General features: G+C 63.4%; 50 protein-coding genes, 1 tRNA gene and 1 riboswitch (2 of these 52 running past the window's edge). Of the genes, 35 read left to right on the forward strand and 16 right to left on the reverse strand.

Annotation, left to right across the window (positions count from 1 at the left end; all coding sequences use genetic code 11):
• A tRNA-Leu gene (locus Q1A71_RS05960) sits at positions 1-17 on the reverse strand (it extends 69 nt beyond the left edge of the window).
• Positions 18-192: 175 nt separating this feature from the next.
• Here Q1A71_RS05960 and Q1A71_RS05965 point away from each other — a divergent pair.
• The gene (locus tag Q1A71_RS05965; protein ID WP_299672981.1) at positions 193-1,176 is read left to right on the forward strand and encodes a complex I NDUFA9 subunit family protein; all 984 of its coding nucleotides are present in this window, start codon (positions 193-195) and stop codon (positions 1,174-1,176) included.
• Here the strand turns inward: Q1A71_RS05965 and Q1A71_RS05970 are convergent.
• The gene (locus Q1A71_RS05970) at positions 1,173-1,976 is read right to left on the reverse strand and encodes an undecaprenyl-diphosphate phosphatase (protein ID WP_299672984.1); all 804 of its coding nucleotides are present in this window, start codon (positions 1,974-1,976) and stop codon (positions 1,173-1,175) included. The genes Q1A71_RS05965 and Q1A71_RS05970 overlap by 4 nt on opposite strands.
• A gap of 224 nt (positions 1,977-2,200) precedes the next feature.
• Between Q1A71_RS05970 and Q1A71_RS05975 the strand changes: the two genes are divergently transcribed.
• The 9 genes from Q1A71_RS05975 to Q1A71_RS06015 all read left to right on the forward strand — a co-directional run bounded on the left by Q1A71_RS05975 (position 2,201) and on the right by Q1A71_RS06015 (position 14,447).
• Positions 2,201-3,634, forward strand: a complete 1,434-nt coding sequence (locus Q1A71_RS05975; protein ID WP_299672988.1) for an NAD(P)-dependent oxidoreductase — start codon at positions 2,201-2,203, stop codon at positions 3,632-3,634.
• A gap of 92 nt (positions 3,635-3,726) precedes the next feature.
• Entirely contained in the window at positions 3,727-4,422 is a 696-nt protein-coding gene (locus tag Q1A71_RS05980) for a hypothetical protein (RefSeq protein WP_299672991.1), read from the forward strand.
• The gene (locus Q1A71_RS05985; RefSeq protein ID WP_299672994.1) at positions 4,415-4,840 is read left to right on the forward strand and encodes a GFA family protein; all 426 of its coding nucleotides are present in this window, start codon (positions 4,415-4,417) and stop codon (positions 4,838-4,840) included. The genes Q1A71_RS05980 and Q1A71_RS05985 overlap by 8 nt, the downstream gene beginning before the upstream one ends.
• The gene (locus Q1A71_RS05990; protein ID WP_299672997.1) at positions 4,837-5,316 is read left to right on the forward strand and encodes a GFA family protein; all 480 of its coding nucleotides are present in this window, start codon (positions 4,837-4,839) and stop codon (positions 5,314-5,316) included. Before Q1A71_RS05985 ends, Q1A71_RS05990 begins: the two co-directional genes overlap by 4 nt.
• Entirely contained in the window at positions 5,316-9,848 is a 4,533-nt protein-coding gene (gene gltB, locus Q1A71_RS05995; protein ID WP_299673000.1) for a glutamate synthase large subunit, read from the forward strand. Before Q1A71_RS05990 ends, gltB begins: the two co-directional genes overlap by 1 nt.
• A 51-nt stretch (positions 9,849-9,899) precedes the next feature.
• Entirely contained in the window at positions 9,900-10,628 is a 729-nt protein-coding gene (gene mtgA / locus Q1A71_RS06000; RefSeq protein ID WP_299673003.1) for a monofunctional biosynthetic peptidoglycan transglycosylase, read from the forward strand.
• 54 nt (positions 10,629-10,682) lie between these two features.
• Positions 10,683-11,348: a glutathione S-transferase family protein gene (locus Q1A71_RS06005; protein ID WP_299673006.1), complete on the forward strand. Its 666-nt coding sequence runs from the start codon at positions 10,683-10,685 to the stop codon at positions 11,346-11,348.
• 40 nt (positions 11,349-11,388) lie between these two features.
• Positions 11,389-12,444, forward strand: coding sequence for a tRNA epoxyqueuosine(34) reductase QueG (gene queG, locus Q1A71_RS06010; RefSeq protein WP_299673009.1), 1,056 nt, complete (start codon positions 11,389-11,391; stop codon positions 12,442-12,444).
• Positions 12,441-14,447: a hydantoinase/oxoprolinase family protein gene (locus Q1A71_RS06015; RefSeq protein WP_299673012.1), complete on the forward strand. Its 2,007-nt coding sequence runs from the start codon at positions 12,441-12,443 to the stop codon at positions 14,445-14,447. The genes queG and Q1A71_RS06015 overlap by 4 nt, the downstream gene beginning before the upstream one ends.
• A gap of 4 nt (positions 14,448-14,451) precedes the next feature.
• Here the strand turns inward: Q1A71_RS06015 and Q1A71_RS06020 are convergent, their stop codons facing one another.
• The 3 genes from Q1A71_RS06020 to msrB all read right to left on the reverse strand — a co-directional run bounded on the left by Q1A71_RS06020 (position 14,452) and on the right by msrB (position 17,599).
• Positions 14,452-16,527, reverse strand: a complete 2,076-nt coding sequence (locus tag Q1A71_RS06020) for a PAS domain-containing methyl-accepting chemotaxis protein (RefSeq protein ID WP_299673015.1) — start codon at positions 16,525-16,527, stop codon at positions 14,452-14,454.
• 113 nt (positions 16,528-16,640) lie between these two features.
• Positions 16,641-17,153, reverse strand: coding sequence for a peptide-methionine (S)-S-oxide reductase MsrA (gene msrA, locus Q1A71_RS06025; RefSeq protein WP_299673018.1), 513 nt, complete (start codon positions 17,151-17,153; stop codon positions 16,641-16,643).
• On the reverse strand, positions 17,150-17,599 hold the full coding sequence (gene msrB, locus Q1A71_RS06030; RefSeq protein WP_299673021.1) for a peptide-methionine (R)-S-oxide reductase MsrB: 450 nt from the start codon (positions 17,597-17,599) through the stop codon (positions 17,150-17,152). The genes msrA and msrB overlap by 4 nt, the downstream gene beginning before the upstream one ends.
• A gap of 146 nt (positions 17,600-17,745) precedes the next feature.
• Here msrB and Q1A71_RS06035 point away from each other — a divergent pair, with 146 nt between their 5' ends.
• Positions 17,746-18,243, forward strand: a complete 498-nt coding sequence (locus Q1A71_RS06035; RefSeq protein ID WP_299673200.1) for a glutathione peroxidase — start codon at positions 17,746-17,748, stop codon at positions 18,241-18,243.
• A gap of 145 nt (positions 18,244-18,388) precedes the next feature.
• Here Q1A71_RS06035 and Q1A71_RS06040 read toward each other — a convergent pair whose 3' ends face one another.
• Positions 18,389-19,372, reverse strand: coding sequence for a GlxA family transcriptional regulator (locus Q1A71_RS06040; protein ID WP_299673024.1), 984 nt, complete (start codon positions 19,370-19,372; stop codon positions 18,389-18,391).
• 80 nt (positions 19,373-19,452) lie between these two features.
• The gene (locus tag Q1A71_RS06045) at positions 19,453-20,322 is read right to left on the reverse strand and encodes a DMT family transporter (protein ID WP_299673027.1); all 870 of its coding nucleotides are present in this window, start codon (positions 20,320-20,322) and stop codon (positions 19,453-19,455) included.
• 94 nt (positions 20,323-20,416) lie between these two features.
• On the opposite strand from Q1A71_RS06045, the gene Q1A71_RS06050 reads away from it, so the two are divergent.
• Complete coding sequence (locus Q1A71_RS06050) at positions 20,417-21,052, forward strand: LysE family translocator (protein ID WP_299673030.1); 636 nt, start codon at positions 20,417-20,419, stop codon at positions 21,050-21,052.
• Between the two features lie 135 nt (positions 21,053-21,187).
• A complete protein-coding gene (gene ppk2, locus Q1A71_RS06055) occupies positions 21,188-21,988 on the forward strand; it encodes a polyphosphate kinase 2 (protein WP_299673033.1) in 801 nt (266 codons plus the stop codon).
• 63 nt (positions 21,989-22,051) lie between these two features.
• Here ppk2 and Q1A71_RS06060 read toward each other — a convergent pair whose 3' ends face one another.
• From Q1A71_RS06060 to ade, 3 genes are all read right to left on the reverse strand, one after another.
• Entirely contained in the window at positions 22,052-22,339 is a 288-nt protein-coding gene (locus tag Q1A71_RS06060; protein WP_263842166.1) for an HU family DNA-binding protein, read from the reverse strand.
• A 141-nt stretch (positions 22,340-22,480) separates the two neighbouring features.
• Positions 22,481-23,944, reverse strand: a complete 1,464-nt coding sequence (locus Q1A71_RS06065) for an AMP nucleosidase (RefSeq protein WP_299673039.1) — start codon at positions 23,942-23,944, stop codon at positions 22,481-22,483.
• A complete protein-coding gene (gene ade, locus Q1A71_RS06070; protein ID WP_299673042.1) occupies positions 23,941-25,743 on the reverse strand; it encodes an adenine deaminase in 1,803 nt (600 codons plus the stop codon). Before ade ends, Q1A71_RS06065 begins: the two co-directional genes overlap by 4 nt.
• Positions 25,744-25,793: 50 nt before the next feature.
• On the opposite strand from ade, the gene Q1A71_RS06075 reads away from it, so the two are divergent.
• The 8 genes from Q1A71_RS06075 (at position 25,794) to Q1A71_RS06110 (ending at position 34,101) form a co-directional block, all read left to right on the forward strand.
• Positions 25,794-26,216, forward strand: coding sequence for a glyoxalase (locus Q1A71_RS06075; RefSeq protein WP_299673202.1), 423 nt, complete (start codon positions 25,794-25,796; stop codon positions 26,214-26,216).
• A 78-nt stretch (positions 26,217-26,294) separates the two neighbouring features.
• Positions 26,295-27,050 carry a class II aldolase and adducin N-terminal domain-containing protein gene (locus Q1A71_RS06080; protein ID WP_299673045.1) on the forward strand — a complete coding sequence of 252 codons (756 nt, stop codon included), beginning with the start codon at positions 26,295-26,297 and terminating at the stop codon, positions 27,048-27,050.
• Positions 27,051-27,276: 226 nt separating this feature from the next.
• Positions 27,277-28,440 (forward strand): acyl-CoA dehydrogenase family protein, encoded by a 1,164-nt coding sequence (locus Q1A71_RS06085; RefSeq protein ID WP_299673048.1) that lies wholly within the window; start codon positions 27,277-27,279, stop codon positions 28,438-28,440.
• A gap of 24 nt (positions 28,441-28,464) precedes the next feature.
• Positions 28,465-30,498 (forward strand): acetate--CoA ligase family protein, encoded by a 2,034-nt coding sequence (locus Q1A71_RS06090; protein WP_299673051.1) that lies wholly within the window; start codon positions 28,465-28,467, stop codon positions 30,496-30,498.
• Positions 30,499-31,278 carry a carnitinyl-CoA dehydratase gene (locus Q1A71_RS06095; protein WP_299673054.1) on the forward strand — a complete coding sequence of 260 codons (780 nt, stop codon included), beginning with the start codon at positions 30,499-30,501 and terminating at the stop codon, positions 31,276-31,278. It begins immediately after the preceding gene.
• A gap of 68 nt (positions 31,279-31,346) precedes the next feature.
• Entirely contained in the window at positions 31,347-32,600 is a 1,254-nt protein-coding gene (locus Q1A71_RS06100; protein ID WP_299673057.1) for a glycosyltransferase family 4 protein, read from the forward strand.
• A 42-nt stretch (positions 32,601-32,642) separates the two neighbouring features.
• Positions 32,643-33,521, forward strand: coding sequence for an SDR family oxidoreductase (locus tag Q1A71_RS06105; RefSeq protein WP_299673060.1), 879 nt, complete (start codon positions 32,643-32,645; stop codon positions 33,519-33,521).
• Positions 33,502-34,101, forward strand: a complete 600-nt coding sequence (locus Q1A71_RS06110; RefSeq protein WP_299673063.1) for an exopolysaccharide biosynthesis protein — start codon at positions 33,502-33,504, stop codon at positions 34,099-34,101. The genes Q1A71_RS06105 and Q1A71_RS06110 overlap by 20 nt, the downstream gene beginning before the upstream one ends.
• A gap of 372 nt (positions 34,102-34,473) precedes the next feature.
• Here the strand turns inward: Q1A71_RS06110 and Q1A71_RS06115 are convergent, their stop codons facing one another.
• Entirely contained in the window at positions 34,474-35,085 is a 612-nt protein-coding gene (locus tag Q1A71_RS06115; RefSeq protein WP_299673066.1) for a GNAT family N-acetyltransferase, read from the reverse strand.
• Between the two features lie 48 nt (positions 35,086-35,133).
• Here Q1A71_RS06115 and Q1A71_RS06120 point away from each other — a divergent pair, with 48 nt between their 5' ends.
• The 3 genes from Q1A71_RS06120 to Q1A71_RS06130 all read left to right on the forward strand — a co-directional run bounded on the left by Q1A71_RS06120 (position 35,134) and on the right by Q1A71_RS06130 (position 39,316).
• Positions 35,134-36,153: an alpha/beta hydrolase gene (locus Q1A71_RS06120; RefSeq protein ID WP_299673069.1), complete on the forward strand. Its 1,020-nt coding sequence runs from the start codon at positions 35,134-35,136 to the stop codon at positions 36,151-36,153.
• 373 nt (positions 36,154-36,526) lie between these two features.
• Positions 36,527-37,477 (forward strand): TAXI family TRAP transporter solute-binding subunit, encoded by a 951-nt coding sequence (locus tag Q1A71_RS06125; protein ID WP_299673072.1) that lies wholly within the window; start codon positions 36,527-36,529, stop codon positions 37,475-37,477.
• 60 nt (positions 37,478-37,537) lie between these two features.
• Positions 37,538-39,316, forward strand: coding sequence for a TRAP transporter fused permease subunit (locus tag Q1A71_RS06130; protein ID WP_299673075.1), 1,779 nt, complete (start codon positions 37,538-37,540; stop codon positions 39,314-39,316).
• Between the two features lie 162 nt (positions 39,317-39,478).
• On the opposite strand, the gene Q1A71_RS06135 is transcribed toward Q1A71_RS06130, so the two are convergent.
• The 3 genes from Q1A71_RS06135 to Q1A71_RS06145 form a co-directional block, all read right to left on the reverse strand.
• Complete coding sequence (locus tag Q1A71_RS06135; protein WP_299673078.1) at positions 39,479-40,621, reverse strand: aldo/keto reductase; 1,143 nt, start codon at positions 40,619-40,621, stop codon at positions 39,479-39,481.
• A 42-nt stretch (positions 40,622-40,663) separates the two neighbouring features.
• Complete coding sequence (locus Q1A71_RS06140; RefSeq protein ID WP_299673081.1) at positions 40,664-41,230, reverse strand: nuclear transport factor 2 family protein; 567 nt, start codon at positions 41,228-41,230, stop codon at positions 40,664-40,666.
• Between the two features lie 86 nt (positions 41,231-41,316).
• Positions 41,317-42,192, reverse strand: coding sequence for a LysR family transcriptional regulator (locus Q1A71_RS06145; protein ID WP_299673084.1), 876 nt, complete (start codon positions 42,190-42,192; stop codon positions 41,317-41,319).
• Positions 42,193-42,837: 645 nt separating this feature from the next.
• Between Q1A71_RS06145 and Q1A71_RS06150 the strand changes: the two genes are divergently transcribed.
• Positions 42,838-43,713 carry a DMT family transporter gene (locus tag Q1A71_RS06150; protein WP_299673087.1) on the forward strand — a complete coding sequence of 292 codons (876 nt, stop codon included), beginning with the start codon at positions 42,838-42,840 and terminating at the stop codon, positions 43,711-43,713.
• A gap of 319 nt (positions 43,714-44,032) precedes the next feature.
• Here Q1A71_RS06150 and Q1A71_RS06155 read toward each other — a convergent pair whose 3' ends face one another.
• Together Q1A71_RS06155 and Q1A71_RS06160 are read right to left on the reverse strand one after the other, a co-directional pair.
• Positions 44,033-45,271 carry an L-rhamnose isomerase gene (locus Q1A71_RS06155; protein ID WP_299673089.1) on the reverse strand — a complete coding sequence of 413 codons (1,239 nt, stop codon included), beginning with the start codon at positions 45,269-45,271 and terminating at the stop codon, positions 44,033-44,035.
• 9 nt (positions 45,272-45,280) lie between these two features.
• Positions 45,281-47,383 (reverse strand): bifunctional rhamnulose-1-phosphate aldolase/short-chain dehydrogenase, encoded by a 2,103-nt coding sequence (locus Q1A71_RS06160; RefSeq protein ID WP_299673092.1) that lies wholly within the window; start codon positions 47,381-47,383, stop codon positions 45,281-45,283.
• Positions 47,384-47,571: 188 nt separating this feature from the next.
• On the opposite strand from Q1A71_RS06160, the gene Q1A71_RS06165 reads away from it, so the two are divergent.
• The 10 genes from Q1A71_RS06165 to Q1A71_RS06210 all read left to right on the forward strand — a co-directional run.
• A complete protein-coding gene (locus Q1A71_RS06165; RefSeq protein ID WP_299673095.1) occupies positions 47,572-48,372 on the forward strand; it encodes a DeoR/GlpR family DNA-binding transcription regulator in 801 nt (266 codons plus the stop codon).
• A 38-nt stretch (positions 48,373-48,410) separates the two neighbouring features.
• Positions 48,411-49,412 carry a rhamnose ABC transporter substrate-binding protein gene (gene rhaS / locus Q1A71_RS06170; RefSeq protein WP_299673098.1) on the forward strand — a complete coding sequence of 334 codons (1,002 nt, stop codon included), beginning with the start codon at positions 48,411-48,413 and terminating at the stop codon, positions 49,410-49,412.
• Positions 49,413-49,486: 74 nt separating this feature from the next.
• The gene (locus tag Q1A71_RS06175) at positions 49,487-51,019 is read left to right on the forward strand and encodes a sugar ABC transporter ATP-binding protein (protein ID WP_299673101.1); all 1,533 of its coding nucleotides are present in this window, start codon (positions 49,487-49,489) and stop codon (positions 51,017-51,019) included.
• A 12-nt stretch (positions 51,020-51,031) separates the two neighbouring features.
• The gene (locus Q1A71_RS06180; protein ID WP_299673104.1) at positions 51,032-52,015 is read left to right on the forward strand and encodes an ABC transporter permease; all 984 of its coding nucleotides are present in this window, start codon (positions 51,032-51,034) and stop codon (positions 52,013-52,015) included.
• On the forward strand, positions 52,012-52,998 hold the full coding sequence (locus Q1A71_RS06185; protein ID WP_299673107.1) for an ABC transporter permease: 987 nt from the start codon (positions 52,012-52,014) through the stop codon (positions 52,996-52,998). Before Q1A71_RS06180 ends, Q1A71_RS06185 begins: the two co-directional genes overlap by 4 nt.
• On the forward strand, positions 52,983-53,312 hold the full coding sequence (gene rhaM, locus Q1A71_RS06190; protein WP_299673110.1) for an L-rhamnose mutarotase: 330 nt from the start codon (positions 52,983-52,985) through the stop codon (positions 53,310-53,312). Before Q1A71_RS06185 ends, rhaM begins: the two co-directional genes overlap by 16 nt.
• A 17-nt stretch (positions 53,313-53,329) precedes the next feature.
• The gene (locus Q1A71_RS06195; RefSeq protein ID WP_299673113.1) at positions 53,330-54,694 is read left to right on the forward strand and encodes an FGGY-family carbohydrate kinase; all 1,365 of its coding nucleotides are present in this window, start codon (positions 53,330-53,332) and stop codon (positions 54,692-54,694) included.
• A 548-nt stretch (positions 54,695-55,242) separates the two neighbouring features.
• Positions 55,243-55,446, forward strand: a riboswitch (cobalamin riboswitch).
• Positions 55,447-55,545: 99 nt separating this feature from the next.
• Complete coding sequence (locus Q1A71_RS06200; protein WP_299673115.1) at positions 55,546-55,902, forward strand: DUF1636 family protein; 357 nt, start codon at positions 55,546-55,548, stop codon at positions 55,900-55,902.
• On the forward strand, positions 55,899-56,687 hold the full coding sequence (locus Q1A71_RS06205) for an ABC transporter ATP-binding protein (protein ID WP_299673117.1): 789 nt from the start codon (positions 55,899-55,901) through the stop codon (positions 56,685-56,687). The genes Q1A71_RS06200 and Q1A71_RS06205 overlap by 4 nt, the downstream gene beginning before the upstream one ends.
• A gap of 14 nt (positions 56,688-56,701) precedes the next feature.
• Positions 56,702-57,289 carry the 5' portion of an ABC transporter substrate-binding protein gene (locus Q1A71_RS06210; RefSeq protein WP_299673119.1) on the forward strand. Its footprint extends 360 nt past the window's final position, so the window shows 588 of its 948 coding nt (coding positions 1-588); the start codon lies at positions 56,702-56,704; its stop codon lies beyond the right edge, outside the window.

Raw genomic sequence — 57,289 nt, forward strand, 5'->3', positions numbered from 1 at the left:
CATTCCGCCACCTGGGCAGGTGTCGTGGAGCCTGCGTTTAAGCCCATGTCTGAAAGGTGTCAAACGGAATCTGGCGGATTTCAGGTGGTGCGCCTGAACGATATTGGCGCGAGTTGTGCTGCGCGGATTTGCACCTTGTTTCACTGCCGGTGCGGGAGTACATCCTGAGGGAGAGGAAGCAGCGAGGCGCTTATGTCGAAACTGGTGACAATCTATGGGGGTTCCGGCTTTGTCGGCCGCTATATCGCGCGGCGCATGGCCAAGGCGGGCTGGCGCGTGCGTGTCGCTGTCCGCCGCCCAAACGAGGCGATCTTCGTGAAGCCCTACGGCGTTGTCGGCCAGGTCGAGCCGGTGCTCTGCAACATCCGCGACGATGCCTCGGTCCGCGCGGTCATGTCGGGCGCGGATGCGGTTGTGAACTGCGTGGGCATTCTGGCCGAGGTCGGTAAGAACCAGTTCGACGCGGTTCAGGCAGACGGCGCCGAACGTGTCGCGCGGATTGCTGCGGAAGAGCAGGTTGACCGGCTTGTGCATGTGTCGGCCAATGGCGCTGATGCCGAGGCCGCGAGCGACTATGCGCGGACAAAGGCGGAAGGCGAGGCTGGCGTTCTGGCCCATATGCCGGGCGCTGTGATCCTGCGGCCGTCCATTGTTTTTGGGCCGGAGGATCAGTTCTTCAATCGCTTTGCATCCATGAGCCGTCTGGGTCCGGTGCTGCCCGTCGTGGGCGCCGAAACCCGGTTCCAACCGGTCTATGTGGACGATGTGGCGAAGGCGGCGGAGCTGGCGCTGACGGGCACGGTCGATCCTGGCATCTATGAACTCGGCGGGCCTGAGGTGGCCACCTTCCGGGAGCTCATGCAGCAGATGTTGGCAGTGATCCACCGCCGTCGGCTGGTGATGAATGTGCCGTTCTTTGCGGCCCGGATCATGGCGTTCGGCTTCGATATGCTGCAGGCGGTGACCTTCGGGCTGATCACAAACGGGATGATCACGCGCGATCAGGTGCGCAACCTGGCCAATGACAATGTGGTCAGCGAAGATGCGAAGGGCTTTGCGGATTTGGGGATCACGCCTGTGACGATGGCTTCTGTACTGCCGGATTACCTGTGGCGGTTCCGCCCCTCCGGGCAGTATGATGCCATCAAGGAGTCGGCCAAGAACCTGCGCACCTAGCTGTAGGCATAGACCAGCAGCACGACGCCCAGGATCACCCGGTAAATCACGTAGGGCGTGAAGCTGACGCTGCGCAGAAGCCGCATCATCAGAACGAGTGCGACCAGTGCCGCGACGAAGGCGAAGGCGGCGGCGATGAGCCCGTCGCGGGCGACGGCCCAGTTCGCCTCCTGCACCACATCGAGACCCAGCAGCAGGCCCGATGCGGCGATGGTGGGGATCGACATCAGCATGGCCAGCTTGGCCGCGCTTTCGCGATCATACCCGAGTTTGCGGGCGGCGGTGATCGTGATGCCGGACCGCGAGGTGCCGGGGATCAGTGCGAGCACCTGCGCGAGCCCCATGCTCAACGCGTCCTTGAGCCGCCACTCCTCCGCCGCGCGGGTGTGGGCGCCGGTCTTATCAGCCCAGTAGAGCACCAGCCCGAAGCCCAGCATGGTCCAGCCGATCACGGCGACCGAGCGCAGCATCTCGTCAAGCCCGGAGAGCTTGATGGCGGCGCCCGCGATGACCACCGGGATGGTCGCAATCAGAAGGCAGAGCGCGAGGAAGGCGCCCTGGGTATCGACCCGCCCGTGCATCAGCCGCAGGCTTCCGGCGAGGGCGATCTTCACGTCTGCCCAGAAGTAGAGCACGACGGCGAAGAGCGTGCCCACGTGGACGGCCACGTCGATGGCAAGGCCCTGGTCCGGCCCGCCGGTCACGGTCGGAAGCAGCACGAGGTGGCCCGACGAGCTGACCGGCAGGAACTCGGTCAGACCCTGGATCGCGGCAACGAGGAACAGATTGAAAAGTGTCATGGAAATCGGACCGGGTTGGAGCTGCGCCTTTGTGGTATAAGGTCAGGGAATCAAATGAAAAGCCTCAAAAAAGGTCCGAATCGGAATTAAATTTCCGATAGCTTGGCCTCTTTTGCGCTGGATTGCGCCAAAATAACGTCACATAGGTAAGTACTACTGACTTTATTTCCTGTTTGAGTTCGCGTATGCGTGCGGTTCCGGGACTTTGGTGGAGGAAGCAGGCCGTGGCTGAGCAACCTATGTTGAAATTCGTGACCGTCGAACGTGACATGCCTGAGAAGCGTGCCGCAGATGTACGCCGTGAAGACTTCAATGAGATTTATGCCGAGTACGCCGAAGCCAAGGCGCAGGAGCAGTCGAGCCGCTGCAGCCAGTGTGGTGTGCCCTACTGTCAGAGCCATTGCCCGCTGCACAACAACATTCCCGACTGGCTGAAGCTGACCGCGGAAGGCCGTTTGCAGGAGGCCTATGAGGTCAGTCAGGCGACCAACACGTTTCCGGAAATCTGCGGCCGAATTTGCCCGCAGGACCGCCTGTGCGAAGGCAATTGCGTTATTGAGAAATCCGGCCATGGCACCGTGACCATCGGGGCGGTGGAGAAATACATCACCGACACCGCTTGGGAGCAGGGCTGGGTCCAGCCGATCGCGCCGCGGGCCGAGCGCAGCGAGAGCGTGGGCATCATCGGCGCGGGCCCCGGCGGGCTGGCGGCAGCCGACGTGCTGCGCCGTGCAGGTGTACAGGTCACCGTCTATGACCGCTATGACCGCGCGGGCGGGCTGCTGACCTACGGCATTCCGGGCTTCAAGCTGGAGAAAGACGTGGTTATGCGCCGCAACGACCAGTTGGAGCAGGGCGGCGTGACCTTCGAGCTGAATACCAACGTCGGCGAGGACATCAGCTTTGACGAGCTGCGGAGCCGTCACGACGCGGTGATCATTGCCACAGGTGTCTATAAATCAAGGGAAATCGAGGCGCCGGGTGTGGGGGCGACCGGCCTTGTGCGGGCGATTGATTTCCTGACCGCCTCGAACCGCAAGAGCTTTGGCGATGCGGTGCCGGAGTTCGATTCCGGGGCGCTGAATGCGGAAGGCAAGCGCGTCGTGGTGATCGGTGGTGGCGATACCGCGATGGACTGTGTGCGCACCTCGGTGCGGCAGGGCGCGACCAGCGTGAAATGCCTCTATCGTCGCGACCGCGCGAATATGCCGGGTTCGCAGCGCGAGGTGCAGAATGCCGAGGAAGAAGGCGTGATCTTCGAGTGGCTCTCGGCGCCCAAAGGCTTTGTCGGCGATCCGGTCACCGGGGTGATGGTGCAGAAGATGCGCCTCGGCGCGCCGGATGCGACCGGGCGGCAGGCCCCCGAGGTGATCGACGGCGCGGATTACGTGGAAGACGCCGATCTGGTGATCATGGCGCTGGGCTTTGAGCCCGAAGCGCTGCCCACGCTCTGGGACCAGCCGGAGCTGCCGGTGACACGCTGGGGCACGATCAAGGCGGCGTTCACCACGGGCGCAACCGACCTCGACGGCGTCTATGCGGTGGGCGACATCGTGCGGGGCGCGAGCCTCGTCGTCTGGGCCATTCGCGACGGGCGCGACTGTGCCGAGGCGATCCTGAAACGGCTTGGCGATGCGTCGGTGATGGCCGCCGAATAACCCCATCTGTGCCCTGTCGGTATCGCGTCGGTAAAACGTCGGTATTACGTCGGTGCGCAGCGTACGGTGAGAAACTGTTAAGGACAGCAACCATGACCCAACAGGCGCGCAGAGCGATTTGGACAACCGCCGTGACAGCGGCGCTGGTGAGCCTGCCCGCGAGCGCCGCGATGGCGGCGGACCCTCTGCGCGTGCCTGCGGGCTGCACCCCCGTGGTCACCGCGCATAAGAACGGCTGCACCGCGACCACGGTCCTGCACTGCGCGGACGACGGTTGGATGGCGCTGAGCTATCGGCGCGGCAGCCTGAACAACACGCTGCACTATGACACAGCCTGGGATTTCAAGATGTGGGAGACGGAAGGCGCGGGGGCGATGAACTTTGCCGCTGTGCCGGGCACGGGCAAGGCGCTGGATATGGCGGCCTTGACCGAGACGGGCGCACACACGCCAACGGGTGATTTCGTGATGAACAGCAACATCATCCGCGGGCAGGAGTACGCGCTGAGCGGCACCAGCACGGCCACGGGCGAGACGCTGGAGGTCAGCGGCGAGGTCTTCGACGTCTATCTGGCCGAGCGCGCTTTTGCCCGCAAGGGGGCGACGCAGGTGCTGAATTTCTCGACCGAGCTTCTGGTCTCGCAGTCGCGCGATCTGGTGCTGGAGGGGAATTTCAGCCGCGGGGTCAATAGCGGCCCGCGCGAGGCCTTCGATCTGAGACCACAGAGGATCTATGGGCCGGGGGAGGCGGGGTTTCTGGCCACCGCGTCGGAGTTTGGTTGTGGCTGAGGCGGCAAAAACCTTGACGGGGCGCTGCCTCTGCGGTGCGGTGACGCTGACCTTGCAGTCGGAGACACCACGCTTGCGGGCCTGCCACTGTGATATGTGCCGCCAGCATACAAGCGGCATGTTCATCTCGGTGGATACGGTGCCCGGAACGCTGGAGGTGCGCGGCCCGGCGCAGAGCTTTGCCTCCTCCGAGTGGGCCGAGCGCGGCTTCTGCGGCACCTGCGGCTCTACCCTATGGTACGGCACCGTGCATGACGGGATGCGACACCCGGCGGCGGGACTGTTCGATGCGGCGGACCTTGGGGAGATGACGCTGGAGTTCTTTGCCGATGAATGCCCGCAGGGCTATGCGCTGGCCGGAGAGCACCGGAAGCTGAGCACCGCTGAGACCATTGCGATGTTCGAGGGCGAGGCATGACGGACGCGGCGGCCAGAGAGGCGCTGATCGCGCCGCACCGGCGGACCGGGCGGATGTCGGGCCGATGCCTGTGCGGTGCGGTCAGAATCGAGATTGACGGCAATTACGTGGCGGCCATCGGCGCCTGCCATTGCGTGATGTGCCAGCGCTGGAACGGGATGCTGTTCGGCTCCTTTGTGGCCGATACGGAGGCGGTTACGGTCACGGGACCGGTCCGGAGCTATGCGTCCTCGTCCTTTTCGGAGCGGGGCTTTTGCGAGACCTGCGGAAGTTCGGTGTGGCTGCGGGCCACCGACCCGGAAGAGCCGGAAATCGAGCTTTTCCCGGGGCTTTTCAAGGAGGCGGCGGGTTTCGTGCTGCTGTCGGAAATCTATACCGATCTGGCGCCGAGTTATGCCTGCCTTTCAGGGGCGCACCGGCGCAAGACACGGGCCGAAGTACAAGCCCAACACCCATTCGTGGAAGGAGACAACTGATGACCATCTATGATGACGCCTGGGTGGCGCGCGAGGAAGCGAAGCGGGCGAGGATGGCCGAGACGGGGCTCTATGATCCGTCGGAGGAGCATTCCTCTTGTGGGGTGGGTCTCGTGGTGTCGGTTGATGGCACGAAGAGCCGGGGGGTTGTTGAGAACGGCATCAAGGCGTTGAAGGCGATCTGGCACCGGGGTGCTGTGGATGCGGACGGCAAGACCGGCGACGGCGCGGGCATTCATGTGCAGATCCCGGTGGAGTTCTTTTACGATCAGGTGAAGCGCACCGGGCATGACCCGCGTGAAGATGAGATGATCGCCGTGGGGCAGGTGTTCCTGCCGCGCACGGATTTCGGCGCGCAGGAGACCTGCCGGACGATTGTCGAGACCGAAGTGCTGCGCATGGGCTATTACATCTATGGCTGGCGGCATGTGCCGGTGGACATCTCCTGCCTCGGCGAGAAGGCGAATGCGACGCGGCCCGAGATCGAGCAGATCCTGATCTCCAACGCGAAGGGCGTGGATGAGGACACCTTTGAACGCGAGCTTTACGTCATACGGCGGCGTATTGAAAAGGCGGCTTTGGCGGCACAGGTGCCGACGCTGTATATCGCGTCCATGTCCTGCCGGTCGATCATCTATAAGGGGATGATGCTGGCCGAGCAGGTGGCGGAATTCTATCCCGACCTGATGGACGCGCGCTTCGAGAGTGCGTTTGCGATCTATCACCAGCGCTATTCCACGAACACCTTCCCGCAGTGGTGGCTGGCGCAGCCGTTCCGGATGCTGGCGCATAACGGCGAGATCAACACGCTGAAGGGCAACCTCAACTGGATGAAGAGCCACGAGATCCGCATGGCGTCTGGCGCCTTTGGCGAGATGGCCGAGGATATCAAGCCGATCGTCGCCTCTGGCTCGAGCGATAGCGCGGCGCTGGATGCGGTGTTCGAGGTGCTGGTGCGCGCTGGGCGGAATGCGCCGATGGCGAAGACCATGCTGGTGCCGGAGAGCTGGTCGAAACAGGCGGTGGAACTCCCGCAGAGCTGGCGCGACATGTATTCCTATTGCAACTCTGTGATGGAGCCCTGGGACGGGCCTGCCGCGCTGGCGATGACCGATGGGCGCTGGGTCTGCGCCGGGCTCGACAGGAACGGGCTGCGACCGATGCGCTATGTGGTCACGAATGACGGTATGGTGATCGCCGGATCCGAGACCGGGATGGTGCCGCTCGATGAGGCCAATGTGGTCGAGAAAGGTGCGCTGGGCCCGGGGCAGTTGCTGGCGGTGGATATGGCCGAGGGCAAGCTCTACCACGACCGGGCGATCAAGGATGCGTTGGCGTCCTCGCAGCCCTTCAGTGACTGGGTCGGCAAGATCAACGACATTGAAGAGGCGCTCGACGATGTGGTCGAGCAGCCGCTCTTCAGCGGAGCGGAGCTGCGGCGCCGGCAGGTGGCAGCGGGCTATACCATTGAGGAGCTGGAACAAATCCTGGCGCCGATGGCCGAGGATGCCAAGGAAACGCTGGCCTCCATGGGCGATGACACGCCCTCGGCGGTGCTCTCGGGCAAGTACCGCCCGCTGAGCCATTTCTTCCGGCAGAACTTCAGCCAGGTGACCAACCCGCCGATTGACTCATTGCGCGAATACCGCGTGATGAGCCTGAAGACGCGGTTCGGTAACCTCAAGAACGTGCTGGATGAGGACAGCAGCCAGACCGAGATTTTCACGCTCGACAGCCCGTTTCTGGGCAATGCGCAATTCGACGAGCTGATCCGGCATTTCAACACGGATGTGGTGACCATCGACTGCACCTTCGCGCCCGGCACCGGCAATTTGAGCGCCGGGCTCGCACGGATTCGAGCGGAAGCGGAAGATGCTGTCCGCTCGGGCGCGGGGCATATCATCCTGACCGACCAGGAGAGCGGGCCGGAGAAGGTCGCCATGCCGATGATCCTGGCAACCTCTGCGGTGCACAGCCACCTGGTGCGCAAGGGGCTGCGGACCTTTACCTCGATCAACGTGCGCTCTGCCGAATGTGTGGACCCGCATTATTTTGCGGTGCTGATCGGTGCGGGAGCGACCACGGTGAACGCCTATCTGGCGGAGGATTCGCTGGCGGACCGCATCGACCGCGGGCTGCTCGACATGAGCCTGACCACGGCGATTGACCGCTATCGCATCGCCATCGACCAGGGCCTGTTGAAGATCATGGCGAAGATGGGGATCTCGGTGATTTCCTCTTATCGCGGCGGGTTGAACTTCGAAGCGGTCGGCCTCAGCCGGGCTATGTGTGCGGAGTATTTCCCGGGCATGACCAGCCGGATTTCCGGCATTGGCGTCAGCGGCATCCAGCGCAAGGCGGAGGAAGTGCACGCGAAGGCCTGGGGCGGCCCGGCCTCGGTGCTGCCGATTGGCGGGTTCTACAAGGCGCGGCAGTCGGGCGAGACCCACGCCTGGGAAGCGACCTCGATGCACATGATGCAGATGGCGTGCAACCGCGCGTCCTACGAGATGTGGAAGCAGTATTCGGCGAAGATGAAGTCGAACCCGCCCATTCATCTGCGCGATTTGCTGGACATCAAACCACTTGGCACGCCGGTGCCGATCGAGGAGGTGGAAAGCATCACCTCCATACGCAAGCGTTTTGTCACGCCGGGTATGAGCCTCGGTGCACTGAGCCCGGAGGCGCATAAGACGCTGAACGTGGCGATGAACCGGATTGGCGCGAAATCGGATTCGGGGGAAGGCGGGGAGGACCCGGCGCATTTCGTGCCGGAGCCGAATGGCGACAACCCCTCGGCCAAGATTAAGCAGGTGGCCTCGGGGCGCTTTGGCGTGACGGCGGAATACCTGAACCAGTGTGAAGAGCTGGAGATCAAGGTGGCGCAGGGTGCCAAGCCCGGAGAGGGTGGGCAGCTGCCCGGCATGAAGGTCACGGACCTGATTGCGCGGCTGCGGCACTCGACCAAGGGGGTGACGCTGATTTCGCCGCCGCCGCACCACGATATCTATTCCATCGAGGATCTGGCGCAGCTGATCTATGACCTGAAACAGATCAACCCGCGCGCCAAGGTGACGGTCAAGCTGGTGGCGTCCTCCGGGGTGGGCACCATTGCTGCAGGGGTGGCCAAGGCCAAGGCGGATGTGATCCTGATTTCCGGGCACAACGGCGGCACCGGGGCCTCGCCTGCGACCTCGATCAAATATGCGGGCCTGCCCTGGGAGATGGGGCTGACCGAGGCGCATCAGGTGCTGAGCATGAACAACCTGCGCGAGCGGGTGACGCTGCGCACGGATGGCGGTCTGCGCACCGGGCGGGACATCGTGATGGCGGCGATGCTGGGGGCCGAGGAATACGGCATCGGTACGGCGGCGCTGATCGCCATGGGCTGTATCATGGTGCGGCAGTGCCAGTCGAACACTTGCCCGGTGGGCGTGTGTACGCAGGACGACTCCTTGCGCGCCAAGTTCACCGGCAACGCCGATAAGGTGGTGAACCTGATCACCTTCTACGCGACCGAAGTGCGGGAGATCCTCGCGTCGATTGGGGCGCGGTCCTTGGACGATGTGATCGGGCGCGCGGATCTGCTGGCGCAGGTCTCGCGGGGCTCGTCGCATCTGGATGATCTGGATCTCAACCCGCTGCTGATCACCGTCGATGGCGCGGCGGACATCGTTTACGACCGCAATCGCAAGCGCAACAAGGTGCCCGCCACGCTGGATGCGGAGATCGTGCGCGATGCCAAGCGGTTCCTCGAAGACGGTGAGAAGATGCAGCTGAGCTATGCGGTGCAGAACACACATCGGACCGTGGGGACGCGCACGTCGAGCCATATCGTGAAGCAGTTCGGGATGCGTAATACGCTGCAGCCGGATCATTTGACGGTGAAACTGTCGGGCTCGGCGGGGCAATCGCTGGGGGCGTTTGCGGCACCGGGGCTGAAGCTGGAAGTCTCGGGGGATGCGAATGACTATGTGGGCAAGGGGCTCTCGGGCGGTATGATCGTGGTGCGCCCGCCCATGGCCTCGCCCATCGAGGCGGCCAAGAACACCATCATCGGAAATACGGTACTGTATGGTGCGACGGATGGGTATCTGTTCGCCGCCGGGCGCGCGGGCGAGCGCTTTGCGGTGCGGAACTCGGGCGCCAAGGTGGTGATCGAGGGCTGCGGGTCGAACGGCTGTGAGTATATGACCGGCGGGGTTGCGGTGATCCTCGGTGAGATCGGGGCCAACTTCGGCGCGGGCATGACCGGGGGCATGGCGTTCCTCTACGATCCGGAGGGGACGGCGCCCGCGTTGATGAACATGGAGACGCTGGTGACCTGTCCGGTCACGGTGGATCACTGGATCGGGCAATTGAAAGAGCTGCTGGAGATGCATCTGCGCGAGACGGGCAGCCGCCGGACGGCGGATATCCTGCAACACTGGGAGGCCGAGAAGGCGCATTTCCTGCAGGTGTGCCCGAAAGAGATGCTCGACAAGCTGCCGGCGCCCCTGGGGCTGGAGAACGAGGCGATCCCGGCGGAATAACTCTGCTGCGCGGCGGTTCACAAGACCGCCGCGCCGCCCTATAGCTGGCCCATGGCGAAACGGGCGACAAAAAAGAGCAGGCGCTCCCGCAAGACATCGAAACGGTCCAACCCGCTGCGGCGGGTGGTGCGTTATGCCGGGCGCGGGCTGCTTGTGGTGGTGGGGATCGTGCTGGCGCTGATTGCGCTGGGCACGGTCGTGAACCCGCCGACGACGCCTTACATGTTCGCGGAATCGCGGCGGCTGGGGGGCGTGGAGCAGTCCTGGGTGCCGCTGGAGGAGGTGGCGCCGGTGATGGCGCGGTCGGTCGTGGCTGCCGAAGATGCGAATTTCTGCCTGCACTGGGGGTTCGACCTCGCCGCGATCAAGGACGCGATCGCCGATGGAGGCAACCGGGGGGCCTCGACCCTGAGCCAGCAGACGGTGAAGAATGTCTATCTCTGGCATGGGCGCAATTATACGCGGAAGGCGCTGGAGGCGCTGTTCACCCCGGTGCTGGAGGCGATCTGGTCCAAAGAGCGGATCGTCGAGGTCTATCTGAACGTGGCGGAGTTCGATGAGGGTGTCTTTGGTGTCGGGGCGGCGGCGCGGCATTATTTCGGCGTTTCGGCGGGGGATTTGTCGGCGGAGCAGGCGGCGCGGCTGGCGGCGATCCTGCCGGACCCGAAGGGCCGCTCGGCCAGCAGGCCCTCGGATTTCGTGGTGAAACGGACGCGCGCGGTGCGGTCCGGGGCTGCAACAATCCGCAAAGATGGCCGCGCGGCCTGTTTCGAGAGTTGAAACCGGGGGCCGCAAGGGGCATTGAGGACGGAGTATCTCTGACCGGAAGACCCCATGGCCCGCCTGTTTCACGTCCCCCTCTCTCCCTTTTGCCGGAAAGTGCGCCTGAGCCTGGCGGAAAAGAAGATCGAGGTCGAGCTGGTCGAGGAGAGATACTGGGAGCAGGATCCGGACTTCATGCGCCGCAATCCGGCCGGTCAGGTGCCTGTGCTGCGGCTCGACGGGGTCATGATGGCGGAAAGCGGCGCGATCTGCGAGTATATCGAGGAAACCCGGCCCGACCCCGCCTTGATGCCGAAAGATCCGGTGGCGCGGCAGGAGGTGCGGCGGCTGGTGGGCTGGTTCGACGACAAGTTTCACCGGGAGGTCACCTCGAAGCTGCTTTATGAGCGGGTCAACAAGAAGGTGATGAAGCAGGGGTATCCCGACAGCGGACATGTGAAGGCAGGGGCGAAGGCGATCAAGTATCACCTCGATTACATGACCTGGCTGCTGGATCATCGGCGCTGGCTGGCGGGGGATGTGATGACGCTGGCGGATTTTGCGGCTGCGGCGCATCTGAGCGCGCTCGATTACATCTCGGACGTGGATTGGAACCGCTCGGAGGTGGTCAAGGACTGGTACGCGAAGATCAAGTCGCGGCCTGCGTTCCGCTCGATCCTGGCCGATCAGGTCCCCGGGTTTCCGCCGCCGCGCCATTACAATGACCTGGATTTTTGAGGCGGTGGTCGGACCTCGCATATTTCTGGAACAATGAAGTATGAGCGCGGTGCTCAAGACCCGACTGGTCGAGCAGGCCCTGGCGGAGGGGTTCGTGAGCGCTCGGGTTTGCAGGCCGGATGCCGTGCCCGAAATGGCCGCGCGGCTGCAGGCCTTCGTGGAGGCCGGATATCACGGGCAGATGGGCTGGATGGCGGAGCGGATGGCGTGGCGCGGTAACCCGGCAGCACTCTGGCCTGAGGCCCGCTCGGTGATCATGCTCGCCGAGAGCTATACGCCTACGTATAGTCCGCTGGAGATTTTGGACAAACCGGAGCGGGGCGCGATTTCGGTCTACGCGCAGGGGCGGGATTACCACGATGTGGTCAAGAAGCGCCTCAAACGGGTGGCGCGGTGGCTGTTGGCCGCAGTGGATGCGCCGGCGGAGGTGAAGGTTTTTGTGGATACAGCGCCCGTGCCGGAGAAGGCCCTGGGGCAGGCCGCGGGCTTAGGCTGGCAAGGCAAGCACACCAATCTGCTCAGCCGCGCGTGGGGCAACTGGGCCTTTCTGGGTGCGATCTTCACGACCGTCGAGCTGCCAGTCGATGATCCGGAAGCGGATCACTGCGGTTCCTGCCGGGCCTGTCTGGATGTGTGTCCGACCGATGCCTTTCCGGCGCCGTACCAGCTCGACGCGCGGCGCTGCATTTCCTATCTGACCATCGAGCACAAGGGGCCGGTGCCGGACGACATACGAAAGCGTATGGGAAATCACATCTACGGGTGTGATGATTGCCTCGCCGTCTGTCCCTGGAACAAGTTTGCGGTGGCGGCGCGGGACATGCGGTTGACCGCGCGGCCCGCGTTGGTGGCACCGGCGCTGCGCGATCTGGTGCAGCTGGACGATGCGGGGTTCCGCGCGCTCTTTGCGGGCTCTGCCGTCAAGCGGATCGGCCGCAATCGTTTTGTGCGCAATGTGCTCTATGCCATCGGGAACTCCGGGCGACCCGATCTGAAACCGGCGGCGGCAGCGCTGATCCAGGATGCGGACCCGGTGGTGGCGGAGGCGGCGGTCTGGGCCGTGGCCCAGCTCGACCGGGTGGAGGCCGCGCGGTGAGCCTGTTGCTGGGGGTGGACACCGGCGGGACCTACACCGACGCGGTGCTGATCCGTGACGAGACCGAGGTTGTGGCCTCGGCCAAGGCGCTGACGACGCGCGGCGATCTGGCCCGGGGTGTCGAGGCGGCGATCCGGTCCGTGGTGGAGCGGTCTGGTGCGGCGCCGGAGGACGTCGGGCTCGCCGCGCTGTCGACGACGCTGGCGACCAATGCGCTGGTCGAGGGGCAAGGCGGGCGCGTCGGGTTGATCTACATCGGGTTTCCGACGCGCGATATGCAGGCGCATGGGTTGGCGGAGGCTCTGGGGGAGGACCCGTTTCTGATCTGTCCGGGTGGGCATGACCATGCCGGGGCGGAGGCGCACCCGCTCGGTGAGGCCGAGATAGCCGCCTTTCTGGCCGCGCATCGGGATGGGGTGAGCGGGTTTGCCGTGGCCGCGCAGTTTGCAACGCGCAATCCGGCGCATGAACGGCAGGCGGCGGAGTTGGTCGCGGAGCTCACCGGGCGGCCCGTGTCGGCATCGCACCAGCTGTCGGCGCGGCTGAACGGGCCCAGGCGGGCGGTGACGGCGGTGTTGAACGCCCGGCTGATCGGCATGATCGCGCGGCTGATCGGGCGCACCGAGGCGGTTCTGGAGCGGCTGCGGATCGCAGCGCCGCTGATGGTGGTGCGGGGGGATGGGGCGCTGATCGCGGCGGAGCAAGCCCGGGCGCGGCCCATCGAGACGATCCTGAGCGGTCCGGCGGCCTCCCTTGTGGGCGCGCGCTGGCTCACCGGGGTGCAGGATGCGCTGGTCAGCGATATCGGCGGCACGACAACGGATATTGCGCTGTTGCGCGGCGGTCTGCCGGCGATTGACCCGGCAGGCGCGCAGGTGGGGCCCTATCGCACAATGGTCGAAGCGGTGGCGATGCGGACGACGGGCCTCGGGGGTGACAGCGAGGTGCAGGTGGTGACCGAGGGGCTGCAGGGCGGGCTGACGCTGGGCCCCCGCCGGGTGGTGCCGGTGTCGCTGCTGGCGGTGGAGGCGCCCGAGGTGGTGCGCCCGGCGCTGGAGGCGCAGCTGCGCAGCGCTGCCTCCGGTGAGCAGGATGCGCGGTTTGTCCGGGCGGTGCCGGGGCAGAGCCGCGAGGGTCTGGGGCCGCGCGATCTTGCGGTGCTGGAGCGGGTTGGTACGGATGTGCGCCCGCTGGCGGAGGTGCTGCGGGCGCGGATTGACCACGGGGCGCTGGCGCGGCTGGTGGGGCGCGGGCTGGTGCAGCTGGCCGGGGTGACGCCCTCCGATGCGAGCCATGTGCTGGGTCGGCTGGCGGTGTGGGACAGCGGGGCGGCGGATATGGCGGTGCGGCTGGTGGCGCGCAAGCGGGTGGGGTCGGGCCAGGTGCTGGCCGCGGATGCGCAGGCTCTGGCGCAGAGGGTCGTGGACCAGTTGACGGCGCAGACGTCGGCGGCGCTTCTGGAGGCCGCCTTCGCCGAGGAGGCGCGGGATTTCGGCGAGAGCCCGCAGGTGTTGGCGCGGCACGGGTTGATGCAGGCGGGGTTGGCCGAGCATCGCGGGCTGGTGCGGCTGAGTGCGGGGCTCAACCTGCCGGTCGTGGGATTGGGGGCGTCGGCGGCGAGTTATTATCCGGCGGTGGGCCCGGCGGTGGGGACGCAGATGGTCCTGCCGGAGCACGGGGGCGTGGCGAATGCCATCGGTGCGGTGGTCGGGCGTGTGACGATGCGGCAGAGCGGCACGGTGACCTCGGCCGGCGAGGGGCGGTTCCGGGTGCATCTGGAGGCCGGACCCCGCGATCTGACCGATCAGGCGGCGGCGCTCGAGGTGCTGGAGCGGGCGCTGCGGGATCGGGCGCGGGCGGAGGCCGTGGCTGCGGGGGCGGCGGATGTGCAACTGTCGGCCCGGCGCGATATTCGCCGTGCGATCGTCGATGGGCGTGAGGTCTTTGTCGAGGCAGTGGTGACCGTCGAGGCGAGCGGGCGGCCACGCGTCGCCGCGGGCTGAGCCGTCAGGAGGCGCGGCGCTGCGGCAGTGCTTCCTCCGCCGTGTCGGGGGAGCCGATCTGGAACGACGCCGCGATCTTGCCGAGTTTTTCCACCTCGTTGGCGAGCAGCTGCGTTGCCGCATTGGTCTCTTCGAACATGGCCGCGTTCTTCTGGGTCACGTCGTCGAGGCTGCTGACGGAGGTGGTAATCTCTTCGAGGCCGCCCGACTGCTCGGCGGCGGCTGCGGCGATGTCGGCGATCATCTCGCTCAGATCGGCGACGAACCCGTCGATCTCGGCCAGGGATTCACCTGTCTTCGACACCAGATCGACCCCTTGGTGCACCTGATCCGCGGAGGTCGCGATGAGGCTGGCGATCTGCGTTGCCGCGTCGGAGGAGCGTTGGGCGAGGGCGCGCACTTCGGAAGCCACGACCGCGAAGCCGCGCCCGGCATCGCCCGCCCGCGCGGCCTCGACACCGGCGTTGAGCGCCAGAAGATTGGTCTGGAAGGCGATATCGTCGATCATCGAGGTGATCTTGGAGATCTCGTCGGAGCTGGAGGCGATGGCCGTCATCGCCGCGCGGGCCTGGGCCATGACCTCGGAGCCGGCGGTGGCGCGGCTCTTGGTCTTGTCGACCACATTGCGCGTGTTGCTGGCGATCTCTGCGGTGGACTTCACCGAGGTCGACATCTCGGTGATCGCGGCTGCGGTCTCTTCCAGAGAGGCCGCCTGGCTCTCGGTGCGGCGGCTGAGGTCGTCGGACGCGGTGGAGATCTCGCTGGTGCCAGAGTCGATCTCGCGGCTGGCCTCCACCACCCCGCCCAGGCTGTTGCGCAGCTTGGAGATGGCGGTGTTGAAATCCTGTTTTAGCGGATCGAAGTCAGGACCGAACGCCCCTTGGATGTCATAGCGCAAGTCGCCGTCGGCCAGTTGCGCCAAGGCCTCGCGCAGCGAACGGATCGCCTTCACCCGGGGTGTGATATCACTGGCGTATTTCACCACTTTGGCAGTATTGCCATTGGGGCCGATCACAGGTGTGTAGCTGGCGGAAATCCAGACATCCGAGCCGTCCTTCGCGCGTCGGCGATATTCGCCTGTGTGGAACTTGCCGGACTGAAGGATGCGCCAGTGCTCGGCATATTCGGCTGTGTCGGCCTCGCCGTCGGGCATGAACATGCGGTGATGTTTGCCGACGATCTCATCGAGGGTATAGCCCATGGCGCCCAGGAAGAGATCGTTGGCGTGCCGGATGGTGCCATCGGGCGAGAATTCGATCACCGCCTGGATCTTCGAGATCGTGTTCGTCATGTCGTTGGCTTCCATGACCGCCGTGACATCGCTCTTGACCGAGATGAGGCGCGTCACATTGCCGTCCACATCCCGCTCGGCACAGAACATCGCCTGCACCCAGAAGCCGGTTCCGTCCTTGCGGAACCGCTTGAAATTACCGGCGGGAATCTTGCCGCTGCGCACCTCTTTAAGGAACTGGGCGTATTCATCCGTGCCTGCATAGTCGGGATGGACAAGGTTGGCATGCTTCTGGCCAATCATCTCATCCCGTGTGTAGCCAAACATCTCCAGCGCGGTATCGCTGGCCTCGAGGATCGTGCCCTCGATGTCATAGACCAGCCGGGCATGGGTTGCCGAGATCGCTTCGATCTGGCGAACGAGGTTTTCGGTATTGGAGTTTTCCAGCGCCCGCGCCTTGGTCACATCATGGCCGACTTTGGCCACCTGTACGATCTCGCCGAGCTCGTTCTTGATCGGAAGGTAGGTGGCGGACAGCCAGACCTTGGCGCCGGATTTGGTCAGACGACCGATGGTTTCGGCCCGCGCTTCGCCGGTCATCAGCTCATTCAGGGGCACATCCGGCCCGCCCTGCGCGGTATCTGCGGGATCGAGCAGGATGCGGCGGGGCTGGCCGACGATTTCATCTGTCGTATAGCCGAAGAGTTCACAGAATTTGTCATTCACTCCGAGGATGGTGCCGTCCGGTGAAAACCAGACCATCACGTTTGACAGGCTCATTGCCGACAGGAACGGGTCGTCCAGTCGCGCCTGGGTTTTCTCGGTGGATTTTCTCTTGAACAAAGGCACGCTAAAGCCCTCCAGCTGGCTGGAGGACGGTCTATGGGCTCAGCCTTAAGAAACGGTTGAGACGTCTGCCACCCTGGGCGACTTTTGCAGGGGCCGCGCCAGGACATGCGCGCCTATTCGGCCGCCTGCGTGCGTTTGGGCAGAACCCAATCAGCGCGGGGAAAATGGCAGGTGTAGCCGTTGGGAATACGCTCGAGGTAGTCCTGATGCTCGGGCTCGGCTTCCCAGAAGGCGCCCACGGGCTCGACCTCGGTCACAACCTTGCCGGGCCAGAGGCCCGAGGCCTCCACATCGGCGATGGTGTCGAGCGCCACCTGCTTTTGTGCCTCATCCACGTAGTAGATGGCCGAGCGGTAGCTCATGCCGACGTCATTGCCTTGTCGGTTGGGTGTTGTGGGGTCGTGGATCTGGAAAAAGAATTCCAGCAGGTCGCGATAGGTGGTCTGTGCGGGGTCGAAGATGATCTCGATGCCCTCGGCGTGGGTGCCGTGGTTGCGATAGGTCGCCTGCGGCACATCGCCGCCGGTATATCCCACGCGGGTCGCGATCACGCCGGGGCGCTTGCGGATCAGATCCTGCATCCCCCAGAAACATCCCCCTGCCAGAACTGCGCGCTGATGGCTCATGCCACGTCCTCCACTTGATCGATGTAATCACCATAGCCTTCGGCGGCCATGTCGTCACGGTGCACGAAACGCAGGCTGGCGGAGTTGATGCAATAGCGCAGGCCGCCGCGGTCTTGCGGGCCGTCGGGGAAGACGTGGCCCAGGTGGCTGTCGCCATGGGTCGAACGCACCTCGGTGCGGACCATGCCCAGGGTGGTGTCGCTGAGCTCTGTCACATGCGCGGGTTCGATGGGTTTGGTGAAGCTGGGCCAGCCGCATCCGCTCTCATATTTGTCGGCGGAGGCAAAGAGCGGCTCGCCCGAGACGATATCGACGTAGATGCCCGGCTCCTTGTTGTGCAGCAGCTTGCCGGTGCCGGGGCGTTCGGTGCCGTTCTGCTGGGTGACGCGGTATTCTTCGAGCGACAGCTTCGAGATCGCCTCGTCGGTCTTTTCGTATGTGGGCATGGGACCTCCGTTAACGCTTTGCTCCTTAAGATGGGTCAAATCCGGGGAAGTTAAAGAGGGGTGGGCGGCTGACATCCGTGCCAGCGGCCCTATATGCGGGGCAAGCAGAGATGGAGCGCGATATGACACGGATGGGTGCAGCGATCATGGGGCTGGTGGCCGGGGCCGCGGCGCAGGCGGGCGTCTCGGCGCATGAGTTTGCGTCGATCGATGGTGGCATGCTGAACACAGGCGATTGGGCGGGCCAGCCGGTGCTGGTCGTGAACACCGCCTCTCAATGCGGGTTCACCGGGCAGTACGAGGGGCTGCAGGCGCTCTATGATGCGTATCGCGATCAGGGGTTGGTGGTGCTGGCGGTGCCGTCGGATGACTTCAACCAGGAGCTGGGCAGCGCCGAGGAGGTCAAGGAATTCTGCGAGATGACCTTCGGGCTCGACCTGCCGATGGCGGATATCACCCGCGTGAAGGGCAAGAACGCGCATCCCTTCTATCGCGAGGTGGCGGAAGAGACGGGGTTTGTGCCGCGGTGGAACTTCAACAAGGTGTTGATCGGGCCCGAAGGCGATGTGGTGGGCACCTGGGGCAGCAGCACCAAGCCGCAGTCGCCCAAAATCACGGGCGCAATAGAGACCTTGCTGCGGTAGCCCCCTGGTCCTGACGGTCGCATGATGCGGTGAAGGCAGCGCCACCGGGCGGCGCGGGGCGTGCCCCGCGCCGCCCGGTGGCGCTGCCCGCCCGTGGCAGAGGACATGGCCCCGACACCCGGCTGTCCGGCTGGTCGATATGTATCTACATGCCGCCGCGCCAGACCAGCTGGGCCTTGCCGCCCTCCAGGCCGGGGCTGATGCCATAGGCGGCGCGGTAACTCTTGGAGAAGTGCGACAGGGATTTGAACCCGCAGGCGACGCAGACGTCCGTCACGGACAGGTCCGTCTGGCGCAGAAGGTCGCGCGCCTTTTCCAGCCGCAGCCGCAGGTAGTACCGTTTCGGCGAGACGCCGATGTATTTCGCAAAGAGCCGCTCCAGCTGGCGGGTGGAGAGCTCCACGATGCCGGAAATCTCGTCCGGCGTGAGCGGGTCCTCGATGTTGTTTTCCATGATCTGCAGCGCCATCGCGAGCTTGCCGTTGCGCACCTGCACCCGACTTTGCAGTGTTGCGCGCTGGGCGTGATCGGGCAGGCGCGGGTCGGTATAGACCATCTGGTCGGCGACCCAGGTGGCCAGTTCGGTGCCATGCTCGGCCTTGATCCGCTCAAGCATCATGTCCATCGAGGCCGCACCACCCGCGGTGGTAAAGACGCGCCCGTCGATGGAGAAAATCGCCGTCTCCATGATCACATCGGGTAGGATCTCGGTCAGCGCCGCGCGGTACTCCCAATGGGTCGTCACACGCTTGCCGGAGAGCAGCCCGGCCAGCGCGAGCACATAGGTGCCCGAGGAGAGTGCGCCGAAATCCATACCGCGCCGCACCTCGCGGCGCAGCCAGTTGATCAGGGTCTTGGAGGTGTTTTGGCCGACGTCCTCGCCAGCGCAGATGACGATGGTCTCGTGGCGCTCCAACTCGGTCAGGGGGCCGTCGACCTCGGTGGTGACGCCGTTGTAGGCGCGGACGGGCGCGCCGGTCTCGCTCAGCACGCGCCAGCGGTAGTAGGGCCCGCCGCCCGGGTGCCGGTTGGCCAGGCTCAACGCCTCCAGTGCGCAGGCAAAGCCGAGCTGCGAGAACCCGGGAACCAGTACGAAGGCATAGGGTTGGAGCGCGTCGCGCGATGTCATCAGGGTCTGGTCCGTGAGCTGGCCGACAGGGCGGGCTGCGCATGATGCTATCCTGATGACAGCGCCTGCGCGCGGTCCGTTTACGCCCCTTTTTGTCGCGAAAGCTGCACGGCGAGGATGCCGAGCGCAATGATCGCGACACCCAGAAGATCGAGCAGGCCGAGCTGTTCGCCCAGCAGCAGGGCCGCGATGGCGACCCCAAGGAAAGGGTTGAGAAAGTGGAAGGTCGCAGCCCGGGTGGCGCCGATACGGTTCACCAGCCAGAACCACACGAAGGTCGCGGCGAGCCCTGGGATCAGTGTGGTATAGGTGAAGGCGGCGAGCAGCGGCCAACTGGGGGTGAGGCGCGGGGTCTCGAAGAGCGCCGTCGCCAGAGCCAGCGTGGCGCAACCCACGAGCATCTGCAGCCCCACGATCATCAGGAAGTTCCCGCCCGAGGTCGCCCCGCGCACCGCCAGCGTGGCGATGGTCAGCGCGATCACGCCGATCACGCAGAGCAGGAGCCCCACCAGATCCACCCCGCCGCTGATCCGCGTGCCCATGATCAGACCGACGCCGAGCATGCCGGCCACCAGCCCTGCCACGCTGAGCCGCGCCAGCCTCTCCTTCAGCACCAGCCAACCCGCCAGAGCCACAAGCAGCGGCATGGTGGAGGCGATGATCGCCGCGACCGAGGCTTCGATGGTCTGCATGGCAACGAAGTTGAGGCCGAGATAGACCGCGTTCTGCAGGACGCCGAAGACGATGGTCGCGCGCCACTGGGCGCGGGTGAGATGCCAGGATTGCCCCAGCGCCTTGGCAATGATCACACCGAGCAGACCGGAGATCAGATAGCGCAGGGTCAGCGCGGCCAGCGGCGAGGCATCGGCCACGATGATCCGCGCAGAGGTGAAGGCCGAGGACCACATGAGAGCGAAGGCAAGCCCCGCCAGTATCGCGCGCATGTCCATGAAGGTCCTGTCCCGTTCTGGGGCTGACCATCCCGGAAATCCCGGAGAAGGGCAAGCGCTTGTGGGCCGCACAAATCGGTGCCATCAAGGCGCGATGCTGATTGATCCAAATGTGCTGGCGGTCTTTGTGACGGCCTCCGTCGCGCTGGCCATGGCGCCGGGGCCGGACAATATCTTCGTGCTGACGCAATCGGCGCTTTACGGGCGCATGGCGGGGGTCATCGTGACTCTGGGCCTCTGTGTCGGGGTGATGGTGCACACCACGGCGGTGGCCCTGGGTGTGGCGGTGATCTTCCAGACCTCGGCGCTGGCCTTCACCGTGCTGAAGCTGCTGGGTGCGGCGTATCTGCTCTATCTCGCGTGGAAGGCGTTTCGCGCCGGGACGACCGAGATCGGCGCGGCAGGGGGGCCGCTGCCGCCACGGGCGCTGTTTCTGCGCGGGGTGGTGATGAATGTGACCAACCCCAAGGTGGCGATCTTCTTTCTGGCCTTCCTGCCGCAGTTCGCGGACCCCGCGCGCGGATCGGTCACGGCACAGATTTTCCTCTTTGGTCTGACCTTCGTGGTCTGTGCCCTGCTGGTTTTCTCGGCAGTGGCCATTGCCGCGGGGTCGCTGGGGACATGGCTGGCGCGGCGGCCACAGGCGCAGGTGGTGATCAACCGCGTGGCGGGCGTGGTCTTCGTGGGGCTTGCCCTGCGCCTTCTGGCCTCGCAACGCCTCGGCAGCTAGCGTCTTTTGCGGGTGATGTGACGCGAAGGGCGCGGCGGCAGGTTTTCGGGACCGGACGCTTGGTGCGGTAGGCCGCGCGCGTCGCGGCAGGCTGTGCTAGGCTGCGCTGCAGAGGTGACGGAACGGGAGGCCAATATGACGAAGATTTCCAATTCTGCTTATGAAGCGGAGCTTGCGCGGTTGCAGATCGAACTGGTGAAGCTGCAGGAATGGGTCAAGCACAGCGGTGAGCGGATCGCCATCGTCTTCGAGGGCCGGGACGCCGCCGGCAAGGGCGGCACGATCAAGCGGATCACCGAGGCCATGAACCCGCGCATCTGCCAGGTCGTGGCTCTGCCCGCGCCCACCGAGCGCGAGACGTCGCAATGGTACTTTCAGCGCTACGTCGCCCATCTGCCATCGGCGGGGGAGATCATCATCTTCGACCGCTCGTGGTACAACCGCGCAGGTGTCGAGCGCGTCATGGGCTTTTGCACCGAGCACGAATACCGCGAGTTCATGCGCAGCTGCCCGGAGTTCGAGCGGATGCTCGTCCGGTCCGGCATTCGGCTGATCAAATACTGGTTCTCGGTCAGCGACGAGGAGCAGGAACGCCGGTTCCAGAAGCGCCGCACCCACCCGACCAAGCGCTGGAAGCTGAGCCCGATGGATCTGGAAAGCCGCAAGCGCTGGGTCGATTACTCCAAGGCCAAGGACGACATGTTCGCCCATACCGACATCAAGCAATGCCCCTGGTATGTGGTGGAGTCGGATGTGAAGAAGCATGCGCGGCTGAACTGCATCAGCCATCTGCTGTCGCTCATTCCCTATGAGGATGTCGAGGCCGAGGAGATCATCCTGGAGCCGCGCCCGCCGCAACGCGGCTATGTGCGCCCGCCAATGGCGGATCAGACCTTCGTGCCGGAGGCCCATGCGCGGCTGCTCGCGCCCTCGTGACCGGCAGGCGCCAAAAAAAAGGGTCGCCCGCGGGCGACCCTGAACAGTCACAGCGGAGTGGCCTTAGCCGTTCACGCTGTCCTTGAGCGCTTTGGCGATGGTCATCTTGACCACCTTGTCCGCGTCTTTCTTGAATTGCTCGCCGGTGGCGGGGTTGCGCACCATACGCTCCGGGCGCTCACGGCAGTAGATCTTGCCGACGCCGGGCAGGGTCACGGCGCCGCCGCCGGACACCTCACGCGTGATCAGGTTGCAAACGGCTTCCAGCGCCGCGCCTGCGGATTTCTTGTCGGATCCCATTTCGTCGGCCAGAGCCGCGACGAGTTGGGTCTTTGTCATTGGTTTCGCCATGTTCTTGTTCTCCTTCGCTGCCCGAACGATTGGGCCTCATAACCGAAATCTACCCGGATGTTGTGTATGAACACAACGATTAGTGGAGCAATGCAAGGAAAAACATGCAAAATTAGCCTATTTTCTTGGGTTTTCGGGCGCTCAGAGGAAGGCAGTCTCTTCGAAGGAGCGCAATTTCCGGCTGTGGATGCGTTCCAGCGGCATGGTGCGCAGCCGTTCCATGGCCTGGATGCCGATCAGCAGATGCCGTGTGACCTGTGTTTTATAGAAGTCCGAGGCCATGCCGGGCAGCTTCAACTCGCCGTGCAGCGGCTTGTCGGAGACACACAGCAGCGTGCCGTAAGGGACGCGGAACCGGTAGCCGTTGGCGGCGATGGTGGCACTTTCCATGTCGAGGGCGACGGCGCGGGACTGGCTGAGCCGCTGCACCGGGCCGGACTGGTCGCGCAGCTCCCAGTTGCGGTTGTCGATGGTCGCCACGGTGCCCGTGCGCATGATGCGCTTGAGCTCGTAGCCTTCGAGTGCCGTCACCTCGGCCACGGCCTGTTCCAGCGCGATCTGGATCTCGGCCAGCGCCGGGATCGGCACCCAGACCGGCAGGTCGTCGTCGAGCACGTGGTCTTCGCGCAAATACGCGTGGGCGAGCACGAAGTCCCCCAGCGCCTGGGAGTTGCGCAGCCCCGCGCAGTGGCCGACCATGAGCCAGGCGTGCGGGCGCAGCACGGCGATGTGGTCGGTGGCGGTCTTGGCGTTGGAGGGGCCGACGCCGATGTTCACCAGCGTGATGCCGGAGCCGTCTTCGCGCTTGAGGTGATAGGTGGGCATCTGCGGGATCTTGATCGCCTCGGCGAGCGGTGCGTCGCCCTTGGTGATGATCGCGTTGTCGGTGGAGACAAAGGCGGTGTAGCCCGAGGCCGGGTCATCCAGCTGAGCCCGCGCGTAGGCCTCGAACTCCGAGACGTAGAACTGGTAGTTCGTGAAGAGCACATGGTTCTGGAAATGCGCAGGATCGGTGGCGGTGTAATGCGCCAGCCGCGCGAGGGAATAATCCACCCGCTGGGCGGTGAAGGGGGCGAGCGGGCCGGTGCCGTCCGGCGAGACATAGGTCCCGTTCACGATGTCGTCGTTGGTGGTGGAAAGGTCCGGCACGTCGAAGACGTCGCGCAGGGTGAACTCCGCCGCACCTTCCTGCGGCACGGTGATGCTGCTGTCGTTGGCGACGGCGAAATGCACCGGGATGGGCGTATCGGAGGCCCCGATGATCACCGGCTGGCCGTGGTTCTCGAGCAGCAGGCCGATCTGTTGCGTGAGGTAACTGCGGAAGAGGTCGGGCCGGGTGATCGTCGCGCGGAAGCTGCCGGGCGCGGAGACATGGCCGAAGCTGAGCCGCGTGTCCACCTGCGCGAAGGTGGAGGTCTTGAACAGTACTTCGGGGTAGAAGGCGCGGATGCGGCCTTGCGGTGCGCCGTCGGACATGGCGGTGGTGAAATGGGCGCAGAGGAACTCGGTCGCCTGGGTGTAGAGCTCTTCCAGCCGCGCGACGGCGGCCTTGGCGTCCATGAATTCTTCGGCGGCGGGGGCGTTGGGGGTCAGGAGATCGGTCATGAGAGAGGTTCCACCACGGGAATGAAGTCGAATGTGCGTACGTCGACGAGGCCGAGATCGGAGATCCGCAGCTCGGGGATGACCACGAGGGCGAGCAGGGAGTGCTGCATGTAAGCGTTGTTGAGGGTGCAGCCGCAGGCGCGCATGGCGGCCATCATCTGATCGGCCTTGGCGGCAACCTCCGTGGCGGGCTGGTCGGACATGAGGCCCGCGATGGGCAGCTCCACCAGCGCCAGTTCTTCGCCGTCCCGGAAGATCACGATGCCGCCGCCGACCTCGCCCAGTCGGTTCGCGGCCATTGCCATGTGATCGGCGTCGGTTCCCACGACGATCATGTGGTGACTGTCGTGCGCGACGGTCGACGCCATCGCCATGGGGCCTTCGTAGCCGAAGCCCGAGACGAAGGCGTTGGTGACCTGCCCGGTCGCGCGGTGGCGTTCGACCAGTGCGATCTGGGCCACATCGCCCGTGGCCTGCACGCGGCCTTCGGTGACCGGCAGTTCGAATTGCAGCGCCTTGGTGGGGGCCTGGTTCTCCACCACGCCGATGACGTTGGCGCGCACGGCGTTGGCGCCACTGGGCGCGGGGATGGTGAAATCGTCGGCTTCCAGTGTCTTTCCCAGATGTACGGTCTGGCGGGCGGGCGCGGGCCAATTGTAATGCGGGCAGTCGACAAGGCAGGTACCATTCTCGGCGACGATCTGGCCGCGCGCGATCACGGTCTCGATGGGCAGGGTCGCGAGGTCCGAGGTCAGGATCACATCGGCGCGCCGGCCCGGGGTGAGCGAGCCGATTTCGCGCTCCAGCCCGAAATGCGTCGCCGTATTGACCGTGGCCATCTGCAGCGCCACCAACGGGTCGCAGCCGCAGTCGATGGCGTGACGTACCACCCGGTTCATATGCCCGTCGTTGACCAGCGTGCCGGAGTGGCAATCGTCCGTACACAGGATCATGTTGCGCGGATCGAGTCCCTTTTCGGTCACCGCGGTGATCTGGCTTTCCACATCATACCACGCCGAGCCCAGCCGGATCATCGATCGCATCCCCTGCCGCATGCGCGCAATGGCGTCCGCCTCGCAGGTGCCTTCGTGATCGTCCGCCGGGCCGCCCGCCACATAGCCCGCGAAGGCCGGGCCCAGATCGGGCGAGGCATAGTGCCCACCGACCGTCTTGCCTGCGCGTTGCGTGGCGGCCATCTCGGCCAGCATCTTGGGGTCGGCGTTGGAGACACCGGGGAAGTTCATCATCTCACCCAAGCCGATGATGCCGGGCCAGGTCATCGCCTCGGCCACATCCTCGGGGGTGATCTCGTAGCCGGTGGTCTCCATCCCCGGCGCGGAGGGCGCGCAGGAGGGCATCTGGGTGAAGATGTTCACCGGCTGCATCAGCGCCTCGTCGTGCATCATGCGCACGCCGTCGAGGCCCAGCACATTGGCGATCTCGTGGGGGTCGGTGAACATCGACGTGGTGCCATGGGGGATGACGGCACGGGCAAATTCCGCCGGGGTGAGCATGCCGCTCTCGATGTGCATATGCCCGTCGCAGAGGCCGGGGATCATGTAGCGGCCCCTGGCCTCGATGATCTGCGTGTCCGGCCCGATGCAATGCGCCGCATCCGGCACCACGCTGGCGATGCGGCCCGCGACGATGGCGATGTCGTAGCCATCGAGGATTTCGCGGGTATGGACATTGACCCATTTGCCTGCACGAATGACCGTATCGGCAGCGCTGCGCCCGGTCGCCACGGCGATGAGCTGCGGAGCGGTGTCGGGCCATGAGGGGAAGGGTGTCTGCGTCATGTCCCTAGGTGCCATGGGATTTTGGGATGTTCAAGCGGGGAGCGGCGCTCATGGACTATGAAACCGTATCAGCGGAGGATTTCGGCAAAAGCCTGCGTGGGATCGGGCTGAACCTGCTGGTGCGTGACGTGCGCGTGACGGCGGCGTTTCTGGAGCGCGTGTTCGAGATGGGGGTGCATCGGCTCAGCGAAGACTTCGCGATCCTCGCCTATGGGGAGGAGGTGTTTCAGCTGCACAGCGATGCGACCTATGGGGCGAATCCTGTGTTGGGGTTACTGCCTGAGACCCCGCCGCGTGGGGCGGGCATCGAGATCCGGCTTTATGACACCGACCCGGAGGCCGCCGTGGCGCGGGCGGAGGCGGCAGGCGCGATGATCCTGCAGGCGCCCACCGACAAGCCGCACGGGCTGCGCGAGGCTTATATCCTGTGTGATAACGGCTATGCCTGGGTGCCGAGCCGACCGCTGGAATAGGGGCCGCTGTCGCATTTTGGCTAGCCAGTCGGTTTCAGGCGTGATTCAGTTTGAGCATAGCCCATCGCGGAGGACCCCATGCTCAAAACTCAAACGCGTCCCAACATGGACCATTGGCAGGAGCGTGTGGATCTGGCCGCGGCTTTCCGCTGGACCGTGCGGCTGAACATGCATGAGGCGGTGGCAAACCACTTCAGCCTCGCGATCAACGACAACGGCACGCAGTTCCTGATGAACCCCAACCAGATGCATTTTGCGCGCATCCGGGCGTCGGATCTGATCATCGTCGATGCCAATGATCCTGCGAGCATGGAGGGGCCGGATGCGCCGGATCCGACGGCCTGGGGGCTGCACGGCGGGCTGCACCGGCACTGCCCGCGCGCGCGCTGTGCGATGCATGTCCATTCGCCCTATGCCACGGCGCTGGCGGCTTTGGCGGACAGCCGTCTGCCGCCGGTGGATCAAAACGCCTGCACCTTCTTCAACCGGGTCGTGATTGACGAGGACTACGGCGGGCTGGCCTTCGAGGATGAGGGGGAGCGTTGCGCGCAGCTCTTCGATGATCCGATGAAGAAAGTCATGGTCATGGGCAACCATGGGGTCATGGTGATCGGTGAGACGGTCGCGGAGACCTTTAACCGGCTCTACTACTTCGAGCGGGCCTGCATGACCTATATTCTCGCGCTGCAGACGGGCCGGCCTCTGCGCGTGCTGTCGGATGGGGTGGCGGAGAAAACGGCGCAGGAGCTGGAGAGCTACCCGGAGCAGGATGCGCGGCATCTGGCGGAGTTGAAAGCGATCCTTGATGAGGAAGGCAGCAGCTATGCGAGCTGAGGTCTGGAGGGCGCCGGTCGACGACGCGAAGCGCTGGACCAGCACACGTCGGCTGACGCCGCGACGCTAAACTTGTCCTTTTCGCCGTTTTGCGACGCCTTATTCACAGGTTTTCGTGCGATCCGCGCCATCGGCCCAGCTTGGTGGTGGATATGCACAGGACGTCCGGAATGGCGTGCAACTGTGTAGATGCTTGTCCTTTGAGGACTCCCGTGAGGATATGTTCATGGTCAGATATGGGCTTACTGATGAAAATCTGATGATTGCGGAGACTGTCCGTAGTTTTGTCGAAAAAGAGATCTATCCGCATGAAGAGCTGGTCGAGCGGACCGGTGACGTGCCTGTCGATCTCGCGCAGGACATCAAGCGCAAGACATTGGATCTGGGGTTTTACGCCTGCAATTTCCCACAAAGCGTGGGCTGCGCGGGGCTGAACCATCTGGAATTTGCGTTGGTGGAGCGCGAGTTGGGCCGCGGGTCCATGGCGCTGACGCATTTCTTCGGGCGCCCGCAGAACATCCTGATGGCCTGCGCGGGCGATCAGGTGGAGCGGTACCTGATGCCAGCCGTCCGGGGCGAGAAGATGGATGCGCTTGCCATGACGGAGCCGGGGGCTGGCTCGGACGTGCGCGGGATGAAATGCGCGGCCGTGCGGGACGGCGGTGACTGGGTGGTGAACGGGACCAAGCACTTCATCTCTGGCGCGGAGCACGCGGATTTCATTATCGTTTTCATCGCGACCGGAGAGGACCAGACCGACAAGGGACCGAAAAAGCGGATCACCGCATTCCTCGTCGATCGCGGCACGACCGGTTTCACGATCCGCGACGGGTACAAGTCGGTCAGTCACCGCGGCTACAAGAACATGATCCTGGAGTTCGATGACTGCCGACTTCCCGATGCCCAGGTTCTGGGCAAGGTGGACGGCGGGTTTGAGGTCATGAACACCTGGCTTTACGCCACGCGGATCACGGTCGCGGCGATGTCTGTGGGCCGCGCGCGACGGGTATTCGATTATGCACTGAATTACGCGGCTGAGCGCGAACAATTCGGCCAAAAGATCGGAAAATTTCAAGGGGTCAGTTTCCAGCTGGCCGATATGATCACCGAGATTGACGCCGCGGATCTGCTCACGCTGGCGAGCGCCGACAGGCTGGACCAAGGCCTGCCTGCGAACCGCGAGATCGCCAGTGCCAAGCTCTATGCCTCGGAGATGCTGGCGCGGGTCACCGATGCCGCGATCCAGGTGCACGGGGGGATGGGGCTGATGGATGATTATCCGCTGGAGCGGTTCTGGCGCGATGCCCGGGTGGAGCGGATCTGGGACGGCACCAGCGAGATCCAGCGCCACATCATCAGCCGCGATCTGCTGCGCGCACTGGGCGGGTGACACCGAGTGGCGGGGAAGGATCACATGAGCCGTGATCTGACGCGGCTGTTGTGCCCGCAGTCGGTGGCCGTGGTGGGCGGCGGTGGCTGGTGCGAACAGGCCCTGCGCCAGCTGCGCCGCCTCGGCTTTGAAGGGGAGGTCTGGCGCGTTCATCCCGATCCGACGCCTGTCGAGGGTGTGCCTGCGGTGCCCTCTGTGCGTGATCTGCCAGCAGCACCGGATGCGACTTTCATCGGCGTGAACCGGCATGCGACCGTCGAGGTGGTGGCGGAGTTGTCGCAGAGAGGGGCGGGAGGTGCTGTCTGTTTCGCATCCGGGTTTTCCGAGGCGCAAGGCGAAGATGCGGCGGCAGCGGCCCTTCAGACCGCCTTGACCAATGCTGCGGGGACGATGCCGATCCTCGGCCCGAACTGCTATGGTTTTGTCAATGCGCTGGACGGCGCGCTGCTCTGGCCGGACCAGCATGGGTGCGCGCGCGTGGAGCGTGGCGTGGCCGTTCTGACCCAAAGCTCCAACATCGCGATCAACCTGACCATGCAGCGCCGGGGACTGCCCATGGCCTATGTGGTGACCTGCGGAAACATGGCGCAGATGCGCCAGGCGCAGATCGCCGAGGCGTTGCTGGACGATCCGCGGGTGACGGTGATCGGGCTGCACATCGAGGGCTTTCGCGATGTCGCGGAGTGGGTTGCGCTGGCCTCCAAGGCCTATGAGCGGGGTGTGCCGCTGGTCGCGCTCAAGGTCGGGGTCACCGAGCAGGCACAGCGCACGACGATCTCGCACACCGCATCGCTGGCGGGCAGCGATGCGGGCGCGGAGGCCTTGCTCAACCGGCTTGGGATCGTGCGGGTGCATGATTTGCCGAGCTTTCTCGAAACGTTGAAACTTTTGCACTGCGCCGGGCGCTTGGCGTCAAATGCGCTGTCCTGCGTGAGCTGTTCCGGAGGAGAGGCGAGCCTCGCGGCGGATATGGCCGCGACCTTCGATCTGCGCCTGCCGCCACTGACGGAGGGGCAGAGTGCGGCTCTGGAGCGGGTGCTCGGGCCGATGGTCGCGCTGTCGAATCCGCTGGATTACCACACCTATATCTGGGGCGATGCGGCGAAGATGGCGGCGGCCTGGCGGCCCATGGCGGCGAGGCATATCGGATTGCTTCTGCTGGTGATCGACTATCCGCATACGGATGCCAGCGAATGGGCCAGTGCGACGCAGGCGGCCATTGCGGTGCATCGCGAAAGCCGGCGCCCCGTGGCGGTGGTCGCCACCTTGCCGGAGTTGATGCCGGAGGCGGTGGCGGCCGAGCTTATGGCGGCGGGTGTCATCCCGCTGTGTGGTTTGCGCGAGGCGTTGGCGGCGGCGGAGGCGGCGGCGCGGCCTGCCGCGCCGCCGCCTCCGCCGCCGCTGCCCCCGATCCCGGACGTGGAGACCCGGATGATCGATGAAGCGGCGGCCAAGACGCTTCTGAGCGCGCATGGTCTGAGCACACCGCCGCATGTGGTTTTGGCCGATGCCGCAGCGGAGGCAGCCTCTGATCTGACGGCGCCACTGGTGCTCAAAGGCTTGGGCCTGGCCCATAAATCCGACGCGGGGGCCGTGCGCCTAGGGCTCACGCAGGGGGCGCTGGCCGCGGCGGCGGACGCGATCGGCGCCGAGGCGTATCTGGTCGAGGAGATGGTCGAAGGAGCCGTGGCCGAGCTGCTCGTCAGCGTGTCGCGGGATCCGGCCCATGGGGCGGTACTGACCCTGGGGGCGGGCGGTGTGCTGACCGAGTTGTGGCAGGACACAACCTCTCTCCTCCTGCCTGTCACGAAGGAGGATGTGCGGCCGGCACTGGCGCGGTTGCGCATCTTTCCCTTGCTGGCCGGCTATCGCGGCCAGCCGCCGGCGGATATGGATGCCATTGTGGCCGCGGTCATGGCGCTGCAGGACTGTGTGATTGCGCAGGGTGATGCGATCAGGGAGGTTGAGATCAACCCGTTGATCTGCACACCGACCCGGGCCGTGGCGGTGGATGCGCTGATGCTCGTGGCCCGGGACAGTCAACCAGAGGAGACGTGAATGGAGCCGATCAAGACCAGACGCAAGGGGGCGATCCTTCAGGTGACGCTCGACCGGCCCAAGGCCAATGCGATTGACCTGAAGACCTCGCGGGTGATGGGTGAGGTCTTTGCCGGGTTTCGGGACGATCCCGAGCTGCGGGTCGCGATCCTGACCGGGGCGGGTGAGAAGTTTTTCTGTCCGGGCTGGGACCTCAAGGCCGCGGCGGACGGGGATGCGGTGGATGGGGACTATGGCGTCGGCGGCTTCGGCGGTCTGCAGGAGCTGCGCGGGCTGAACAAGCCGGTGATTGCGGCTGTCAACGGCATCGCCTGTGGCGGCGGGCTGGAACTGGCGTTGAGCGCGGATATGATCCTCGCGGCCGAGCACGCCACCTTCGCGCTGCCCGAGATCCGCTCCGGCACGGTGGCGGATGCGGCTTCGGTCAAGCTGCCCAAACGCATCCCCTATCACATCGCCATGGAGCTGTTGCTCACCGGGCGGTGGTTCGATGTGGAAGAGGCGCACCGCTGGGGGCTGGTAAACGAGATCCTGCCGGCGCAGGCGCTGATGGAGCGGGCCTGGGCGCTGGCCGAACTGCTCGCCTCGGGGCCGCCGCTTGTCTATGCCGCTATCAAGGAGATTGTCCGTGATGCGGAGGACGCCAAGTTTCAGGACAGCATGAACCGGATCACGAAGCGGCAGCTTGAGACGGTGGACCGGCTCTATGCCTCGGACGATCAGCTGGAAGGCGCGCGGGCGTTTGCGGAAAAGCGCGATCCGGTGTGGAAGGGCCGCTAGTCGGGTTTGCCAAGACTGCCTGAGTGCCGCTATGAGAGGCGCAGCCGGGATGAATGTGGTGAGTGAAGATGAAGCTGTTGTTTGTGCACCAGAACATGCCCGGCCAGTACCGCGAGATCGTGCAGTGGTTGCTGGCGACAGGCGATCACGAGATCGCCTTCCTGACCCAGCGCCGCAAGCCGCCGCAGTTCGATGGTCTGCGCACGGTGATCTACAAGCCGCACCACGTGCCCGGCAAGGACGCCTATGGCCTGTCGAGGGTCTGGGAAGAGGCCACGGGCGCCGGGTTCGGAGCGGCCATGGCAGCGCGCAAGCTGGAACGGGACGAAGGCTTCAAACCGGACATCATTGTCGGTCATGTGGGCTGGGGCGAGTTGACCTTCTTCAAGCAGGTCTGGCCGGATGTGCCGATCATCGGGTATTTCGAGTATTACTACAATCGACACGGCGGGCTGGTGGGTTTTGACCCCGAAGAGCCCGTTTCGGATCATGCGCCCTTCCTGATGCAGGCGCGCAACGCGGTGCCGCTGGCCAATATCGAGACGGTTGATCTGGGCCAGTGCCCGACACTATGGCAGCGGGACCGGTTCCCGGCGAGCTTTCATGACAGGATGTATGTCTGTCACGACGGCATCCGCGCGGACAGGCTGGTGCCGGATCCGGAGGCCTCGCTGTCGCTGGGGCGGCTGGACCGTCCGTTGACCCGCGCGGATGAGGTGATCACCTATGTGGCGCGCAATCTGGAGAAGACGCGCGGCTTCCACGTACTGATGCGGGCGCTGCCGCGGATTCTGCGGGAGCGGCCTGAGGCCCGGGTGCTGATCATCGGCGGCAACGAGGTGTCTTATGGCGGCAAGTCGCAGACCCCCGGCGGCCTGCGCGCCGAGATGGAGCGGGAGGTGGGCCAGGACATCGACTGGAGCCGTCTGCATTTTCTGGGGCAGATCCCCTATCGGGAGTTCCAGCGGCTCGTGCAGCTGAGCCGCTGTCATATCTATCTGACGATGCCCTTCGTGCTGTCGTGGTCGCTGATGGAGGCGATGGCGATGCAGGCGACCATTGTGGCGTCTGATGTCCTGCCGGTGCGCGAGGCGATCACCCATGGCGAGACCGGGCTGCTGGTGGATTTCCATGACCCGGAAGCGCTGGCGCACCAAGTCGTCGAGGTGGTCGCGGAGCCCGGTCCCTTTGCGCATCTGGGCCCGGCGGCGCGCGCCCACATCCTGGAGCACCACGATTTTCTCACCCGGTGCCTGCCGGAGCATCTGCGCCGGATCAATGCGCTGGTGCCGGGTGCGCGACAGATCGAGCTGCCGGTTTGAGATCGCCTTGCGCGCGGGCGCCGCGCGGTCCACTTTGAACGCATGAGCAAGACCCTTCTGTCCTTCGGCCATGGGTTCAGCGCCAAGGCCCTCACCCCGCGCCTTCTCCGCAAGGGTTGGCGCGTGATCGGCACCACCCGCAGCGCGGAGAAGGCGGAGGCGGTGGCGGCGAGCGGGGCCGAGCCGCTGGTCTGGCCGGGGGCGGAGATCTCGCATGCGCTGAAGCAGGCGGATGCGCTGCTGATCTCGGCAGGTCCGGGCCCGGAGGGCGACCCGGTCTTGAACGCCCTGCGCGACGAGATCACTGCCGCGGCCCCGCGGTTCGAGTGGGTCGGGTATCTGTCGACCACCGGCGTCTACGGCGATCACGCAGGCGGTTGGGTCGATGAGAGCACCGCGCTCACCCCATCAACCCGGCGCGGGCAGGCGCGGGTCGCGTCGGAAGCCGCGTGGCAGGCCATCCCCGATCTCAAGCTGCATATCTTCCGGCTCGCGGGCATTTACGGACCGGGGCGTGGCCCCTTTGCCAAGGTGCGCAAGGGCACGGCGCGGCGGATCATCAAGCAGGGGCAGGTCTTCTCGCGCATCCATGTGGAGGACATCGCGCAGGTGCTGGAGGCCTCGCTGGCAGCGCCGAACCCGGGGGCCATCTATAACCTGTGCGATGACGACCCCGCCCCGCCGCAGGATGTGATCGCCTATGCAGCGGAGCTTCTGGGCCTGCCCCTGCCGCCCGCGGTGGATTTCGAGACCGCCGAGATGACGCCCATGGCCCGGAGTTTTTACGCTGAAAGCAAGAAAGTGCGGAACGATCGCATCAAAGAGGAGTTAGGTGTGCAACTGCTATATCCCGATTATCGAACCGGGCTGGAGGCTTTGCTGCGTGACGAACGCGATGACCATGACGGGACAGACCTATGAGGACTGGCCCCTGACAACCCTGCTCGACGCGGTGGACCGCGCGGCGGAGGACGACACGGTCGAGTTGCGTGATGTGCTCGCCGAGATCGGAGACCGCACGATCACACCGGTGATCCTCGTTGTCGCGCTCCTGCTCGTCTCGCCCCTTTCGGGTGTGCCGGGTGTTCCGACCATTTGCGCCGCCGTCATCATCATGCTGTCGTTGCAGGGGCTTGCGGGGCGCAGGTTATGGCTGCCGCGCTGGATGATGCGTGCGGAAGTGAAGGGCCACCGGCTGCAGCAGGCGGTCAAGTGGCTGCGCCGGCCCGCGGACTGGATCGACCGGAACTCGCACCCGCGTTTGCAGTACCTGACGCGCGGCCCGATGCGATTGCTGATCCTCGCGCAATGTGCGGTCATCCCGCTTGGCTGGCCCGCGCTGGAGCTGTTGCCTGGTGTTACTTCGCTTGCAGCGGCTACGGTGGGGCTCTTCGCCTTCGGGCTCTTTGCGCGTGACGGATATTTTGTGATTGCAGGCTATATCGGCATGGTCGCCGTCCCGGCGGGTGCGCTGGCGCTGTTGAACGCCGCGGTGCTCTGACCTTTGGGGTAGGCGGTGGCCTGTACTGTTGTCACTCCATCTGTTCTCCAACTGCGACGGCTGAGATTTGTGCCACGCAGCAGATGTCCCGTCCCGCGATGTCAACCCTGACAGGTCCACCAGACGCCCGCTCGAGCCATTGTGGGAGTAGGGAACCCGAGGCTTGCTTTGACTTGCAAAGGGGCCGACGCGATGTTGGTGTGCGACGATCCGGACGGCGCTTTGCACGGTTGGCTGCGTGAAACGCGAGAAACCGACGCGCGGGGATCTCCTCAGCGCGGGATGAGGGTGATGTCGTGATACGGGTCCTGGCGGCATGGACCCCGGATGCGGATGGTCAAAGAGGTGCTGTCGTGTTCGCCTCGATCGCAGTCAGCGTATGACCGATTTCGTCATTTCGGTTGCGGAGGAAAAGCCAAAAATGACACGCAGCGGACCGAGGCGCGTGACGGCGTTTTCCAAGAAGCCTTCCCGCTCATAGAGTGCGCGTGCGCGCGGGTTGGTGTCGATGACGTCCAACCGCACCTTCCGAAGGCCCAGGGACACGGCATGGGCCTCGATCGCCTGCAGAAGCGCTTTGCCGACCCCTTGTCCCCGTGCGTCGGGGTCGACAAAGATACCATCCATGAGCAAGGTGCCGTCCGCGCACTCCCGTTCCAACGTGTGGATCAAGCCTCCGCGCAGGGTAGCGCTGGCCCATCCGTATGTGGCCACAAGATCGCGGAAGCCTCCGCCCACAAGTGCACCCTGAGGCGTCTTGAAGCCCGCCACGCCGAGAAAATCGCCACTTGCAGAAACAGCGCTGATGGCATGACTTGGATCCAGAACGCTTTCGATGAAGCGCACTGCCTTGCGCTCCGGACCCAGCGGATAGCGCAGTTTCCGCGCAAAGGCGCGCCAGTATCCCAGGGCGGCACTGGTCCGGTGTTCGGGCCTCACGCCATTCTCGATGTAAAATGAATGGGTTGGATGGATTGCGCTCACCGACAGAACTCCCTAGGTCAGGATTGAGATGGGCATGTTCCGGGGTGAATGCAATTGAAGCTTTGGTTCACTCTGCTGGCCGCTTTGGTCCTGGTCGCCGTCGCGGGTACCGTTCTTTGGCGTTTGGCGGACCACGATCTGGAGCGCCGGACACATGAGGGCTTTGATTTCCAGTCCTCCGGGCAGACCATCTCGGGAAGCCTGTGGCTTCCGGAGGACGATCCGATTGCGGCCATTGCCCTCGTTCACGGGGACGGGCCGCAGGATCGGACCTCCGCAGGCGGATATGCCCCGATCATCAATGCATTGCTCGACAGGCGTATCGCAGTGGCCTCCTGGGACAAACCCGGCGTTGGGGTGTCGGATGGAAACTGGCTGCATCAGTCCATGGCGGACCGCACGGCCGAAGTTCAGGCCGCTCTGCAGCGTCTGAACCAACGCTTTGATGGAGTTTCCGTCGGCGCTCTGGGCTTTTCGCAGGCCGGTTGGGTCTTGCCGTCTCTCACGCGCGATGACGCGGACTTTCTTGTGTTGGTGGGGGCTGCCGTCTCGTGGCAGGAGCAGGGGGCGTACTACACGCGGGTACGCCTTGCGATGGACGGTGCGAGCGCTGAGGAGATTGAAGGCGCGATTGCCGGGCAGGACGCGGAGGACCAGCGTGTCTTTGGCCCGAACGCTTCGGTAGATGCGGTCCCGGACGGCATGTCGACCGATCGCTGGCGATTTATCCGACAGAACCGGGACGCGGATGCGCGGGAGGCGCTTGCCGGGCTCGATCTTCCCTTGCTTGCCCTTTGGGGCGAGAAGGATCTGAACGTCGATGCGGCACGCGACGTGGCGATCTACCGAGGTATCTTGTCCGAAAGGGAGGCGCCCACGCAGATCGTCGTTTGGCCGGATGCCACACATGGTCTTCTCAAGGCGTCCGCCTATAACTGGCAGTTGACCGGCGACTGGTCCGCATTTGCGGTCATCAGGTTTCTGGCGGAAGGTCGTTATGCCTATGCGCCGGGCGCGTTGGATAGGATTGCCGACTGGGTGGCGCAGACCGGCGACAGCGACAGCTGAGCGCCGCCGCTTGGGTGATGTGGGCTCATGGCCGACTTTGGGTGCCGCGCAACCGGGCGTTGGGGCCGACCGACACCCAAGCGCCGATAACCGGGTCTGCCAAAAACGACTCAAGGATCACCGACGGCTCCGATCAGCCCGGGCTGAGCGTGCCCGCGCGTCGCTGGGCCGGGATATGTTGTTCCGGGACCTCGGATTGCGCCAGACTGATCAGGTCCTTGTCTGGAGACATGCGCCCGTCGATGACAGGGATGGCGCAGTGGAACAGGACCCTCGCGGCACCCAATCGCACAGGAAGCGGCTTTTCACACCGGTCTTTCGCGGGCATAGTCACACCAATGGCATAAAATAGCCGAAACACAGGGAGTTACACATGAAGACCATTCGACTTCTCGCCGGTGCCGCCATAGCGCTGGCTGTTGCCGCCACATCGGCCAGTGCCGAGACCCGCGTAACCTATAAATCCGCCAAATCCACGTCGTCCTACTACCAGATGGGGGTCCAGATCGCGGAAGCGATGAAGGCGGGCTCGGATATCATCGTGACCGTCGAGGAAAGCCAGGGCTCCGTTCAAAACGTGATGGAGGTCAAGGCCCGGGGTGGGGATTATGTGTTCACGACGCCTCCTGCGCTGGTGCGGCTGGCAAAGGGCGGCAAGGCGATGTTTGAAGGCAAGGGCGACCCGGCCTTCGACGAGATCCGCGCGCTGTTTCCCATTCCGTCCTTGACGATGCACTTTGTCACCCGCGCGGATGCTGACATCAACGGCTTCGCGGATCTCGAGGGCAAAACGGTCCTGCTGGGCAAAGGCTCCTTCGGGGCGCGTGAAGGGGAGAAATATCTGCAGCTTTTCGGTCTGGACGGCAAGGTGACGCTTGCGGAAGTCGAGCTCTCCAACGCCGTACCGGCCCTGAAGAACGGCCAGATTGATGCCTTTGTGACAGCTGGATCCTACCCCGCGCCAAATGTCATCGAGGCGGCGGCGTCAACGGGTGTAAACGTCCTGTCGTTGAGCGAGGATCAGATTGCCCAGACCAAGCGCGCACGCCTTGTGATCCCCGCAGGCACATATGCCGGACAAGAGAAGGACATCGTCACGACCTCTCTGCCCGTGGTCGCCTACACCACCACGAAAATGGATGACGAGACCGCCTATCAGCTCACAAAGACGTTCTGGGAGGGCAAAGCCGCCATGGGCGCGGCCGCACCTTGGTGGAACGGTGTCGATGAGGGCCTGATGGGCAATATCGAAGGCAAGATCCACCCCGGTGCGATCCGCTATTACGAGGAAGCCGGAATGGCGCTGACCGACGCGCAGATGTAGGCTCCAAGCGAACGGCACGGGCCGGGCCAGGCTGCCCGGCCTTTTTTGTGGGATCACGTGATGCTGGATGATGACCTGCCCATCCGTTGGAAACCGGTTTGGTTGCTTCTGGCGGCTGTTTTGGTGGCCTATCATATTGGTCTGATCTTCTGGGGCCTGGTGCCCAACCTCGTATCACGCCCCCTGCACATGGCGCTGATCCTGCCCTGGATCTTCATATTCGCGGCCCGGGACCGTGGCCAGCGTCTCTCCGGCACCCTGTTCGCGGGCCTTGGCGTTGCGGCCTCCGTTTGGGTTGCCTGGAACCACGATGCTTTGGGAGATCAATACGGGTTTCTGGAGACCAATTTCCAGATCGGTGTCGCCATCGTGCTGCTCACCTGCGTCTTGGAGGCGGCCCGGCGCGCCATCGGATGGCCCTTGCCTCTAGTGGCAGCGCTCGCGCTTGCCTACGCGCTTTTGGGTCAGAACATTCCCGGCGAGTTCGGCCATTCCGGCACGCCGCTGAAGAGCTTTCTGGGCACAATGACAATCGCCGAGGGCGGCATCTGGGGGACGCTCACGGCGGTCTCCGTCGGCGTTGTTTCCATCTTTGTGGTCTTCGGAGCGGTCCTCAATGCGGGCGAGGCGGGGCAAGGGTTCATGAATGTGGCCTCCGCCGCTGCCGGGCGCCTCAAGGGGGGCGCTGCGAAGGTGTCCGTCATCTCCTCGGCGCTCTTCGGTTCGATCTCCGGCTCTGCTTCGGCCAATGTGGCCTCGACGGGTGCGGTCACGCTGCCGGCCATGACCAAGCTGGGATATCCCAAACGACTGGCGGGCGCGGTCGAGGCGGTCGCCTCGTCCGGTGGCCAGATCATGCCACCGCTGATGGGGGCCGGAGCCTTCGTGATGGTGGAGCTCACCGGCGTGCCCTACACGGGCATCATGGCTGCTGCGGCTTTGCCCGCGCTGCTCTACTTTCTTGCGGTCTGGGTCGGCATCAATGCCTATGCCAGCCATACGGAGCTCAAGGGTATTGAGGTCAAGGACCAGCCTGGCCTGAAGGATGTGGCCATCACCTCCGCCTTCTTCCTCGTCCCCTTCGCGGTGCTGCTCTGGGGCATGTTCGGGCTGGGGGTCACGCCGCAATATGCCGCCTGTCTGGCCATTAGTGTGGGAGCAGTGCTGTTGCTCTTCGACCGGACGCTGCGCGTGGATCTTGGCGCGACATGGGCGCGGGTGGAGGCGGCGCTGCTCACGGCGGCACGGCAGGTGGCGCTGATCGCCTCCATCATCCTCTGCGCGTCGATCATCATCGGGGTGCTGTCGATCACCGGCCTCGGGGTCAAGATCACATCATTGATCCTCTCGGGTGCTGGTGGGATGCTCTGGCCCGCGCTCCTGCTCACGGCGCTCGCCTGTTTGATCCTTGGCATGGAGGTGCCGACGACGGCCGCCTATGTGATCTGTGTTTCGGTTGCTGGGCCTGCGCTGATCCAGCTGGGCTTGGAGCCGTTGCAGGCGCATCTCTTCGTCTTCTGGTACGCCCTTTTGTCGACCATCACGCCGCCGGTCTGCGGTGCGGTGTTCATCGCCTCGGGCATGGTGCGCGAGAACTGGCTGCGCGTCGCGGTCACGGCGATGGCGCTTGGCGTGGGCCTGTATGTGATCCCGCTTGGTATGATCGCCAACCCCGATTTGATCCGCCTGGCCGACGATCCTGCCATGTCCATGGTTGCCTTTCTGCGCGTGGCCTTGGGGCTGGGGCTGATATCCTATGGGCTGATCGCGATGCGCGCCGCGCTGAAGACGTTGGCGCTGTGCGCCGTTGGGCTTTGCGTCATTTTCGTTCCGATATAGGGCGCGATTTGCCGGGCTGGCACGAAACGGTCGGTACGGCGCCCGCGGGTCGGTTGCAGTGGCACATCAGCTGAACGTTCGGTGCCTGATCGATCCATGTCTGCTTGGAGCGACGCAATCAAAAGCCGGTCATTCGCTGACCGGCTTTTGCTATCTTCCTGTTCAGCCGCGCTGTGGTGCTTCGACCCCGGACCAGTCCGCAACCATGGGTGGCATCCGCGCTCCCTGCACGTCGATTGCGGCAACTTCGGTGGTCAGCTCAGCCAGTTCACTTTCTGTGAAGGTCACATTCACTGCCCCGGCGTTCTCCAGAAGATGCGGCATCTGAGTTGTGCCCGGGATCGGGACGACTGATGGGCTTTGGGCCATCAGCCAGGCCAAGGCGATCTGACCGGGCGCTGCGGATTTGCGGGCGGCCCATGACTTGACCAACTCCACCAGCGCCATGTTCGCTTCTCGGTGTTCCGCATCCATACGGCTGGTATTCGCCCGGAAATCGCCCGGTGCAAAGCTCGTGCCCATATCGATTGCTCCGGTGAGGAAGCCGTAGCCAAGCGGGCTGAAAGGCACAAAACCGATGCCAAGTTCAGCACAGAGCGCCAGCAGTCCGTTTTCCGGCCCGCGCCAGAGCATCGAGTATTCGTTCTGGACAGCGCTGACCGGCAGCGCGGCATGAGCCCGGCGCAGGGTGTCATGACCCATCTCCGACAGCCCCCAATGCAGCACCTTGCCCTCATCCATCAGCTCCTGCACGGCGCCTGCAACGTCCTCGATCGGCACGTCCGGATCGACGCGGTGCTGATAGAGCAGATCGATGCGGTCCGTGCGCAGACGCTGCAGCGACCCCTCCACCGCCTGCTTGATGTGCGACGGGCGGCTGATCAGACCCGGGGCCCAGACGCCGGTTTCCAGATCGACGTTGAAGCCGAACTTGGTTGCGATCTGGATGCGGTCACGGATCTCGCCAGTGGCCTCGCCCAGGATCCGCTCGCTTTCGTGCGGACCGTACACCTCTGCGGTGTCATAGAAGGTCACACCCTCGTCAAATGCCGTCCGGATGATGCGGTGCATTTCCGTCCGGTTGGGGATGGTCGTGTGGAAGGTGCGGCTATGGTTCTGAACGCCAAGGCCGATGGCCGAGACCTCCAGAGCGCCCAGCATGCGCCGATCGGGTGCGTGCGCCTGTCCAGCGGCTGAGGTGGAAGACTGGGCGGCGGCGCGGCTGGTGGCCATGCCCCCGAGCACCATGGCAGCGGCCCCTGCGGTCAGAAGAGAACGGCGGGTTTGATCAATGCGATGTGTCATGGAATGTCCTTTGCAAACAAGGTTCGAAATGTGGGGTCGGTGTCAGCTGCCCGGCGTATCGCGCACAAATGAATTGCCGCGCTCCGCCGTTGCAGTGAAGGTCATGGCGTCGATCTTCCAGCCTTCGCCGGTCTCGACAAAGCTGTGAAGATAGGTGCCCCAGACCTCCCAAAGCGCTTCGCCGCCGTTTTCGGGCAGGGCGCCGCGTTGCAGCTGGTTCCAGGCGTAGCCATGTGAGAGCAGCGTGGCGCTGCCATCTTCCTCGAAGATCACCCGGTGATTGCCGCGCAGGTGAAAGGACGTTTTCTCCTCGGTCAGGTTGGAGGACCAGCCGGAGATCAGCGCATCCGCAGGAATCGTCGCGGGCTCGCCGCCCACCAGCGAGGTGAAGTCGACCTCAATCGTCTCGATGAAGAAAGACCGGGCCAGCGTCCAGTCCTTGGCATCCACGGCCGCATCGAGAGCGTCGGCGATCCGCACCATTTCCGCTTGATCCACAAGGGTTTCCGCGGTGATCGGAGTTCCGGAAAAGGCTCTGGTCTCGGCCTGAAGCGGGGGCACCGTGGCCAGCAGCGTTGCGATGATGGGAGCGGTGATCGTGCGGGTCATGATAAGTCTCCATCGTTTTGGTGATGGGACATATCTGGTGTCGTCAAAGCATAAATAAAAATTTCAACTGGGTATATTTTTGATGCCTAATCGGTATCTATCGATCTGACGATGTCTTCCAGCCGCCGCGCCAGCGGACCGGACCGCTTGCCCGTCAAAAACAGGAACTCGATGGGCACCGACAGGCCCTGAACCTTGCGAAACTGCACTTGGTGTGGCGGGCGATACATGTTCGCCGAGTTGACAAAGGCACAGCCGACACCTGCGGCCACAAGGCTCAGTATCGTTGTTTCGGTCTCGGCCTCCTGCACGATGAGAGGATCAAGGCCGATGCCCTCGAGCGCGGCGAACAGCGTGTCGTAGTAGGCGGGGGCCACGACACGGGGAAAGGCCACCAGCGGCAGCCCATCGATATCCTCGAGCGAGAGGGCTTCATCTGTGTCAAACTCCAGATCCACAGATGCGGCGAGCATCACATCATCAACCCGTAACGGCACGATGCGCACCGCGTCGGCCACCAGATTGTCCTGCCGGTACACGAAGGCGGCATCCAGATCCCCCGCCATCACCGCGTCGATCTGCTGGACCGATCCCATTGGGATGATCTCCATCCGGACATTTGGGTGCGCGCGTGCAAACCGGCTGAGCGCTCGTGGCAGGTGGCCCGCCCAGGAGGCGCTTTCCAGTAGGCCGATACGCAGGTGGCCTGCCTCGCCCCTGTCGATCCGGCGCGCCTCCTGAACGGCGTCCTCCGAGGCGGCCAACACGGCGCGCGCGCGGGCGGCGAAGGCCCGGCCGGCCTCTGTCAGAACCACACGACGCCCCTCGCGCACGAGCAGATTGACGCCCAACTCCGTCTCCAGATCGCGGATCTGACGCGACACGGCGGGCTGCGCGATATTCAGTCGATCAGCGGCATGGCTGATCCCGCCATGATCGGCAACGGCAACGAAATATCGCAAATGTCGAAGCTCCATACCATATGCCTGGAGGTTATTAAAATTAATCAGAATTAGCATTTTTTAGTATCGGTCTCAATGCGCAGCTTCAGGGGATGAGGACAAACGCGCAGTCACATGCCGGTGTCGGTTCCATCGGAACGGTTGGCGTCCTGGGCTGGTCAGGCGATACCGTCGCTGTCAGGCACCGAAGCGACGCTGGACACACGCCCGAAACTCTGGCGCTCCTCGGGCCTATTCTCTTCGCGGAGAAGATCTCCCCGCGAGACGGGGCTGTGGCTATGGGTGCGGCACCATGATGGCCTGCGCATCGAGCACCATGCGTTGCCATCCCGAAAGCAGATTTGCAGGCTGGACGCTTGTCGGGGGCGTATCCGGCCACCCATCGCGATGACGCCACGACCGTGGTGCCTACGTCACCGCGGCTCTGCTGTGCGACGGCTACCGGGCTTTTCCATGGATCACCACACTCGCGCGCGACAAGGCGGACGATTTGCCATCTGTGGGAATGATGACGAAATGCGGTCTCGCCGCCAGGAGGGATAAAGTGACTATCGCAGTCAGCCTGACAGGGAGATATACCACTCGCGGAAGACTGAGGCGCACCAAGCCGATCAGAACCCGGCGCACGCATACAAGAGGTCCAGGGTGCAACAGGAACAGTTGGGAAAACTGCTCAGGATTGGTGGGGCGGCGGCCACCGTCGGCGTCGTTGCCTGCGTGCATGCTGCCGCGGATTTGATGCCGCTCGGGCAGATCATGGCAATGCGTGCCGCAATTTCCGGTGTGTTGATCTTGATCTACGGGCTGTTGGTCACGCAGAAGGCCGGTCTGTGGCCCAACCGCTGGAGGCCGCATCTGGTTCGTGGAGCGCTCGCCTGCCTGGCGATGCTTCTGAGCTATGTTGCGTTCGCGCGTCTCCCGGTGGCGCAGGCGCAAACGCTCATGTTTCTGGCGCCGCTGATCGCTGTGCCTCTGGCCACGGTCCAGCTGGGTGAGACCTTGTCCAAAGCGGCCCTGATCGGCCTCGGTTTTGGCTTTGTGGGAACACTGTTCATTCTCGGTGTCTCCGCTGACCTCGGGCCCCACGCGATGTGGGGCGCAGTTTGTGGGATCGCTGCCGCAGTCCTTGTGGCGACCATACAGATTACCATCCGCGCGATGATGGCGACAGAAACGGCAATCTCAACCGCGCTGTCTTTCACACTGATCGTGGCGGTCGTGAGCACCGCGAGTGTTCTTTTTGGCGATTGGATCTGGCCTCAGGGAGAGGCCTTGTGGATTTTGCTGTCAGCTGGGGTCTTCGGCGCGCTCAACCTGGTGCTTTTCGCAGAAAGTCTGGCGCGCGCGCCTGTCTCGACGCTCGCACCATTAGACTACACCGGGCTGATCTGGGCTCTCTTGGCGGACTGGCTCATCTTTGCGGTTCAGCCAGGCGGTCTCAGCCTCGTCGGGAGCGTTCTCGTGACAGTGGGTGCGCTGATCGTCGTGTTGCAGCGGAAGACATCGTCTGCGTCTGCCTAAGCCCTGACCATTTGTCGGAACACGCTGGCTCGTCCCGTGAGCGGCTGCATGCGCCGCGCAGACGGGCTGGGTGCGGCTAGATCTGACGGCCGCTGACATGACCTCGCTGTGCCGGAGATATTGCCAAGGTGATTTCGCCGCGCCGCCGGAAAGGAGCCATGATCTGAGCTCAGGATATGCGGGTGGAGTGACCGCCCATTGCCCCGATTCCAATACCCGGTACAGCACATTTGCGACGCCGTTGATTGATCGCCATGGGCCGTCGTTAGGGGTGGCAACGCGGCATTGTTCCATCGCAAGGTCGAGCGTATCGGGAGCCCTAATTGCGACCCGCGACACTGCTTTGGTATCTGTCGAGCTCCTTGATCAACGCCTGACCATTTGGCACGCCCGCGCGCGCGGAGAACTCCTCCCATACCGCGCCGAACGGCATGTCCTTGATCTCTTCGGTGACGGCAAGACGTGTCGTGAAATCGAGATTGTCCTCCGCCGATTTCAACTGCTCGAGCGGGAGCAGCAACGCGCGCAGTAGGGCCTTTTGCATATTGCGCGTGCCGATGACCCAGGCCGCGGTCCGGCTGATCGTGGCATCGAAAAAGTCCAGCCCGATGCGGGTGCGGCCCAATAGCTCTGCGCTGACAAGCTCCTGTGCCATCTGCAGAATGTCGTCGTTCAACAGGATCACATGATCGCTGTCCCACCGCATCGGGCGCGAGACATGTAGCAGGATTTCATCCAGCGACAGGGCGACCGAGCTGAGCTTGTCTGCAATATTCTCAGTTGGGTGGAAGTGGCCCATGTCGAGGCACAGAAGTGTGCCCTTGCGGATCGCATAGCCCATGTAGAATTCATGGCTGCCCACGGTGCAGGCCTCGACACCAATCCCGAAGAGCTTGCTTTCGACGGCGTCCAGCATTTGCGCCTTGTCTTGGGGATTTGCCAGCATGGCATCGAGCGACGCCTCCAGCCTCGCGCGGGCCGACATGCGGTCGATGGGTGTGTCCTTGTAGCCGTCGGGCACCCAGATGTTATTGACACAAGGTGAATCCAGCGCCGCACCCATCTTGGCCGCGATGTCACGCGAGCGGCGTCCATGTTCGACCCAGAAGTCGCGAATGCCCCGGTCCGGATGGCTGAGTGTCAGATTGTCGTCGGCCTTGGGGTGGGCGAAGAAGGTTGGGTTGAAGTCCAGCCCGATCCCTTGATCCTTCGCCCAATCGACCCAGGGTGCGAAGTGCTGAAACTCGATTTCGTCGCGATCGGGCGTTGCCTCGGTGTCCAGATACATCGCGTGCAGGTTCAGACGGTGCTTGCCGGGGATCATCGAATAGGCAAAGTCCAGATCGGCGCGGAGTTCATCCGGAGTGCGGGCGCGGCCGGGATGGTTTCCGGTCGCCTGTATGCCACCGCCGGACGCGCCAGATGTTTCCTCAAATCCGACGACATCATCCCCCTGCCAACAGTGCATTGAGATCGGGAGGGTTTTCAAACGCTCCAATGCGGCCTCGGTGTCGACACCCCAGTCGGCGAAGGCGGCTTTCGCTGAATCGTAGCTCATGGCGGTTCCCTATCGGGTGAAGGCTTGGACGTTGCCGGCATCCACGTTGAGGATGTTTCCGGTGGATTTGGCCGAGGTCTGGGCAGCGAAGAAATAGCAGGCTTCCGCGATGTCTTCGGGAAAGACGGACCGCTTGAGCATGGACCGCTGGCGATACATTTCCTCAAGTCCGTCCTTGTCGGTGCCATAGGTGCCCGCGCGCTGCTCCAGCCAGTCTCCTTCCCAGATCTTCGATCCGCGCAGGACCGCGTCCGGGTTGACGACATTGACGCGGATACCGGCCTCGGCGCCTTCCAAGGCAAGGCAACGGGCGAGGTGAATTTCGGATGCCTTGGCCGTGCAATATGCGGCGGCGTTCGGCGAGGCAGCGAGGCCGTTCTTCGACGCGACGAAGACAACCGAGCCGCCCATGTCCTGCACCCGCATCAGCTTGAAGGCCTCGCGGCTCACCAAGAAATACCCGGTGGACAGGATGTCCATGTTCTTGTTCCAAAGCGCCAGCGAGGTGTCCTCGATCGGTGCAGAGGACGCAATACCGGCATTGGACACCAGAATATCGACCCCGCCGAACTCTACCGACGCCATTGCAAAGGCCGCGGCAACGGCGTCTTCGCTTGTCACATTCATGACGACGCTGCGCACCGCGTCCTTGCCGAAACGGTCGGACAGGGTGTTCTCTGTCGAGACCAAACCGTCTGCGTTGATATCCGCCAATACGACACAAGCGCCTTCTTGCAAGTAGCGCTCGGCGGTCGCCGCACCGATGCCGCCCGCGCCGCCGGTCACAAGGGCCACGCGACCAGCCAGCGATTTGGGTTTCGGCATACGTTGCAACTTGGCCTCTTCGAGCAACCAGTACTCGATATCGAAGGCCTCCTGTTCCGGCAGACCTTGGTATTCGCTCACCGCTGAAGCCCCGCGCATGACGTTGATGGCATTGACATAGAATTCGCCCGAAATCCGTGCGGTCGCCTTGTCCTTGGCAAAGGTGATCATGCCGACACCGGGCACGAGGTAGACAACGGCGTTCGGGTCGCGCAGGGCAGGGCTGTCGTCACGCTTGCAGCGGTCGTAGTAAGCTGCGTAGTCCTGTCGATAGGCCTCGATCTGGTCCGGCAGACCCGAGAGAACGGCGTCGATATTGCCTGTGGCAGGATCGAACGGCACCACCAGCGGGCGGATCTTCGTCCGCAGGAAGTGATCCGGGCAAGAGGTTCCCAAGGCGGCGAGCGCCTCCATGTCCTTGGCGTTGACGAATTCGAGCACAGCGTCGCTATCGTTGAAATGGCCGATCATATGGTGATTGCCCGACACGACCCCCCGGATCGCCGGCATGATCCGTGCGGCGATGGCTTCGCGCTCCTTGGGCGGCAGGCTGTGGTGGAGGAGACCGCCAAACGCAGCGACGCCTTTGCTGCGCTCCTCCATCCATTTTGTGGCGACGTTGATGACGTCAATCGTCTGCTCGTAGCAGTCCTTTGCCGTGTCGGCCCAGGTGAACAGCCCATGGCTTTCCAGAACCACGCCGTCGGCGTCCGGATTTTCCAGGCAGAACGTCTCAAGCCACATCCCAAGTTCGTAGCCCGGCTTTTTCCAGGGCAACCAGCCGATGCGGGCGCCGAAGATCTCCTGCGTCAGCTCTCTCGAATTCCTCGAGGCTGCAATGGCGATGATGGCATCGGCGTGAACATGATCCACGTGCGTGCGGGGGACGTAGGCGTGCAGCGGGGTGTCAATCGAGGTCGCGCGCGGGTTCAGGTTGAAGGTGCAATGCGGCAGGTAGCCCACCATCTCATCTTCGAAATCCACGCCACGATAGAGCGGTTTCAGCGCGCGCAGCTTGTCCATATAGAGCGTGGCGAACCCGTCCATGTTCATCGAGCCGATATCGCCGCCGGAGCCCTTGACCCAAAGCACTTCGACCTCTTCGCCGGTCAAAGGATCGGTCTCCATCACTTTGGCGGAGGTGTTGCCGCCGCCGTAATTGGTGACGCGCTTGTCCGAGCCCAGAATGTTCGAGCGATAGCACAGAAGTTCCGATTCGCTTTTTCCTTCTGCGGACCCGTCATCCCAGCGGCTTTCCAGAAGGTAATTTTCCAAAGATTTCAACATGTTTCCTCCTGGCTGGCGCAGCGCATCCGTCATCGCAATTGAGAAGAAGCCTGAGCCGAGAGGGGGTGGCTTGTCAATCAGTTTCAATCAAATTCAATCATGCTGCGGCGCAGAATGATTGATAATGAGTGTTTATGATTGACAGATGATGCGAATCTCGACAGCGTAAGACGCCAAGGGAGGCCGAAATGCACGAGAAAGAGCGCCATACGATTATCTTGTCCGCAGTTGAGGATCGCCCTGTGGTCACGGTTGTCGAGCTCTGCAATCTGACCGGCGCGTCCGAGGCCACCATCCGGCGCGACATCGCAACACTGGATCACGATGGGCAGTTGCGGCGCGTGCGCGGTGGCGCCGAGGCGCTCAGCCCGCCGCAGTTTGTGGGCCTTGCCGGACGCCCTTTCTCTGTCAACGAGACCATGCGGATCGAGGACAAACAGTCCATCGCTGCTGCTGCTGTCGAGCTGTGCGAAGATGGTGATGCGATCATCATCAATGGCGGCACGACAACCTTCCAGATGGTTCACCCTCTGGCCAGCCGCCGGCTGCAGGTGTTCACCAACTCGTTCCCGATTGCGGAACATCTTCTCAAGCATTCCAAGAACACGATCATGCTGTCGGGCGGTACTATCTACCGCGAACAAAATATAATTCTGTCGCCGTTTGACAATGACGTGACACGCAACTTCTGCGCCCGCCGCATGTTCATGGGGGCGCAGGGGCTTGGCCCGTTGGGTCTCATGGAGGCGGACCCGCTGCTGATCCAGGCAGAACAGAAGCTCATCGGCCAGGCGGATGAGCTCGTCGTCCTGGCGGACAGCACGAAGTTCGAACAACGTTCGAGCCTTGTTCTGTGCCCATTGAACCGCATCACAACCGTCATCACCGATGACCAGATTTCAGACAAGGCCGCCGCCATGCTTGAGGCCGCTGAAGTGACGCTGATCGTCACCCAATCGGGGGGTGTTCAGAGAAACGTGGCCTCGTAAGGGCCAGAAACGCGAACGTATTTTCCAGGGAGGATCCAATGAAACGTCGCACTTTTACCAACCTCACCGTCGGCCTCGGCTTGGCTGCCAGCCTGTTCGGCACGACTGCAATGGCACAGGACAACATGCGCATCGCCCTTGTCGTAAAGGCGCTTGGCATTGGTTTCTTCGAGGCGGCTGCGGAAGGGGCAGAAGAGGCCGCTGAGGAGTTGGGTGGTGTCGAGATCATCTACACCGGCCCGACCGATACGACTGCCGAAGGCCAGATCGAAGTCATCAACTCGCTGATCGCACAGGGCGTCGACGCCATAGCCGTTTCAGCGAATGACACCGATGCGCTTGTGCCGACCCTGAAGAAGGCCATGCAACGCGGCATCACGGTCATCAGCTGGGATTCCGGCGTGGCTGAAGATGGCCGCCAAATGCACCTCAACCCGTCTTCCAACGCGCTCATCGGCAACATGATCATCAAACTTGCCGCGGATCATCTGCCCGATGGGGGCGACGTTGCTGTCCTGTCGGCGACCACGACCTCGACCAACCAGAACGTCTGGATCGAGGAAATGAACAAGGTGATGGGCGACTATCCCGACATCAATTTGGTGACGACGGTCTACGGTGATGATCTCGCGGACAAATCCTATCGCGAAGCCACCGGGCTGATGCAGTCCTACCCGGATCTCGATGCAATCATCGCGCCGACCTCTGTCGGTATCGTTGCCGCGGCCCAGGCGGTTGTTGACGCGGGCAAGGTGGGTGAGGTCAACGTGACCGGTCTCGGTCTTCCCTCCGAGATGGCGGGTGCCATCGAAAGCGGAGCATCGAAGTCCTTCGCCATCTGGAACCCGATTGATCTGGGCTACTCGGCGGCGATGATCGCCCACGCATTGGCCTCGGGCGCTGCGACCGCCGAACCGGGTGCCGAAATCTCGATTGGCCGCGTGGGCACGATCACGCTGGACGACACGAATTCTGCCGCAATGGCGGACCCGTTTGTCTATGACGCGTCCAACATCGACCAGTTCAAGTCGATCTTCTGAGCGATGCGCCTTCTGTCCTGCGCGGCCATCCGTGCCGCGCGGGGTGAGACCCTTCCAGTGAACCGAGGCACCCGATGCTGAACCAGACGGATATGGCGACGATCTCCGACGGCCTCGTCGAGGATGTCGCGATCCTGGCATTGGAACGGATTACGAAGACCTTTCCCGGCGTCAAGGCCCTGTCCGACGTGTCACTGCGCCTGATCCCCGGCAAGGTCACCGCGCTGATCGGGGAAAACGGTGCAGGCAAGTCCACGGTCGTGAAGATCCTCACCGGCATCTACCAGCCAGACGGGGGGTCACTCCGTGTGGATGGTCAGCCGACCCGCTTTCCAGTTCCTCAGGCCGCATCGCGCAGCGGCGTCACGGCAATTCATCAGGAAACGGTCCTGTTCGACGAATTGTCAGTGGCCGAGAATATCTTTCTGGGTCACGCGCCGCGCGGTGCGTTCGGGTTGATCGACCTGAAGCAGATGGCCGAAAAGGCCCGGGAAATCCTCGACAGTATCGGTGCAAAGATTGATCCAGAGCACAAGCTCAAGGACCTCGGTATCGCCAACAAGCACCTCGTTGCCATAGCGCGGGCCCTGTCCATCGACGCGCGCGTGGTCATCATGGACGAGCCGACCGCCGCCCTGTCGCACAAGGAGATCGAAGAGCTTTTCGAGCTTGTCGAAAAGCTGAAGGCGCAAGGCAAGGCGATCCTGTTCATCAGCCACAAGTTCGACGAGATCTTTCGCATCGCCGACAACTACACGGTCTTTCGCGATGGCCAGTTGATCGGCGACGGCTCTATTGCGGATGTGAGCGAGCCCGAGTTGGTGAAAATGATGGTGGGCCGCGACGTCAGCCAGATCTTCCCCGAGCGGACCTCGAACCCCGGCGATACCGTTCTGAAGGTCTCGGGGTATTCCCATCCGACCGAATTCGAAGACATCGGTTTCACCCTGCGCAAGGGAGAAATCCTTGGGTTCTATGGCCTGGTCGGCGCGGGCCGGTCGGAATTCATGCAAGCGTTGTTCGGCATAACGCGCCCCTCTGCCGGAACCGTCGAAATCGACGCCACGCCGGTGCACATCAAATCGCCCGCGGACGCGGTCGATCACGGCATCGTTTACGTACCTGAGGATCGCGGCAAACAGGGCGCCATTCTTGATATGCCGATTTTCCAGAATGTCACCCTGCCCTCGCTCGGGCGCATTTCCAGCAGGGGATTCCTGAAACTTGCCGAGGAGTTCAAGCTGGCCCGAGACTACACGGAGCGGCTCGACCTGCGGGCGGCCTCTCTGGATACGCCTGTCGGCAATCTGTCGGGCGGCAATCAGCAGAAGGTTGTGATCGCCAAGTGGCTTGCGACCCAGCCCAAGGTCATCATCCTCGATGAACCCACGAAAGGCGTGGACATCGGATCGAAGGCCGCCGTGCATGAGTTTATGGCCGAACTCGCTGCTCAGGGCCTTGCGGTCATCATGGTTAGTTCGGAAATCCCCGAGGTGCTGGGCATGTCGGACCGCGTCATCGTCATGCGAGAAGGCCGGATGGTCGCCGAATTGACCGAGGGTGATCTGCAGCCCGAAACACTTGTCCGCCATGCCGCCGGTATCTGAAGGGAGACGCCCATGCTGAGACGCATCCTGAGATCACGCGAAGCCCTTCTGGTCAGCGCCATTGTCCTGTTGCTGCTGCTGATTTCGTCGCGTTTTCCGGGCTTTGTCGCGCCCGCGAACCTCGCCAATGTCTTCAATGACACCTCTCCGCTGATCCTGCTGGCGATTGGTCAGATGATCGTCATCCTGACCAAGTGCATCGATCTCAGTGTCGCGGCGAACCTGGCACTGACAGGCATGGTGGTGTCGATGGTGAATGTCGCGGAACCGGGCTTGCCGATTGCCGTGATCCTGGTGATTGCCGTTGGCCTTGGCACAATCCTGGGCATGTTCAACGGCATCCTCGTCTGGAAGCTTGCGATCCCGCCGATCGTTGTGACCCTTGGCACCATGACCATCTTCCGCGGCATCATCTTCGTGATCTCGGACGGCAAGTGGGTCAACAGCCACGAGATGAGCCCTGCGTTCAAGAGCTTTCCTCGCACGGACATTCTTGGGCTGCCCATCCTTGGCTGGATTGCGGTCCTCGCCGTGATCGGTTTCACCGTCGTCATGACACGCACGACACTTGGACGTGCATTCTATGCCGCGGGCGGGAACCCCCATGCGGCCACCTATGCCGGGATCAACGTGGGAAAGACCCAGTTCTGGGCCTTCACGATCTCAGGCGCCCTGGCCGGCCTGACCGGCTATCTGTGGGTGTCGCGGTTCGCCGTGTCCTACGTGGACATCGCCGGAGGCTTCGAACTCGATGTGGTCGCGGCCTGCGTGATCGGTGGCGTGTCGATCATGGGCGGCATCGGCACGGTTGCAGGTGCCCTGCTCGGGGCTTTGTTCCTCGGTATCATAAAGAACGCCTTGCCCGTCGTGGACATCTCTCCCTTCTGGCAGCTGGCGATCTCGGGCGGCGCGATCATCATCGCTGTGGCCCTGAACGCCCAATCCAATCGCGGGAAAGGCCGGATCATCCTCAAACGTGCGGAGCAGGCAACATGAGTACCACTGATCGTTTCGTCCCCGACCGCCTGCGGTCACCGCTGGAAGAGAGGCTGAAGAGCTGGGAAACCCTGCTGCTGCTGGTGGCCATCGGGATCTTCGTCGCCAACAGCTTCGCCTCACCCTACTTCCTGAATGCCTGGAACCTGAGCGACGCCACATTCAACTTCACCGAAAAGGCGATGATTGCCTTCGCGATGGCGCTTCTGATCATATCCGGCGAGATTGACCTGTCGGTCGCCTCGATCATCGCGCTGGCCTCGACTGCCATGGGGGCCGCTGTGCAGATGGGGGTCGGCACGCCGGGGCTTGTTCTGGTCGGGCTCGGTGTCGGCCTCTTGTGTGGCGCCTTCAACGGGGTGCTTGTAACGCGGATGGGTCTGCCCTCCATCGTCGTCACCATCGGCACCATGAGCTTGTTCCGCGGCATCAGCTTTATCGTTTTGGGAGATCAGGCGTATCGCGGCTATCCCGAGAGTTTTTCATGGTTTGGCCAGGGGTATGTCTGGTGGGTGATTTCCTTCGAGTTCGTCCTCTTCGCGATCATCGCGTTGATCTATGCGATCCTGCTGCACAAAACCAACTTCGGGCGTGCTGTCTACGCCATCGGCAACAACGCGACCGGCGCGATGTTTTCCGGCATCCGCGTGCAGCGCGTGAAATTCATCCTGTTCCTTCTGACTGGTCTGATGTCCGGCGTGGCCGCGATCTGCCTGACGGCGCGGCTCGGGTCGACCCGTCCGTCCATCGCGACGGGGTGGGAGCTTGAGATCGTCACCATGGTGGTGCTTGGCGGCGTCAGCATTCTCGGCGGATCGGGCACGATTGTGGGCGTCGTCATTGCGGCTTTAGTGATGGGGCTTGTGACGTTTGGGTTGGGGCTTCTGAACGTGCCGGGCATTGTGATGTCCATTGTGATCGGTGCACTCCTGATCGGGGTCATCGCGCTGCCGCGTCTGTGGTCCATATGGCGGGCGCGGTGATGGAAAAATTTGCTTTCAAGATGCGGTTGAACCCTGGGTGTCGCGCGGAATACCTCAAGCGCCATGATGAGATTTGGCCTGAGCTTGTGGAGTTGCTGAAAAATGCTGGCATCCGCGATTATTCGATTCATCTGGACAGCGATACGAACATTCTGTTCGGTGTCCTGTGGCGCAATGAGGGCCATGGCATGGACGATCTGCCGAGCCATCCCATCATGAAAAGGTGGTGGTCTCACATGGCGGACATCATGGAGACACACCCGGGCAATGAACCTGTCGCCACGCCGCTCGAAACCGTCTTCCACATGCCATGACAGGGCATATCGCGGTCATGGACATCGGGAAAACCAACGCGAAGCTCGTGCTGGTTGACCGGGAGACCTTGACCGAGATCGCGGTGATCACGCGCCCGAACACCGTTCTGCCCGGTCCGCCCTGGCCGCATTTCGATGTTGAGGGCCATTGGGCATTTCTGTTGAACGGGCTGCGCGACTTTCACGCGGCATATGGCATTGGTGCCATATCCGTCACCACCCATGGGGCCTGTGCAGCCCTTCTTGACAAGGAGGGGACGCTTGCCGCGCCAATCCTCGACTATGAATTTGCCGGGCCGGATGATGTCACCGACGACTACGATGCCATCCGACCGCCTTTCGCCGAGACGGGATCACCGCGGCTTGCGGGAGGGCTGAACGTCGGTGCGCAACTGTTTTGGCAGTTCCGGGTCGACCCCGAGTTGAAAGCCAGGACGCATCGGATCGTCACATATCCGCAATTCTGGGGCGCTTGGCTGACGGGCGAGACGGCGACGGATGTCACATCCCTGGGATGTCACACCGACCTATGGGATCCCTATGAAGGTCGGTTTTCATCCCTGGTCAAAACACTTGATATCGCAGAGAAACTTGCGCCGGTGCGAAAACCTTCCGATGTTCTCGGGCCCATTCTGCCGGACATCGCTCAGCGGACGGGCCTGCCGCCACATACCCAGGTTTACTGTGGCATCCACGATTCCAACGCGTCCTTGCTTCCTTATGTCTTAGGAGGGACGCCACCCTTCAGTGTGATCTCGACGGGCACCTGGGTCATTGCGATGTCCATCGGCGGCAAATCAGTTCAACTCGATGCCGACCTTGACACGTTGATCAACGTGACCGCACGCGGTCAGCCGGCCCCCTCGGCAAGGTTCATGGGGGGGCGCGAGCATGACATCGCGACCGGCGGGTCCTGTGCCGCACCATCTCAGGCAGAGCTGGATCATGTTTTGTCCAACCAGATCATGCTGATGCCGGCTGTCGTACCTGAGACCGGCCCTTTCAAGGGGCACCGGATGGCTTGGCTTGGCGCTGAGCCCGATCCGGGCTCCGCCGAACGCGGCGCCACGGTCGCGCTGTACCTTGCTTTGATGACGGCCGCGTGTCTGTCCAACATCGGGCATCACGGGCAGATCATTGTCGAAGGTCCATTCGCAAGCAATCGGCTCTACCTTGAAACGCTGGCGATCGCGTCTGGCTCGCCGGTGTCCTGCGCCGCAGGGACAACCGGGACAAGCGCGGGCGCGGCGATGCTTGCGGTTGGCAGGTCTATTGCGCCTCCAAGTTACGGCAGCCCCGTGTCCGTTGACACCAAATACGCCGCGACCCTTCAGAACTATGCGGCGCGCTGGAAGCAGGAAGTTCAGCGTCGATCTTGCTAGCAGCACGTTTTGGGAGAAGGTGCCGCGCTTGACCCGCGATCCGTCACGCCAGGCCAGCCGCCAATGGCGAAAATGAACGACCTCCAACGCAGAGGTTTCCGCGATAGGCACCGACTCTGGGGTGTGGGGTCAGTCTGGCAAAACCCGACATCTATCATTCGCTTCAAGGGTGTTGGGGCCGCTGGCGGGCGGTCTTTCTGGTCTGCGGCTCGCCATGCGCCTGCGCCAAAATTGGGCTGGGCCGTATCCTCGGCGCGGGATGCTGTCGAGCGCCCTCGGGGTTTTCCATCATGCGGGGGCCGAGCCCCCGGAACTGACGAAGGCGAGTTTCGAACGGGCGCACCGATATCACCTCTTGCGACCCAAAGGTCTGCCATCGCGCCGCTGCGGTCCTGCATCGACGAAGCTGCAAAACCGGGCCGCGAGCCCAGACTGCCGGATACGACACGGTAAAGAAATGACCGCTCAGGCCGGGACAGGTCGCTTCCAAAACAATCCAGAGATTTCCTTAGAAAAGCGGTCAGTTATTGACGCGGTTCTGAATCTGGGCCACTCATGGTGCCGATGGTTCCCCCAGTTCAACTCGGGGATGAAAAGGGAACACGGTGAGGCGTCAACTGCTGCCAAATCCGTGACTGCCCCCGCAACTGTGAGCGGCGAGCGACGCCAAAGACCACTGGCCCATCGGCCGGGAAGGTTGGCCAAGCATCGACCCGCAAGTCAGGAGACCTGCCATCACATTGTAACCAACCCGGGGCGGGGCGTCCTGGAAGGAGCTTTGATGTCACGTTTGAAACGTATGCACATAGGTAGCACCTTCTGTCCGCGCTTGGCGATAAGCGGAGCGGACTGTGGAAGACGATTGTGACCATTTCCTGCTGATCTGCTCCCGTTGCCGTAGCGAGGACCATGCGGCTTTGCTGCGCGACGCGCTGGCAGCACAACTCCCTCCCGGGTATGCAATCCGGGCCGTCGACTGCATGGCGGGCTGCGCACACCCAACGACCGTTGGTTTTCAGGCTGCTGGCAAAGCGCAGTATCTCTTCGGCGATATCGTCAGTTCAGCCGATTTGGAGGCATTGGGAGCCTTTGCGCGTCAATACAAGACCAGTTCGGACGGGTGGACGAACGCATCGGACCGGCCTTTAGCGTTGTTTGAGAAGACGCTGTCCCGGATGCCCCGGGTTTGTCTGGGGCCAAGATCGTGAGGCCTTCGGGATTTCTGGTCGCGCGTGATGTCGGCTATCGCACCCTGAACGGTGATGTTTTGCTACAAGGCGCGTCCTTTGAACTGAAGGAAGGCGCCATCCTTGCCATTGCCGGTCCAAATGGGGCTGGAAAGACCACGCTTTTGAATGTCCTGTGCGGTGCAGCAGAGCCGGGCTCGGGTGAAGTCCTGGTTGATGGACGCAGCTTGAGAACACTCTCAGCCACAGAGCGTGCGCGCCTGATCGCCGTGGTGAGCCAGCACGAACATCCAGATGCCCGCCTGTCATTGCGTGACTACGCCGCTTTGGGCCAGATACCCATTTTGACCGATCGCTCGGCGTGCGACCATGCGACCGCGTTGGACCGCATCCTCGAGATGACCGGGTTAAGTGCTCTCGCAGGACAGAGGATGGGTGTTTTGTCTGGCGGTGAACGCCAGCGTGCCCATATCGCACGCGCACTTGCGCAGACCCCCTCACTGCTGTTTCTGGATGAACCGACCAACCATCTCGATCCGGATGCAAAGGGCCGGATGCTGTCGCTGGTTTCGGGATTGGGCGTCACGGTCGTTATGATCGTGCATGATCTGGTGCTCATCCCCGAATTCGCGACCCATGTCGCATTGATGAAGTCCACCAGGCTGACCGACTTTGGCCCTGTGTCGGAGGTGCTGACGCCCGCGCGCGTGCAAGACACATTTGGCGTCGGCTACCTGCGCATTGAGCACGATGGTCGGGTGATCCCGGCACTCGACATCCGGAAGACCCCAAACTTTCATCACTAAAGGAGCCCCTCACGATGAAATGCCTTCTGCCTGTTGCTCTGCTCACCGCTCTGGCAAGCCCCGCTGGTGCGCATGACATTGTCGTCGACAACTGTGGTGAGCCGCTTGTCTTTGAAACCCAGCCCGAACGGCTGGTCGTGCATGACATGAATATGACCGAGATGGCCTTTGCTCTTGGCCTTCAGGACAAGATCGTGGGTCTTACCGGCATCACTGGGTGGTATAAGACAAGCCCGGGTTTTGACACGCTGCGCGGTGACATTCCCGAACTTGCGCCGAAGTATCCGACCGTCGAAAACCTCGTCGCCGTCGATCCCGACCTCTTCTTTGCAGGGTGGTACTATGGCATGAAACCGGGTGGTGACGTGACCCCCGACACGCTCGAGCCATTTGGGATCAAAACCATGATCTTGACAGAAAGCTGCGTGCATCTCGACAAAGATCGCCCCAAGGCGAGCATGGACCTTCTGTTCAACGACGTTCTGCGTTTGGGCAAGGTGATGCATGTCGAGGAGAAAGCGGAGGAGCTTGTGTCTGGCTGGAAGGAACAGCTGGGCAAGATTGAGGCGAAAGCCGTGGGGCTGTCCAAACCACGTGTCTTT

Source organism: uncultured Roseobacter sp., from assembly GCF_947493125.1.
Classification (GTDB): Bacteria; Pseudomonadota; Alphaproteobacteria; order Rhodobacterales; family Rhodobacteraceae; genus Roseobacter.

Bases quoted from the DNA above. Each gene is read 5' to 3' on its own strand.
- Q1A71_RS05965 (WP_299672981.1), top strand. From the start codon at position 193: ATGTCGAAACTGGTGACAATCTATGGGGGTTCCGGCTTTGTCGGCCGC.
- Q1A71_RS05970 (WP_299672984.1), bottom strand. From the start codon at position 1,976: ATGACACTTTTCAATCTGTTCCTCGTTGCCGCGATCCAGGGTCTGACC.
- Q1A71_RS05980 (WP_299672991.1), top strand. From the start codon at position 3,727: ATGACCCAACAGGCGCGCAGAGCGATTTGGACAACCGCCGTGACAGCG.
- Q1A71_RS05990 (WP_299672997.1), top strand. From the start codon at position 4,837: ATGACGGACGCGGCGGCCAGAGAGGCGCTGATCGCGCCGCACCGGCGG.
- gltB (WP_299673000.1), top strand. From the start codon at position 5,316: ATGACCATCTATGATGACGCCTGGGTGGCGCGCGAGGAAGCGAAGCGG.
- mtgA (WP_299673003.1), top strand. From the start codon at position 9,900: ATGGCGAAACGGGCGACAAAAAAGAGCAGGCGCTCCCGCAAGACATCG.
- Q1A71_RS06005 (WP_299673006.1), top strand. From the start codon at position 10,683: ATGGCCCGCCTGTTTCACGTCCCCCTCTCTCCCTTTTGCCGGAAAGTG.
- queG (WP_299673009.1), top strand. From the start codon at position 11,389: ATGAGCGCGGTGCTCAAGACCCGACTGGTCGAGCAGGCCCTGGCGGAG.
- msrA (WP_299673018.1), bottom strand. From the start codon at position 17,153: ATGAGCCATCAGCGCGCAGTTCTGGCAGGGGGATGTTTCTGGGGGATG.
- msrB (WP_299673021.1), bottom strand. From the start codon at position 17,599: ATGCCCACATACGAAAAGACCGACGAGGCGATCTCGAAGCTGTCGCTC.
- Q1A71_RS06035 (WP_299673200.1), top strand. From the start codon at position 17,746: ATGGGGCTGGTGGCCGGGGCCGCGGCGCAGGCGGGCGTCTCGGCGCAT.
- Q1A71_RS06040 (WP_299673024.1), bottom strand. From the start codon at position 19,372: ATGACATCGCGCGACGCGCTCCAACCCTATGCCTTCGTACTGGTTCCC.
- Q1A71_RS06045 (WP_299673027.1), bottom strand. From the start codon at position 20,322: ATGGACATGCGCGCGATACTGGCGGGGCTTGCCTTCGCTCTCATGTGG.
- Q1A71_RS06050 (WP_299673030.1), top strand. From the start codon at position 20,417: ATGCTGATTGATCCAAATGTGCTGGCGGTCTTTGTGACGGCCTCCGTC.
- ppk2 (WP_299673033.1), top strand. From the start codon at position 21,188: ATGACGAAGATTTCCAATTCTGCTTATGAAGCGGAGCTTGCGCGGTTG.
- Q1A71_RS06060 (WP_263842166.1), bottom strand. From the start codon at position 22,339: ATGGCGAAACCAATGACAAAGACCCAACTCGTCGCGGCTCTGGCCGAC.
- Q1A71_RS06065 (WP_299673039.1), bottom strand. From the start codon at position 23,944: ATGACCGATCTCCTGACCCCCAACGCCCCCGCCGCCGAAGAATTCATG.
- ade (WP_299673042.1), bottom strand. From the start codon at position 25,743: ATGACGCAGACACCCTTCCCCTCATGGCCCGACACCGCTCCGCAGCTC.
- Q1A71_RS06075 (WP_299673202.1), top strand. From the start codon at position 25,794: ATGGACTATGAAACCGTATCAGCGGAGGATTTCGGCAAAAGCCTGCGT.
- Q1A71_RS06080 (WP_299673045.1), top strand. From the start codon at position 26,295: ATGCTCAAAACTCAAACGCGTCCCAACATGGACCATTGGCAGGAGCGT.
- Q1A71_RS06085 (WP_299673048.1), top strand. From the start codon at position 27,277: ATGGTCAGATATGGGCTTACTGATGAAAATCTGATGATTGCGGAGACT.
- Q1A71_RS06090 (WP_299673051.1), top strand. From the start codon at position 28,465: ATGAGCCGTGATCTGACGCGGCTGTTGTGCCCGCAGTCGGTGGCCGTG.
- Q1A71_RS06095 (WP_299673054.1), top strand. From the start codon at position 30,499: ATGGAGCCGATCAAGACCAGACGCAAGGGGGCGATCCTTCAGGTGACG.
- Q1A71_RS06100 (WP_299673057.1), top strand. From the start codon at position 31,347: ATGAAGCTGTTGTTTGTGCACCAGAACATGCCCGGCCAGTACCGCGAG.
- Q1A71_RS06105 (WP_299673060.1), top strand. From the start codon at position 32,643: ATGAGCAAGACCCTTCTGTCCTTCGGCCATGGGTTCAGCGCCAAGGCC.
- Q1A71_RS06110 (WP_299673063.1), top strand. From the start codon at position 33,502: ATGACGGGACAGACCTATGAGGACTGGCCCCTGACAACCCTGCTCGAC.
- Q1A71_RS06120 (WP_299673069.1), top strand. From the start codon at position 35,134: ATGCAATTGAAGCTTTGGTTCACTCTGCTGGCCGCTTTGGTCCTGGTC.
- Q1A71_RS06125 (WP_299673072.1), top strand. From the start codon at position 36,527: ATGAAGACCATTCGACTTCTCGCCGGTGCCGCCATAGCGCTGGCTGTT.
- Q1A71_RS06130 (WP_299673075.1), top strand. From the start codon at position 37,538: ATGCTGGATGATGACCTGCCCATCCGTTGGAAACCGGTTTGGTTGCTT.
- Q1A71_RS06135 (WP_299673078.1), bottom strand. From the start codon at position 40,621: ATGACACATCGCATTGATCAAACCCGCCGTTCTCTTCTGACCGCAGGG.
- Q1A71_RS06140 (WP_299673081.1), bottom strand. From the start codon at position 41,230: ATGACCCGCACGATCACCGCTCCCATCATCGCAACGCTGCTGGCCACG.
- Q1A71_RS06155 (WP_299673089.1), bottom strand. From the start codon at position 45,271: ATGAGCTACGATTCAGCGAAAGCCGCCTTCGCCGACTGGGGTGTCGAC.
- Q1A71_RS06160 (WP_299673092.1), bottom strand. From the start codon at position 47,383: ATGTTGAAATCTTTGGAAAATTACCTTCTGGAAAGCCGCTGGGATGAC.
- Q1A71_RS06165 (WP_299673095.1), top strand. From the start codon at position 47,572: ATGCACGAGAAAGAGCGCCATACGATTATCTTGTCCGCAGTTGAGGAT.
- rhaS (WP_299673098.1), top strand. From the start codon at position 48,411: ATGAAACGTCGCACTTTTACCAACCTCACCGTCGGCCTCGGCTTGGCT.
- Q1A71_RS06175 (WP_299673101.1), top strand. From the start codon at position 49,487: ATGCTGAACCAGACGGATATGGCGACGATCTCCGACGGCCTCGTCGAG.
- Q1A71_RS06180 (WP_299673104.1), top strand. From the start codon at position 51,032: ATGCTGAGACGCATCCTGAGATCACGCGAAGCCCTTCTGGTCAGCGCC.
- Q1A71_RS06185 (WP_299673107.1), top strand. From the start codon at position 52,012: ATGAGTACCACTGATCGTTTCGTCCCCGACCGCCTGCGGTCACCGCTG.
- rhaM (WP_299673110.1), top strand. From the start codon at position 52,983: ATGGCGGGCGCGGTGATGGAAAAATTTGCTTTCAAGATGCGGTTGAAC.
- Q1A71_RS06195 (WP_299673113.1), top strand. From the start codon at position 53,330: ATGGACATCGGGAAAACCAACGCGAAGCTCGTGCTGGTTGACCGGGAG.